The organism is Paracoccus isoporae, from assembly GCF_900101865.1.
In the GTDB taxonomy this organism is placed as follows: Bacteria; Pseudomonadota; Alphaproteobacteria; order Rhodobacterales; family Rhodobacteraceae; genus Paracoccus; species Paracoccus isoporae.
In genome coordinates this window covers 1-57,083 of sequence record NZ_FNAH01000008.1, presented here as the reverse complement: position 1 = coordinate 57,083, position 57,083 = coordinate 1, and the positions used below count along the sequence as shown (strand labels likewise).

Sequence of the window (57,083 nt, the reverse complement as noted above, 5' to 3'; positions counted from 1 at the left end):
ACAATGCCTGATCCGGCACGACGAGATGTTCGTCAAAGAACAGCTCCACCCCCAGACCATCGCATTCGGGGCAAGCGCCCATCGGCGCGTTGAAGGAAAACAGTCGCGGCTCGATCTCCGGCAGGGTGAAGCCGCTGACCGGGCAGGCGAAGTTTTCGCTGAAGGTGATACGCTCCGGTTCGCCCGCGTTATCTTCGCCCCCGGACCCACCCGGGGCCGTTTCCAGGATGGCAATGCCGCTGGCCAGATCGAGCGCGGTGCGCAGCGAATCGGCCAGCCGGGTCTCCATCCCCTCGCGCACAACCAGCCGGTCGACCACCACGTCGATATTATGGCGGTATTTCTTGTCGAGCTCCGGCGGGGTGTCGATTTCGTAGAAATCGCCATCGACCTTGACGCGCTGAAACCCCTGTTTGCGAAGCTCCAGAAACTCCTTCTTATATTCCCCCTTCCGGTCGCGGACGATGGGGGCCAGCAGATAGCCGCGCGTCCCCTCCGCCATCGCCATGATGCGGTCAACCATATCCTGCACCTGCTGCGCCTCGATGGGCAGGCCGGTCGCCGGGCTGTAGGGGGTGCCGACACGGGCGAAGAGCAGGCGGAGATAGTCGTAGATTTCGGTGACGGTGCCGACGGTCGAGCGGGGGTTTTTCGACGTGGTCTTCTGCTCGATACTGATCGCCGGGCTGAGGCCGCTGATATGGTCCACATCCGGCTTGCCCGCCATGTCGAGGAACTGCCGCGCATAGGCCGACAGGCTTTCGACATAGCGCCGCTGCCCCTCTGCATATATCGTATCGAAGGCCAGCGAGGACTTCCCCGACCCCGACAGCCCGGTGATCACCACGAGCTGGTCGCGCGGAATATCCATATCCACGTCTTTAAGGTTGTGCTCGCGCGCGCCGCGAATTTCGATGAACTTCTGTTCCATGGATCTGTCCCGCCGCTTCGGCCACCGCGCCATCAGATAATCATGGAGTCGGAAAGCACAAGTTGCTAGAACATTAACAGAACACATGGAGGAGTGGAATGGCGGTTCAACATTACAGCGGAAGCTGCCAATGCGGTGCCATCGCGTTCGAGCTGGATGCCGATTTGGATCAGGTGAATGCGTGCAATTGCTCGCGCTGCCGTCGGCTCGGCTGGGTGCTGAGCTTTGTCCCGGCGGAGCTGGTCCGTTTCACCAAGGACGGGCCGACGACCGAATATCTGTTCAATCAGCACGCGATTTCGCATCGCTTCTGCCCGACCTGCGGAATCGAACCCTATGCGGTGGGCGAGAAGGACGGGCAGACAATCTATGCCATCAATGTGAACTGCCTTGACGGGGTGGATGCGCGCAGCCTGTCGCCCAAGCTGATGGACGGCGCTAGCTATTGAGCCGGCCCGTCGGATGAGCGGTTCCGGGTGAGGGGCGCTGCCCCTCGCCGCTTTCGCGGCTCACCCCGGGGTATTGGCGTGAAGAAGAAGCGCCTCAGAAATGGATGGCGCGACCGTAAGCCGACAGCACCGATTCGTGCATCATCTCGGACAGGGTCGGGTGCGGGAAGACGGATTCCATCAGCTCGGCCTCGGTGGTTTCCAGCGTCTTGCCGACGACATAGCCCTGGATCAGCTCGGTCACCTCGGCGCCGACCATATGAGCACCCAGAAGCTCTCCGGTCTTGGCATCGAACACGGTCTTGATCATCCCCTCCGGCTCGCCGAGCGCGATGGCCTTGCCATTGCCGATGAAGGGGAACTTGCCGACCTTGACCTTGTAGCCGGCCTCCTTCGCCTTCGCCTCGGTCAGCCCGACCGAGGCCACTTGCGGGTTGCAATAGGTGCAGCCGGGGATGGAGTTCGGCTTGATCGGATGGGCATTCTGACCGGCGATCAGTTCGGCCACCATCGTGCCTTCATGGCTGGCCTTATGGGCGAGCCAGGGCGCGCCGGCCACGTCACCGATGGCGTAAAGCCCGTCCACGCCGGTGCGGCAATATTCATCGGTCACGACATGGGTGCGGTCGATTTTCACGCCCAGTTTTTCCAGCCCGAGATCCTCGACATTGCCGACGATGCCCACGGCGGAAATCACCGTGTCAAACTCCAACTTCTCGGTTTTGCCGCCGGTCTCGATCGAGGCGGTGACCTTGTCGGCCCCGCGTTCCAGCGACTTCACCGTCGCCTTTTCCATGATCTTCATGCCCTGTTTCTCGAACTGCTTCTTGGCGAGGACGCTGATTTCCGCATCCTCGACCGGCAGGACTCGGTCCATCACCTCGACCACCGTGGTCTCGGCGCCGAGCGTGTTGAAGAAGCTGGCGAATTCGATGCCGATGGCACCCGACCCGATGACCAGAAGTTTCTTCGGCATGTGGGGCGGTTTGAGGGCGTGCTTGTAATTCCAGACGCGCTTGCCGTCCGGCTCCAGCCCCGGCAATTCGCGGGCGCGGGCGCCGGTGGCGAGAATGATGTTCTTTGCGGTCAACTCCTCGCTGCCCTTCTCAGTCTTGACGCTGACTTTCCCCGGCGCCGGGATCGTCGCCGTGCCCATGATCACGGTGACCTTGTTCTTTTTCAGCAAATGGCCGACGCCGCTGGTAAGCTGCTTCGCCACGCCGCGCGACCGTGCCACGACCTTGTCCAGATCGTAGTCGAATTTCTCTGCGGAGAGGCCGAAATCCTTGGCCCGCTCCATCAGGTGATAGACCTCGGCAGAGCGCAGCAGCGCCTTGGTCGGGATGCAGCCCCAGTTCAGGCAGATTCCGCCCAGATGTTCGCGTTCCACACATGCGACCTTCAGGCCAAGCTGGGCTGCGCGAATGGCGGCGACATAGCCGCCGGGGCCGGCCCCGATCACGATCACATCGAAATTCTGCGCCATGCGAAACTCCTCGGAAAAAGATAGTTCAGCGTTAAACCAATTACTCGGGGTCAGCAAGCGACAGCCTGCCCTGCACCATCGCGCCATATCCGCCCTGTTCCAGGAACGCGCGTTCCTGAGGCGTCGTTTCCCGTCCCAGCACTTCATTCCGCCAGGGGAAGCGGCCGAAGCGGCGGATCACGTCGCGATGCAGCCTGGCGTGGCGCAGATTGTCGCCCGGCATCCGCTCCTCGAACAGCGCGACGGCGTGGTTCTGATCGCCCATCTCCTCGGAATGCATGAAAGGCATGTAGAAGAACTGCCGTGCCGGTTCGTCGGTCTCCATGTCGAAACCCGCTTCGATGGCTTTCGCGGCGGTGCGCCTGGCCAGCTTGTCGGTGGCGAAGCTGCGTGCGTCGTTGCGGAACATGTTGCGCGGGAACTGGTCGGTCAGGATCAGCGCCGCGAGCGCGCCCTTCGCGGTGCCCGACCATTCGGCAGATAATCTCTCCGCCTCGTCCCAGGCCGGGCGAAAGCGGTCCCGGCAGGCGGCGTCGATCCGGTCGGAGGCATCGTACCAGCCCTTTTCGCCGATCTCGTCCAGCCAGAAGGTGAGCACGTCGTCAGCCGTCATCGCAATCCCTCCATGTCCCGGCCATGGTTGCAGCGCCGCGCGGCAGCCGCAAGCGGGATTTCCGGGCGGGGCGCGATCACGCCTGCGGGTTGGGATCCTCCGCGGAGTCGGTACGATCGGGAACCGAAAGATCGTCGCCGCCCCCGGCGGGATCGGCCGACGCCGATGCGTCATCCCCATCCGGCCCGTCGCCATCCTCGGACAGCGCGGCATAGGTGCTGCCGTAATCCTCTGGCGCGACAGTGGTGTCGTCGCCCTCCTCCGCCTCGCCCATGGGGCCGAATGCCGCCGTGGTGACATCGATGGGCAGTTCCGCCTCCGGCGGATCCTCGCCCTCTGGCGCGGCGTCGAAAGAATATTCGACGGCGACCGGGCTGGCCGACGGTGTGATGACGGCAAAACCGCCGGTCTCGCTGGCCGTGCTCGAATCGCGGCGCATCATGCGCCATCCGGTATATCCGGCGAGAATCGACATCAGCAGGCCGATATAGATCCAGTAGCCATCCGGGCCGATCACCGCCATCAGGCGCCCCACGATCAGCGGGCCGCCCACCGCCCCCAGCCCGTTGAGGAACATCAGCCCGGCCGAGGCGGCGGCCATGTCGTCCGCTTCCAGATGGTCATTCGTATGGGCCAGCAACAGCGCATAGACCGGGTTGGACACCGCCCCCGCAATCGCGGCGGACACGATCAGCCCCCAGACGCCGAAATCGAAGGCCAGCACCATCGAAACTGACAGCACGCCCGCGATCAGCAATTCGAGCACCAGCAGGCGACGGTCCATGCGATCCGAGAGCCAGCCAATGGGGAATTGCGCGATCAGCCCGCCCAGATAGATGGCCGCGACAACGGCGGAAATATCGCGGACCGACAGCCCCTCGATCGTGCCCCAGACCGCGGTCATGCCCAGCAATGCCGAGAATACGCTGCCCATGATGAAGATGCCGATGCAACCCAGCGGCGACACGGAGTAGAGCCGCCCGAAACTCATCCGCTTCAGCGCGCCGAAGGCCGGCGCCGGCTGGACCGACAGCAGGATCGGGGTGAAGGCCAGCGAAACGAGAACCGACGGCAGGATGAACAGCATGTAGCCGCCCGGATCGCCGAAATTCAGAAGCACCTGCGCGCAGACCACACCGATCATCTGCACGATCATGTAGAGCGACATGGCCTGGCCCCGGCTCTCGTTTCCGGTCGAGGCGTTCAGCCAGCTTTCGGCGGTGATATAGACGCCCGAGAAGGAGAATCCGATCAGCAGCCGCAGGAAGGCCCATGCGATCCAGTTCGGATAGGCGGCATAGAGGATCAGCACCGCCGAAATCAGCGAGCCGAGCGCGGCGAAGACCCGGACATGGCCGACCCGCTTGATCATGTCGGGCACGGTCAGGCTGCCGATCAGGAAACCGCCGAAATAGGCCGCCATGACCACGGCCAGCCGGTCGGTCGACATATGTTCGATGCCGCCGCGGATCCCCAGCAACGTGCCCTGCATGCCGTTGCCGACAAGCAGCAGCATCACCCCGAGCAGAAGCGGCCAGGTCGAGCGCAGGACGGTGATCATTCGGGCCTCGGCGGGATCAGGAGCGACGCATCCCCGTAGGAGAAGAATCGGTAGCGGTTGTCTACGGCGTGACGGTAAATTCTTCGTATCCGCTCCTTCCCCATCAGCGCGGAGACCAGCATCAGCAGGGTCGATTTCGGCAGGTGGAAATTGGTCATCAGCGCGTCGGTGACGCGGAACCGATAGCCGGGATAGATAAAGATGTCGGTGTCTGCGTCGAAGGCACGCAGGGTGCCGTCCTCGTCCGCTGCCGATTCGATCAGGCGCAAGGCCGTCGTGCCGACGGGGATCACCCGACCGCCTGCCGCGCGGGTCCGGTTGATCTGCGCGGCGGCGGCGGCGGTCACCTCGCCCCGCTCGGCATGCATCCGGTGCGTGGCCACATCTTCGACCTTCACAGGCAGGAAGGTGCCCGCGCCGACATGCAGCGTGACATAAGCAAACTCCACGCCCCGCGCGCGCAGCGCAGCGAGCAGTTCGTCATCGAAATGCAGGCTTGCCGTCGGCGCGGCGACGGCACCCTTCCGGCGCGCCCAGACCGTCTGGTAATCGGTGCGGTCGTCCTCGTCCGGCGCCCGTTGCGCGGCGATATAGGGCGGCAGCGGCATGGCCCCGACCTGATCGAGCGCGGAATCGAGCGCGTCGCCCTCCGCGTCAAAGCGCAGCAGCAGCTCCGTCTGGCTGATCGACAGGATCTCGGCCGACAGGGCCTCTCCGAACTGGACGATCTCGCCGGGCTTGAGCTTGCGCAGAGGTCGGGCGAGCGCCCGCCACCCCTCTGCCGTCGGCTCCAGCAGGGTGATCTCGACCCTGGCCGTGACTGCGCCCTGGGCCGAGATCCGCGTCCGGCGCCCGGACAGACGGGCCGGAATGACCTTGGTGTCGTTCAGCACCAGAAGATCGCCCGGTTGCAGGATGTTGGGCAGGTCGGAGACGCTGCGATCGGCCAGCATATCGCCATCCGCGAGCAGCAGGCGCGCGGAACTGCGCGGCCGCGCCGGGCGCGTGGCAATCAGCCCCTCGGGCAGGTCGAAATCGAAATCGGACAGCTTCATTTGCGGGCTTCTCTGCCCAAGTCTTGCGCAGGTCAAGTCCCGCCTGCGGCCTGCCGGGAATTTACCGGGCAGCGATACAGGCCAAGCCACGACAGGTCTTTCAGATCAGGGACTTGTCCGCAGCAGCGACAGGGGCTCCGGCGCGGGGCCGGAGCCCCTTCCCCCACGCGCCCCTCAACCACCGCGCGTTCGGATCAGCTCCGGCCTTCTGGCCTTGTCCCTGACTAGCGCGGCTGCTGATTCGCCGCAAACGGCAAGCCCGTCGGATTTGAGCTAAACGCGGTGGGCAAAATCGTCGCCCTGTTCAGGATCGCGCGCCCGGCGTCAGTCCAGATCGGGCAGGAACCGGCCCGACGGGGACAGGGTGAAGATCTCTGCGCCATCCGCAGTGACGCCGATCGAGTGTTCGAACTGGGCCGACAGCGACTTGTCGCGGGTCACCGCTGTCCAGTCATCGGCCAGCACCTTGGTCTCCGGCCGGCCGAGATTGATCATCGGCTCGATGGTGAAGAACATGCCTTCTTCCAGCACCGGGCCTTTGCCGGGCCGGCCGAAATGCAGCACGTTGGGCGGCGCGTGAAAGACGCGGCCCAGCCCGTGACCGCAGAAATCGCGCACGACCGACATACGGTGCCCCTCGGCATATTCCTGGATCGCCCAGCCAATATCGCCGAAGGTCGCACCGGGACGCACCGCGTCGATGCCGCGCATCAGCGCGTCATGGGTGACCTGCATCAGCCGCTTCGCCTTCACCGACGGGCGGCCGGCGACATACATGCGCGACGTGTCACCGAACCAGCCATCCACGATCACCGTCACGTCGATGTTCAGGATGTCGCCGTCGCGCAGCCGCTTCTCGCCGGGGATGCCGTGGCAGACGACATGGTTCACGCTGATGCAACTGGCATGCTGATAGCCGCGATAACCGATCGTCGCAGAGACCGCACCGGCCTGTTCGATCCGGCCCCGGATGAAATCGTCGAGTTCGCCCGTCGTCGCGCCCGGCTGAACCAGCGGGCCGACCTCGTCCAGGATTTCTGCCGCGAGCGCACCCGCCTTGTGCATCCCGGCAAAATCGCCGGGCTGGTGGATGCGGATGCCTTCGCGCGTCACGGAACCGTCATTCATGGGCAAACCTCTTGTTGCCCTGCACATAACCTTGCCACGCTGCTTGTTCCACCCCCGCCGCGCGCGTAAGATTTGCGCGGCAACGGAGGTTTTTCATGCAATCCGACAACAAGACGGCCGCCATTCTGGTCATCGGCGACGAAATCCTGTCCGGCCGCACGCGCGAGGGCAACGCCCATCACCTGGCCGGGGTGCTGAACGCGGTCGGGATCGACCTGAAGGAAATCCGCGTCGTGGCGGATGAAAAGCCGCTCATCATCGAAGCGATCCACGCGCTCGACAGCTCTGTGGGCGGGCGATACGACCTGCTGTTCACCTCCGGCGGGATCGGCCCGACCCATGACGACGTCACCGCCGACGCGGTGGCCGAAGCTTTTGGCGTCGGGATCGAGATGAACGACGAAGCCCTGGCGGCGATGCGCGCGCGGTGGGAGCAGCGCGGTGTGGCGGTGACGGGCAACCGGCTGCGCATGGCCCGCATTCCGCTCGGCGCAGAGCTGATCCCGAACAAGTTCAGCGCCGCGCCCGGTTTCCATATCGGCCAGACCTATGTGATGGCCGGCGTGCCCGAGGTCTTCCGTGCGATGGTGGATGCGGTGCTGCCGACCCTGCCGGTCGGGCGGGCGCCGTTCAGCGAATCGTTGGATCTCGACCGCGGCGAATCGGATGTGGCCGATGACCTGAAGGCGGTGGCGGACAGCTATGCCGATCTCTCGCTCGGCTCCTATCCCTGGCATCGCGACGGCAGCTACGGCACGATGCTGGTCATTCGCGGCCTTGACGGTGCACGGGTCGCGGCGGCGATGGCGGAACTCAAGCAGCGGATCGGTGCGTGATCCAGGACGACGCCCTGCACGACGCGTTCGAGGCGAGCTGGCCCGCCGCGGAATACGCGCAGGCGGGGCCGTTCCGCGTCGGGCGCGGGCTCGGCGGCGGGATGCGGGTCAGTTCCGCCCGAGCCCTGAGCGACGGCTGGACGCAGGACGACATTGACGCAGCGGTGCGAATCCAGACGGGCTGGGACCAGCCACCCGCCTTCCGCGTGCTGGATGGCGATCCCCTTGCCCGCACGCTGTCAGCCGCGGGTTGGCAAGAGATCACCCCGACCCAGATGATGACCGCGCCGCTTGAAAGGCTGACCGACCGCGCCATCCCACCCGTGACCAGCTTCGCCATCTGGCCCCCGCTGGCAATCCAGCGCGAGTTGTGGGTGGAATGCGGGATCGGCGCCGCCCGGCAGGCGGTGATGGCGCGGGTCCGTCTGCCCAAGGCCGCGCTGCTCGGCCGGACAGACGACCGGGCCGGCGGCGTGGGCTTCGTCGCAGCCTGCGGCGATTACGCGGTGCTGCACGCACTCGAAACCCTGCCCGCGCTGCGTCGGCAGGGGCTGGCGGGATGGATGGTCCGGCGCGCGGCGCAATGGGCACTGGATCAGGGCTGCACATCCATGATGCTGGCCGTGACGCGGCAAAACAGCGCCGCGATCGCGCTCTATGACCGGATGGGGTTTGAGGTCGCAGGCGGCTACAGCTACTTCACCCGCTGATCGGGTCCGCGTCAGGGCGCCGAGATCCGCCGGAACTCTTTCTTCAGCATGTCCAGCTCCGCGCGGATCAGGGCCAGTTCCGCGTGCAGATCGATCTCGGCTGCCTGACCGGAGGTGACCGAGATCTCCGCCAGAAGCTCGCAGTCCGGATGCGGGATCTTCCCGTCGCCTGCATTGCCCAGCAGAGAAAAGGTCTGCATGCCATCGGACAGGCTGCTGACCGGCAATGTGGCCTCGATCCGCCATAGGCCGGGTGCATCCTCCGTCACCTCCGCATCGGCAATGATCCGACCGGCCTGGGCCAGCACCACCCGGTTCGGACCCGTCTCGCGGCGCAGCAACCCCGTCCAGCGACCGGATTTCAGGCCGAGCGTCTCAAAATCACTCATGGCATATCCCGCATATGTGACCGTGCGTCATCCTATCCGCGCAACCTAACCGGACGCGAGATAATAAATCATTACAAATTGGCGCGGGGGTGGCGCGACAGGATCAGATCCCGGATCACCACGGCATTCATCACCGGCCTCTCGATGATCAGGTCGAGCCAGATCTTGTCGAGACGCTTCTCGTTCATCCCGGTCATGGCCAGATCGAATTCGGTGACGCCGTTATTCGTCTCGTCGCAGGCCATATCGCCCAGATGGCGGAGCATCTCCTCGGTATTGGGGCCATTGCCGATATTCAGGCGGCCATAGATCTGCACCGGCCGCTCCGTCTCGATCGCGCTTTCCATGCGGATGACGTGGTCGCGGGTCAGCCCGTCCAGGGCCTCTTTGGGCAGATCGATCGACAGCGACAGGAAACTGCCGGTGAAGCCGAGCGCCTCGACGACGATGCAGAAGCGCGGCATCACCGAGGAATCGCCATTATTCACCTGCCGCAGCACCAGCGAGCGGGCGCCGCAATCATGCCAGACCGTGGCATGGGGGTTGAGCTTCGTGCCGGGTGCCGGACCCGCCACGCCGCTCGGCGTCAGCCGGCTGGTCAGAAGCTCCGGCTGCCAGCACCAGTCCGAACCGCCAGGCAGGTTCACGAGATGCTTGTCGCGGCGCGTCTGCTCCATCCGGTTGTCCGACACCATCAGGAAACGGTCGAGACTGGCGCGCATCGCCTGCGCCTCGGCCCGCAAATAGCTCAGCCGCGCCGGGCTCATTCCCGGCACCGCGTCGCACAGGCCGGGCCATTGCGACTGACCGCGTTCCCGGAGCTTGCGGCGCAGCCATCGGGTCGGGTGAACGGCCATGTGTGCTCCTGATCGGCGAGGGTTCCTGAACCCCCCGAATAAAGAAGCAAGACATATCCGACAATACACGTTATAGTTGCTCAACCTCTGGACGATTACCGATAAAACGATTTCAGATCAGCGCGCCCCGCAACCCTGGCGCATGTTTGATACGGGAGATTGGAGAATGCGGCATTTCGCCATGGCGATTTTTCTGGGCGGTGGGCTGAGCCTTGCAGGATGCGGGGCCGGTGACCACGGTGACACACCCGACCTGACCACTCGCGCCTCGACGACATCGCCGCGCCTTCCCTCGGGCATCGTCTACATGAAGGAGCCGCGCGATATTCAGGTGTCCGCCCCCGGCACCGCGCAATGCCATCGCACAACGGCGGCAGACGCGGCCATCGCTCTGGCTGCCACGAATGCCGCGCGCCAGAGCCGCGGCCTGGCCCCCCTGCGCACCAACCCCCGCCTGCAGCGCGCGGCAGAAGCGCATGCCTGCGAGATGGCGCGCAACGGCATGATGACGCATAGAGGTCGCGGCGGCACCGGCCCGTCGGCACGGGTCAAGAAGGCGGGATACGCGCCGCGGATCACCGCCGAAAACATCGCGGCGGGCCATTTCGACGTGGGGCGCGTGCAGAAGGAATGGACGCGCTCTCCCGGCCACCGCGCCAACATCATGATCGGCGGGTTGCAGGATTACGGGATCGGCCGCGCCGTGGCCGAAGATGGCAAGGCGTCCTACTGGGTGGCGATTTACGGCAGTCCGAAATAGGCCAGGCCTCGCGCGGCCTGACGCAGATCCGCGTCGGTCACAGCAAGGGCGTGGCCAGGGCCAGCGTGTTGTTCCTGATCCGCCGCCATGCGGGCCAGGCCTCGACCTCCGCCAGAGAGAGTTCGCGCGCACGCGCCATGTAGCTGTCCTGGCGGTCATCGATCTCTGCGGTGACGTCCGAACCGGCGACGATGAGGTTCATCTCGTAATTCAACTCGAAGCTGCGCCGGTCCAGATTGCCGCTGCCCAGCATGGCGATGCGCCCATCGACTGAGGCGAGCTTCGCATGCAGCAGGCCGGGCTGGAACAGCATCAGCCGGACACCGGCGCGCAGCAAACCGTGATAGAATCCTTCGGATGTCGCGCCCACGAACAGCGAATCATTGCGCTCGGGCAGGATCAGCGTCACCTGCACCCCGCGCCGCGCGCAGGCCTGGATGGCCGCATCCAGCCCGGTGGTTGGCACGTAATAGGGTGTGGTGATCGTCACCCGGTCGCGTGCCGCAGCCAAAAGCGCCATGATGCAATCCGACACGCTGCCCGCCCGCCGGTCCGGCCCGGTGGCGAGCACCTGCGCGATCACGCCGGGGCTGGCCACGGCCGGAACGGTATTCAGCAACTCGTCGCCCAGATCCTTTCCGGTATAGCTCATCCAGTCGGACAGGAACACGCCCTGCATCTGCCTGACTGCCGGGCCTTCAATGGCAAACCACACATCCACCCAGGGCGCAAAGCGCGGCTTGACGGCGAATTCCATGTCCGCCGCATTGCGGCTGCCGGTGAAGCCCGTGCGGTTGTCGATCAGCACGATCTTGCGGTGATTGCGCAGATCGAGCCGCCGGCTGAGCGCCCGCAGCGGCGAGATCCCCGGCGGCATGGCCGCCACCAGGCTGACCCCGGCCTCCGCCATCCGCCGCCACATGGCCGATCCCACAAGCGCGCGTGAGCCGACCGCATCGACGATCGCGCGCACCTCGACACCGCGCGCGGCTGCGCGGATCAGCGCGTCGGCGATGCGGTTGCCGCTGTGATCGTCGAGCCAGATATAGAACAGCACATGGACGTGATGCGCGGCCTCGTCGATCCGCGCGAGCATCGGTTCGATCCCGTCATTCGTCTCGGCGGCAAGGGTCACGCGGTTGCCCGCCACAGGCACCATGCCGCCCACCGCCTGCACGCTGTCGAAGATCCCCCGTGCCCAGTCCGCAGGCTGCTCGACCGCATCGGGGCTTGGTGCCCAGATCCCGCTCAGCCTGGCGCGGATATCGGCGCTGCGCTGCCGTTCGGCCTGCGCGATGCGCACCTCTCCGAACATCAGATAGCCCAGCATCCCCGCCACCGGCACTGCCTCGATCACCATCACCCAGGCCAGCCTGACCGAGGGCTCCATGCGCGGGCGGGTCAGCACGCGCAGCACGAACAGCAGCGCAAGCAAGTAATGGGCGGTCACGAGCAACGGGGTCCACATAGCGGCCCATCAAACCGCGACACCGGCCAAGGTGCAATTGCAATTCGATGCCGCTCGGCCTATCTCTGCCCCGACCCCGGCCTGGAGCAGTCGCAGATGAACTGGATCACGAACTATGTCCGCCCGCGCCTCAACTCGCTGTTTTCGCGGCGGGAAGTGCCCGAGAATCTGTGGACCAAATGCCCCGAATGCGGCACCATGCTGTTCCATCGCGAGTTGTCCGAAAACCTGCAGGTCTGCACCAACTGCGACCACCACCTGCCGATCACCCCGCGCGAGCGTTTCGCGGCGCTGTTTGACGGCGGGATCTTCCGCGAGGTGGCGGTGCCGGAGCCGATCGCCGATCCTCTGCAATTCCGCGACCAGAAGAAATATCCAGAGCGGATGAAAGCGGCGCAGAAATCCACCGGCGAGAAAGAGGCGATGCTGGTCGCCGAGGGCGAGATGGGGCGCACCCCGATCGTCGCCGCCGCGCAGGATTTCTCGTTCATGGCCGGGTCGATGGGGATGTATGTCGGCAACGCCATCGTGGCCGCCGCCGAACGCGCCGTGAAGACCAAGCGCCCGCTGGTGCTGTTCTCGGCCGCCGGCGGGGCGCGGATGCAGGAAGGCATCCTGTCGCTGATGCAGATGCCGCGCACCACCGTTGCGGTGGAGATGCTGAAGGAGGCCGGGCTGCCCTATATTGTCGTGCTGACCCATCCGACGACCGGCGGGGTCACGGCCTCCTACGCGATGCTGGGCGATGTGCAGATCGCCGAACCCAACGCGCTGATCTGCTTTGCCGGGCCGCGCGTCATCGAACAGACCATCCGTGAAAAGCTGCCCGAGGGCTTTCAGCGCGCCGAGTATCTGCTGGAGCACGGCATGCTCGACCGTGTAACGCGCCGGGGCGATCTGCGCGAGGAACTGATCGTGATCCTGCGCATGATGACCGGCCAGCCGCCCGCGGTGATGGGCGAATTGCCCGCGCCCGCGCAGCCTGCCGGCGCCGCCCCGACCCCAGCCATCCCGGCCCCGCCCGCGGACGCGAAGCCCTGACCGCGGACAGCGCCGGAATGGACGAATCCGACGCCATTCTGCAGCGGGTCATGGGGCTGCATCCCAAGATCATCGACCTGTCGCTTGACCGGATGCAGGATCTTCTGGCCCAACTCGGCGATCCGCAGGACGGTCTACCACCGGTGATCCATATTGCGGGCACCAACGGCAAGGGCTCGACCCTGGCGATGCTGCGCGCCGGGCTGGAATCGGCGGGAAAGCGCGTCCACGCCTATACCTCACCACATCTGTCGCGCTTCCATGAGCGGATCCGGCTGGCCGGGTCGCTGATCCCGGAGGCCGATCTGTCCAGCATCCTGACCGAGATCGAGGCGGTCAATGCCGGCCGTCCGATCACGTTTTTCGAGTTGACCACCGCGGCGGCCTTCCTCGCCTTCTCGCGAAGCGAAGCGGATTATACGTTGCTGGAGGTCGGGCTGGGCGGCCGGCTGGACGCCACCAACATGGTGACGCGGCCGCTGCTGACGATCATCACCCCGGTCAGCCGCGACCATACGCAATTTCTGGGCGAGACCCTGCCGGAGATCGCCGGTGAGAAAGCCGGCATCCTGAAATCCGGCGTGCCCTGCATCATCGGGCCGCAGCAGGACGAGGCGCTGCATGTCATCGAACGAAAGGCCGCGCGGCTGGGTGCGCGGGCCATCGTTGCGGGCCAGAACTATCACGCCATTCCAGAGGCGGATGGCATGATCTTTCAGGACGATCACGGGCTGATCGACCTGCCCCGGCCGAACCTGCCCGGCCCGCATCAGATCGACAATGCGGGCACGGCGATTGCCGCGCTGCGCCTGCTGGGATACGGCGCGGCCGAGGCGATGTCCGCGGTGACTCGCGCCGACTGGCCGGCACGGATGCAGCGCCTGCGGCGCGGGCCGCTCGTGGACATGGCCAGCCGGCACGGCTGCGAATTATGGCTGGATGGTGGCCATAACGCGGCGGGCGGCGCCGCGCTTGCCGCGACATTGTCCGAGATGCCGCAGCGTCCGACATTCCTGATCTGCGGCATGCTAAACACCAAGGATGTCACCGGCTACCTGCGGCCGCTCGCGGAGATTGCGCAGGGCCTTACGGCGGTGTCGATCGCGGGAGAGGAAAACACGCTGCCGGCCGAGGCGACGCAATCGGCAGCCGCATCTGTCGGAATGCAAACCGACATCGCAGACAATCCGGCCGAGGCGGTCGCTGATCTGGCGGCGGCCCATCCCGGCGCGCGGATCCTGATCTGCGGATCGCTCTATCTGGCCGGTCGCATTCTGCGTGAGAACGGATGATCTCGCGCCCTTTATCCCCGATCCCGGTTCAGCACGGCGACACCGCCTAAGCGTCGCCAGCACCCCATTGCGCGTCCTGCATCTCGCGCAGCCGCGACGCTGTGCGCTCGAACTCGAAACTGCCCTCGCCCTCGATGTAAAGCTGCTCCGGCTCCGCAGCGGCGGAGGCAATCAGCCGCACCTTCGCCTCATAGAGCGCGTCGATCAGCGTGACGAAGCGTTTGGCCTCGTTGAAATTGGACGATGACAATGTCGGAATGCCCTCGATCACCAGAAGATCGACCGCCTCCGCCAGTGCCAGGTAATCCGCCGGACCGAGCGCGCGCGCGCAGAGATCCCAGAACCCCGCCCGGCCCATCCGGTCGGCATGGGCCGGGATCTCGACCTTGCGGCCCTGCACCTCCAGCAAAAGTGGCGCGACCTCCCTGCCGTCGGTCAGTTCCGCCCAAACCGCCTCGAGCGCGGCATGCGTCTCGCGGTTGAGCGGGCAGAACCACACCTGATCTCCGCCCGCCCGCCCCTGGCGGTGGTCGTTCTCGCTGTCGAGCGCATGGACATCCATGCGGTCGCGGATCAGATCGATGAAGGGCAGGAAACGATGCCGGTTCAGCCCGTTCTTGTAGAGCTCATCCGGGGCGCGGTTCGAGGTGGTGACGATGCAGACGCCGCGTTCAAACAGCACCTGGAACAGCCGGCCGACGATCATCGCATCGGCGATGTCGGTGATCTGCATCTCGTCGAAACACAGAAGCTGTGCGTGATCCGCCACGTCATTGGCGACCGGCCGGATCGCGTCGCTTTCGCCGCGCTTGCGCGCCTCGTTCAGCCCGGCCTGGATCTCCTGCATGAAGGCGTGGAAATGCACCCGGCGCTTGGCGCGGATATCCGCCGCCTCCATCACCATGTCCATCAGCATCGACTTGCCGCGCCCGACGCCGCCCCACAGATACAGGCCGCGCGTGCCCTGCGGCGCAGGCTCGGCCCCGCCGCCGAACCAGCTTCGCCAGCCGCCGCGCTCGGCCTGCGGCGCCTCGTTCTTCAGCGTGGCGACAAGGCGATCCAGCATCGGCAGCACCGCGCGCTGTGCCGGGTCATCGGTCAGCCCGCCTGCCGCGACACGGGCGTCGTAGAGCGCGGTGACCGAACTCATCAGGGGCGGTAGTTCTCGAAGGTGATGCCATCCGCGATCCGGCGCGCCTCGGCCTCCTCCTCGGCGCTGCGGACGGTCCAGCACAGGATCCGCACGCCCCGGTCCTTCAGCGCCTGAACCGCCGGGTTGGCAAGATCGCTGGCCTGATGGGACAGGAATTCCGCGCCGATCCGGTCGAAATCCGCAAGCTCCGACAGGGTCTCGCGGGTCTCGTCATCCAGCATCGGCCAGTCATCCTTGTCGAAGGCACAGCTTGTCAGCCCGCGCGTGATCTCCGGCGCGGCATCGCCGAATGCCTTCACCGTGTTGGGATTGAAGGACATGACCGCGACCGGCCCGGTATAATCTTCGAGCTGCGCCGCGACCTTGTCCTGCAATTCCCCGATGCCGGTGCCCAGACGGCCGTCCTGATCCTTGATCTCGATCAGCAGCGGGACTTGCCCGGCCACCTCGCGCAGGGTTTCGGCCAGGGTCGGGATCTTTTCGTCCGTGCCGTCCAGGCTCAGTTCGCCCAAGGCCTCGGGGTCCATGTCGTTGACATAGCCTTCATCGCCGCACATCCGGTTCAGGTCGTAATCATGGAACACCATCGGCGTGCCGTCCGACGCCGGCTGGATGTCCAGCTCGATCGCGTAGCCGGCCCCGATCGCGGCGCGAAACGCGGCCAGCGAGTTCTCGGGCACGCCGCGGCTGTGCAGCCCGCGATGGGCAATCGGAAGCCGGGTGAAATCAGGATGCAGCGCCATCACGCGACCTCGAAGATCGCTTCGATTTCGACCGCGACCCCGCGCGGCAGGGACGGTGCCGAGACTGCCGCCCGCGCATGTCGCCCGGCCTCCCCGAACACCTCGACCATGAGATCGGAGCAGCCATTCACCACCTCCGGCTGATCGCCGAATTCAGGGGTGGAGTTGACGAAGGCGGTCAGCTTCACCACCCGCGCCACCCGGTCCAGGCTGCCAAGCGCGGCGCGCGCCTGCGCCAGCAGACCCAGGCCGCAGCTTCGCGCGGCGGCGGCGCCCGCCGCCACATCCATATTCTGCCCCAGCTTTCCCACGATCAGCCCGTCCGGGCCGTTCGAGATCTGGCCGGAAATGAACAGCAGGTTTCCGCTTTGCTGAAACGGGACATAATTCGCCACCGGCGCGAGCGCCTCGGGCAATGTGATGTTCAGCTCGCTCAGGCGGGCGTCGATGGACATGGGGCAGCTCCGTCTCAATTCGGGCTGATCCTAGGACGGATCGACCTGCTTGTCGAAGCGGAAAATCAACGCAGGGTTTTCAGCGCACCGGCCCATCTGGCCAGTTCCGCAATCATCGTGTCGGCACTGTCGCGCACGATCTGCGGGGCCTCGAACACCCCGTCCTTCAGATGGTCGAACACCATCGGAACTGCCACCTGCTCGGGGATCGGCATCACCTTGACGGTGGTCAGGATTTCCTTGGCGCTCTGCGTCGCGCGCATCCCGCCCGAAATCCCGCCATAGGAGACGAAGCCCGCCGGCTTGTAGCCCCATTCGAGCGCCAGGTAATCGATTGCATTATAGAAGCTGGGCGGCGGGGCATAGTTGTATTCGGGCAGCACGAAGACGAAGGCGTCCGAGCCGTCCACGATCCGCGCCCAAGCCTTGGTGTGGTCCTGCGTATATTTCTGCGCGCGCGGGTGATGCGGCTCATCCAGAAGCGGCAGGCCCTGCTGCGCCAGGTCGGACAGGACCACCTCGTTGAATCCGCCCGGATTCTGCCTGGCGTGGTCGAAAAACCAGTTGCCGACGGGTTCGCCATTCCGGCCCGGCCGGGTACTGGTGATAATCACGTTGAGTTTCATGGTTGCACCTCTTTCACATGCCGCGACAGCTAAGCGCGATGCTGCACTGCCGCAAGGGCGGGAGGCGGGGTTCTCCGAAGTGGCAAGCTGGACGCGGCGGATCGCGGCGCACGGCGCAGGTCACCTCAGGCGCCTGTTACCTGCGGCCGGCCCTTCTGGTCACGCCACAAGCTGCTCGGCACGCTGAAGATCGACGCTGACGAGCTGGCTGACCCCCTGCTCGACCATGGTGACGCCGAACAGCCGGTCCATCCGCGCCATGGTTACGGCGTGGTGGGTGATGATGAGGAAGCGGGTCTGCGTGCGCCGGGTCATTTCGTCCAGAAGATCGCAGAACCGCCCCACATTGGCATCATCGAGCGGCGCATCCACCTCGTCCAGCACACAGATCGGGGCCGGGTTGGCCAGGAACACGGCAAAAATCAGCGCCAGAGCGGTCAGCGTCTGCTCGCCCCCCGACAGCAGGCTGAGCGTCGACAGCTTCTTGCCCGGCGGCTGGCACATGATCTCCAGCCCGGCCTCCAGCGGATCGTCGGATTCGACCAGCACCAGCTTCGCCTCGCCGCCGCCGAACAGATGGGTGAACAGGGTGGCAAAATTGCCGTTCACCGTATCGAAAGCGGCCAGCAGGCGCTCGCGCCCCTCTCGGTTGAGGCTGGCGATGCCCGCGCGCAGCTTGCGGATCGCCTCTTCCAGGTCGTCCTTCTCCCCGGCCAGCTTGCCGCGTTCCTCTTCCAGCTCGCGCTTGTCCTCATCGGCGCGCAGATTGACCGGGCCGAGCGCATCGCGGCTGGCGCGCAGCCGGGCAATCTGGTCCTCCAGCGTGGCGGCGGCGATGTCTGTCTCCGCATCTCCGAGCGTTTCGCGCAGCGCGTCGGGGGTGGATTCGGTTTCCTCGAGGATCCGGGTCCGGGCCGCGGCTTCGGTGTCACGCGCCGCCTCGGACCGCGCTTCGCGCGCAGCGCGGGTTTCGCGCGAGTCCGAGGCCAGGCGCTCGGCATCACGTTCCGCCATGGCGGCGTCGCGCAATGCGGCCTCGGCCTGCGCCAGTGCCGCGCGGGCGCGATCCAGCCGGGATCCGGCCGCCGCCTCGGCGTCTTGCAACCCCGCGCGTCGTTCGGCCAGACGCGCGGGCTCTGTCTCCGCCTCGGCCAGTTCGCGCTGCGCCTCCTCCAGCCGGGCATTGAGTTCCGCGGCACGGGTTCCGGCCTGTTCCAGCCGCAATTTCCAGCCGGACTCCTCCTTCGCGATCTCCTGCAAACGCTTGGTGCGGGCATTGCCCTCTCGCCGCAACTCGTCGAGCGCGCCCCGGCGTGTCATGGTCGCGATCCGCGCTGCCTCGACGCCGGTCTTCGCGGCTTCCACGGCCGCGGCCGCCGCGCCCCGATCCGGCAGGGCGGCAAGCTGGCGCTCCGCCTCGGCCAGACGGGCGCGCGCATCCGCTGCATCCTCGCGGTGGCGGGTCAGCTCCGATCGCGCCGACTCCGCCTTCGCACGCGCCATCGACAGATCGCTTTCCGCCCGCGTCGCCGTCCGCGCGGCGTCAGACAAGGCCCGTTCCGCCTCCCGCCGGCCGTCTCTCGCGGCCTTCTCGGCCGCGCTCGCCTCACTCAGCGCCGCGCGGGTCCGGTCATGGGTGTGCACGGCGTCCGCTGCGCGGCTTGCGGCCGCATCCGCCACGCCGCGCAATTCCGACAGCCGGTTCACCTGCTCCAGATGACGCGCCGCGGCAGAGGACGCCTCGCCCGGCATCACCCGCATGCCGTCCCACCGCCACAGCCCGCCGTCGCGGGTCACGAGGCATTGGCCCGGACGCAGGTCGGGCTGCATCTGCTCCGCCGCGTCCCGGCTCGGCGCAATGCCGATCTGCCCGAGACGGCGGGACAGCAGTTCGGGCCCGGTGACATGATCTGCCAGCGGCTCGGCCCCGTCCGGCAGCGCGGCCGCCTCGTCATAGCCCGGCAGTTCCGCCCAGCCCGAGCCGCCATCCGCCAGCCCGACGGACAGATCATCACCAAGAGCGGCACCGAGCGCCGTTTCATGGCCCTTCGCCACCCGAAGCCGGTCGAGCAATGCGCTGCCGTCGCCCGCGCCGCGCGCGACGAGCCGTTCCAGCGCCGCCATCTCCGCCTTCAGCGCGCCTGCTTCGCCTTCGATCTCGGCGCGGGCGGCCCGCGCGCTCGCTTCGGCGGTTTCGGCGGTGGTTCGCGCCGCCTCGGCCTCGGTCAGCGCCTGCTCTGCGGTCTCGGCCGCCGCAGCGGCGACCTGCTGCGCGGCCTCGGTGGACCGCAGCGTCGCTTCCGCCGCCCGGCCGGTCTCATCGGCCTGGCTGGCCGCCGTTTCGGCCTCGGCCGCCGCGCGTTCCGCCCGGTCGCGCATCGCGCCCAGATCAGAGACCAGCCGCTCCGCCGAATGCGCCTGCGCGGACAGCCGGGCCGATTCGTCGGTCAGCTCGGCCAGCTTCGCCTCGACCGCACGCAGCGCCTCGGCCGCCTCGTCGGCCACCGCGCCTGCCGTCTCCAGCCGCGCGCCATGCCCCTGCCCGGCCTTGTCGAGTTCGCGCTTTTCCCAATCCAGCCGCGCGACCACCTCCGCGGCGTCGTGGTTGAGCTGGCCTTCGCGCTCGATATCCTTGCTCAACTGCGCGATCCGGCCCTGCAAGGCAGCGATGGCGGCTCTCGCGCGGGCCTCCGCCTCGTCCAGGGCCTCGCGATCCAGCGTCACACGCGACAGCAGCGCGGAGGCCACCTGCTCCTCTTCGCGAAGCGGGGGAAGCTGCTGCTCTGCCGCCTCTCGCCCGGCAATCGCCTGCCGCGCCGCCGCCTCTGCCGCAGCCGCCGCCGCGACGGCCTCGCGCAGCGCATCGGCGGCCGACGACCGCGCCGCATCGGCCTCGGCCCAGCGTCGATACAGCAGCACCCCCTCGGCCTGACGCAGCGCCGCGCCGATCTCGCGGTATTTCGCCGCCGCCCGTGCCTGCCGGGTCAGCGCCGCCGCATGCGTGGCCAACTGGTCCAGCGTGTCATCCACGCGGGTCAGATTGGTCTCCGCCCCGTTCAGCTTCAGCTCCGCCTCGTGCCGCCGGGCATAGAGGCCGGAGATCCCCGCAGCCTCCTCCAGAATTCGGCGGCGGGCCTTCGGCTTGGCGTTGATCAGCTCGGAGATCTGCCCCTGCCGGACGAGCGCGGGGGAATGCGCCCCGGTCGAGGCATCGGCAAACAGCATCTGAACATCCCGCGCCCGCGCCTCCTTGCCGTTGATCTTGTAGGCCGAGCCGGCATCGCGGGTGATGCGGCGGACAATGTCGATGCCGTCGGCCTCATTCACCGTGGCGGGAGCCAGCCGCTCGCGATTGTCGATGGTCAGCATCACCTCGGCATGGGCGCGCGCGCCGCGACGCGACGTGCCGGCGAAGATCACGTCCTCCATCCCGCCGCCGCGCATGGCGCTTGGCCGGTTCTCGCCCATCACCCAGCGCAGCGCCTCGAGCAGATTCGACTTGCCGCAGCCATTCGGGCCGACCACGCCGGTCAGCCCCTCGCGGATCACCAGATCGGTGGGGTCCACGAAGGATTTGAAGCCGTTGAGCCTGAGTCGGTCGAATTTCACGCAGCCGGTCCCGGAATCGCCATCGGATCAGCGAAGTCTTCCGCCCGGCGCCTGCAAAGTCAACAAGAACCGCAATATCTGGTAGGTTGATGGAGGATCCACGCTATGAGTCGGCCAAGACACAACGTGTGGGCGATGGGGAGCTCTGGCGTCTATTCAGCATGACTTGTCGCAGACCCACCACCCGCCTTCGCATCGCGGAAGCGTGATAGCAGACGCATGGCTGCCCGCAAGGTTTCGCCGTGCCGCCCCTCTGGCCAGCCCCGCGAAAGAGGCATAACGTCCGGGCCATGATCCCCGCACTCACCATCATCCTCTGCTTCCAGCTTGTGGGAGAGATCGCCTCGCGCGGCCTGTCCCTGCCGCTTCCCGGCCCGGTGGTCGGGCTGGTTCTGCTGGTCGCCGCCTGCCTGCTGCGCCCGGCCCTGGCCGATCGGCTGCGCGCTGTCGCAAGCGGGACGCTGGCGCATCTGTCGCTGTTCTTCGTGCCCGCCGGAGTCGGCGTGATCGCGCATCTGCCGGTGCTTGCCGAACACGGGCTGGCGCTCGGGCTCGCGGTGGCGGCCTCGACGGTGCTGGCCATTGCCGCCGGCGCGGTGACCTTCGCAGCGGTGGCGCGCAGAACGGGTCAGACCGATGAATGACCCGGCACTGATCTGGTCCTATCTGACCAGCCAGCCCCTGCTCTGGCTGACCGCGACTCTGGCCGCCTACTGGATCGGGGACATGATCTTCCGGGCCAGCGGCCGGGCCAGCCTGGCCAACCCGGTGCTGATTTCGGTCATCATCCTGGGTGCCGTATTGTGGCTGAGCGGTACGAGCTACAGCACCTATTTCGAGGGCGCGCAATTCGTTCACTTCATGCTCGGCCCCGCCACGGTCTGCCTGGCCCTGCCGCTCTACGACAATCTCAAACGGATCCGCAGCGCCTGGTTGCCGGTGCTGGCCGCACTTGCTGCGGGGTCGGTAGTCGCGGTCGGATCGGCCCTGCTGATCGGCCGCCTCTTCGGGCTCGATGCGGCATTGCTGGCCTCGCTCGCCCCGAAATCCACCACCGCACCCGTCGCCATCGGCATTGCTGAACGGATTGGCGGGCAGCCGACCCTGGCCGCCGTGCTTGTGCTGCTGACCGGGATTTTCGGCGCGGTCGTGGCGACACCATTGCTGAACGCGCTGCGCGTCACCGACTGGCGCGCGCGCGGTCTGGCCGTGGGCGTGGCGGCGCACGGCATCGGCACGGCCCGCGCCTTTCAGGTCAACGACACCGCAGGCGCCTTCGCCGGGATCGGCATGGGTCTGAATGCCGTGCTGACCGCCATCATCGCCCCGCTCGTTCTGGCGATCTTCGCATGACCCTTTCCGTCACAGTGCATCAGGCGATCGCGGAGATCCCGGCCGCGGAGTGGGACGCGACCGGCGCCGACAGCAATCCGTTCACCACCCACCGCTTTCTGGCCGCACTGGAGGATTCGGGTTCGGTCGGTGGCCGCAGCGGCTGGGTGCCCGCGCATCTCGCGGCCCGCGATGACGATGTGCTCAAGGGCGTCGCGCCCTGCTATGTCAAGCTGCACAGCCAGGGCGAGTATATCTTCGATCATGCCTGGGCGGATGCTTTCCAGCGGGCCGGCGGCCAGTACTATCCGAAACTGCAATGCGCCGTTCCCTTCACCCCCGTGACCGGACAGCGGCTGATCGCCCGGGATCCGCGGGTGCAGACGGGCTTGCTGAACGCGATGGCGCAGCTCTGCTTGCAAAACAACCTCTCCGGCGCGCATGTGACCTTCTGCACCGAGGCCGAGGCGGAACTGGGCGCGGCGGCGGGATTCATGCCGCGGGCCACGCAGCAATTCCACTGGCTGAATGACGGCTATGAGGATTACGAGGCCTTCCTGTCGCAGCTCTCCTCTCGCAAGCGCAAGAACCTGCGCAAGGAGCGCGCCCGCGCGCAGGAGTTCGGCGGCACGATCCGGCAACTGACCGGGGATGAGATCACGCCCGCGCATTGGGACGCCTTCTGGTCCTTCTATCAGGACACCGGCGCGCGCAAATGGGGCCGGCCCTATCTGACGCGGGAGTTCTTCGACCGGCTGCATGAGACGATGCGCGATGACTGCCTGCTGGTGCTGGCCGAACGCGACGGCCAGCCGATCGCAGGCGCGCTGAACCTGATCGGGTCGGACGCGGTGTTCGGCCGCTACTGGGGCACCACCGAGGAGCACCCGTTCCTGCATTTCGAGATCTGCTATCATCAGGCCATCGACTTCGCCATCTCGCACGGTCTGGCGCGGGTCGAGGCCGGGGCGCAGGGCGAGCACAAGCTGGCGCGCGGCTATCTGCCGACCGAGACTCATTCGCTGCACTGGGTGGCCGATCCGGGATTTCGCGGCGCGCTCGAGGATTACCTGCAGCGCGAGCGCGACGCGGTGGGCGAGGAGATCGAGTTCCTTCGGGACTGGGGGCCGTTCCGCCGCGGATAGCGCCGGAGTTCATCCGACCTGCGAGACCCGCGACTACAGACCGGCCGCGTCGAGAAGCCCGTCCATCACGACCGACAGCCGCTCGGCCCATTCCGCCTGCCCGGCCTCATCCGCGATCAGGTCGTTGCGGATCTCGATCAGCACATGGGGCCGGCCCTGCGCCAGCGCATGGCGATCCATCGAGTCGCCCGCCAGATGGCCGGAATAGGGTTCGTTGTCGCCCGTCTCCCAGCCCTGCTGACGGCAGCGTTCGATCAGCAACGGCGCCAGGCGCTCATCCGTTGGGGAGTAGAGCACGGCAACCTGCCAGGGCCGCGGCGGGCGGCCGCGCAGTTGCGGGGTAAAGCTGTGGATCGCGCAGATGGCGCGGTCCGGGCGGGCGGCGGAGATCCGCGCCAGCGTGTCGTGATAGGGCCGGTAGAGGCGCGCCAGACGCCGCGCTTTTTCATCCCGGTCGGCATCGCGATTGGCCGGGATCACCGTGCCGTCATAGAGCCGCATCAGCAGAGTCGGGTCATCCTCGCCCCGGTTCGGGTCGATCACGAGCCGCGAGAAATCGGACCCTGCCACCGGCGTATTTAGGTGCACACCCAGATGCCGGGCGACGCCCGCCGCGCCGACATCATAGGCGATGTGCCGCGCCATGTCCGACGGCGCGATCCCCAGATCGCCGCCATTGATCCAGCCCGGCACCCGGTTGGTGGCATGGTCGCAGGTGATCAGCCACCTGCTTGGCCGGTCCTCGCCTTCCGTCCAGAAGGCGTCGTGGCTGGTGCGGGCGTCATCTTTCATACATGCCCCTTACGTGAATTCTTCACGCTCTGCCAGTTGTGGCCGCAGGCTCTTTCCGCCATGATAGCGGAAACATTTTTTCGGAGGGAACGTGATGAGACGTCACCGGAACATCAAGATTGTCGCGACGCTGGGTCCATCGTCCTCTGATTACGCCACGATCCGCGCGCTGTTCGAGGCCGGGGCGGACGTGTTCCGGCTGAACATGAGCCATGGCGATCACGACGACCACAAGGCGCGGCACGACATCATCCGCAAGATCGAGGAGGATACCGGACGCCCCATCGCGATCCTCGCCGATCTTCAGGGCCCGAAACTGCGGGTCGGGGTGTTCGCGGGTGGCGAGCATGAGTTGGAAATCGGTCAGGCCTTCCGCTTCGATCTGGACGAGACGGAGGGAGACGGGACGCGCGTCCAGCTTCCACACCCGGAAATCTTCGCCGCGCTCGAACCCGGCTCGGAATTGCTGGTGAATGACGGCAAGATCCGGCTGAAGGTCGAGGAGTGCGGCGAGGATTTCGCCAACTGCACCGTGACCGTCGGCGGCGCGATCTCCAACCGCAAGGGCGTGAACGTGCCCGACGTGGTGCTGCCCCTCGCCGCCCTGTCGGACAAGGACCGCAGCGATCTGGAATTTGCCTGCGAGCTGGGCGTGGACTGGCTGGCCCTGTCCTTCGTGCAGAGGCCGGAGGACGTGCTGGAAGCACGCCGCCTCGCGCGCGGTCGGGCGGCCGTGCTGTCGAAGATCGAGAAACCGGCGGCCGTCCGCTCCTTCCCCGATATTCTCCAGGTCTCGGACGGGATCATGGTCGCGCGCGGCGATCTGGGGGTCGAGTTGCCGGTGCAGTCGGTGCCGCCGATCCAGAAGCGCCTCGTCCGCCAGTGCCGTGCGGCGGCCAAGCCGGTCATCGTCGCGACCCAGATGCTCGAATCGATGATCGAAAGCCCGGTGCCGACGCGGGCCGAGGTCTCGGACGTGGCCAACGCCATCTATGAAGGCGCCGACGCGGTGATGTTGTCGGCAGAATCGGCGGCCGGTGACTACCCGGTCGAGGCGGTCACGACGATGGATGACGTGGCCCGCTCGGTCGAAAGCGACCCGAATTACCGCGAGGTGATCGAGGCCTCGCGCCGCGCCGACCGCAACACCGTTGCCGACGGGATCGTCGCCGCCGCGCGCGAGATCGCCGAGACCACCGACATTTCTGCCATCTGCGCCCATACCCAGTCCGGCACCACGGTCAGCCTGGTCGCCCGCGAGCGCCCGCGCGTCCCGATCCTGGCGCTGTCGCCGATCCCCACCGTGCTGCGTCGGCTGTGCCTGACCTGGGGGACGCATTGCGTCTCGACCGTGCCGCTGAGCCGGTTCCGCGAGGCCGTGATCAGCGGCGTCCAGATCGCCCGCGAATTCGGGTTCGCCAATGAGACGCAGCAGATCGTCATCACCGCCGGCGTGCCGTTCAATGTCGCAGGCACCACCAACATCCTGCGCGTGGCGACCTGCGATGAGGACTTGATCAACCGGTCAGAAGCGGAATAACTGCAATCCCGACGAAGAAGGGGTTGGAAATGGCTGATGTTCTTTTGCTTCTAGGCACTGCGCTTTGTGTCCTTTCGGTGCTGTCCGCGATCATCTCCGTGCTGCGGACCCAGGCCCCGCGCCCGGCGGCGATCCTGCTGTGCCTTGGCATCGCGGTGCTGGTGGTGGCGGCGGTGATCGAACCGGGCAGCGTCGGGTTCGACCAGATCGGCGCGGCGTTCGGCCGGGTTTTCGGCTGATCCTGCTTGCATTCCCGCGCCCCGCGCCGTATATGGGCGCCTTCAATCCCGCGCGGCCGGCCGAAAAGGCATTGCCGAGTCGCGCGTAAACCTCTGACAAGGAGAGCAAAATGCCGAAGATGAAGACCAAAGCAGCCGCCAAGAAGCGGTTCTCCATGACGGCTTCGGGCAAGGTGAAATCCGCCCAGGCCGGCAAGCGCCACGGCATGATCAAGCGCACGACGAAGTTCATTCGCGATGCGCGCGGCACCACCGTCCTGTGCGACGCAGATGCCAAGATCGTCAAGAAATACATGCCCTATAACCGCTGATCGGAGAACTGAGACATGGCACGCGTTAAATCCGGTAAGGTCACCCACGCCCGTCACAAGAAGGTGCTGGAGCAGGCCAAAGGTTACTACGGCAACCGTTCGCGCAACTTCCGCACCGCGACCCAGGCCGTCGACAAGGCCAATCAATACGCCACCCGCGACCGCAAGAACCGCAAGCGCAATTTCCGCGCCCTGTGGATCCAGCGGATCAATGCCGCCGTGCGCGCGGTGGATGCCGACATGACCTATTCGCGCTTCATCAATGCGCTGACCAAGGCCGGGATCGAGGTGGATCGCAAGGTGCTGGCCGATCTGGCCGTGCACGAGCCCGAAGCCTTCGGTGCGATCGTCGAGAAGGCCAAGGCTGCCGCCTGATCCGGCGACAGATCAAGATACGCAAAAACCCGCGCCACGGCGCGGGTTTTTTTGTGCCGCACCGCTCAGCGCGGCGCGAGAAAGCGGATCACGCCGGGCAGATCGTCCTGCGGCATCCGCCCTCGTGCAAAATCGGCCCAGACCCGGCGCAGATCCCGTCCGGTGCGGGTCAACTCGTCCACTGACATCTGCTCCGGCACCAGCGGGCTGCCGATCCAGTCGCGATGCGGGAACAGCAACGGCAGTTCCGACAGATGCGCGCGACCGAACGCGCCCCCCTGCCACTCCATGACAAAGCGCATCGCCTCGCCTCCGGCCCCGGCATGGCGCGCGGCGAAGCCGGCGGCTGGCCGGCCATAGAGCCGCGCCGTCAGTCCCCCCACGACCGCCCGGCGGAGCGGATTGGCCAACCGCCCCAGCCCGCCTGGCACAGGCGGCAGGAACAGCGCCGCCTCGTCGCGCGCATGCCCGATCAGCAAGGGAATGCGCCGCGCCGCGGCGCGATGCGCGGCCTCCAGGGCGGTCTCCGGCGGAAAGGGTGGTGCTCCGAATTCCGGCCCGAACGGCATCTGCCCCGCCAGCCCGAACCGCCGCGCCGCCCGCTGAACCGCGGCCTGAACCGCCAGCACCTCCGCCGCCGAGGCATCGGCGGACAGCGCCGAGGCTGCCCTGCGCATTGCCGCGCGCATCCGGCCGCTGCGGAGCGGCAGTGCCAGCGGCGCGCTCTGGATGATGGCGCGATGGAAGAGGCCCTGCGCCGCCTCCGCCACCATCAGCCGTGCGATCAGATCACCGCCCGAGGACTGACCGAACAACGTCAACTGCCCCGGATCGCCGCCCAGGGGCGCGATGTTTTCAGCCACCCAGCGCAGCGCCGCGATCACGTCATGCGCACCCAGATTGGCGGGCGCATCCCGCCCCGACAGCCAGCCGAACAGCCCGAGCCGGTAGGTGACCGAGACCACGACCACACGCTGCTCACGCGCCAGTGCTGCGGGATCGAACACGCCCATATCCCCCGCCCCGGCCTCGTAGCTGCCGCCATGCAGCCCGACCATTACCGGCAGATCGCGCCCCGCCTGCGGCGCGGTGACGGAGAGCTGCAGGCAGTTCTCGTCGAAGCGGATCCGGTCGAAGGCACGCGGAATTGCCGCATCGAGTCGCGCAATGGGCAGTTGCGGACATCCCCGCGCCCAGTTCGTGGCGTCGATAGCGCCGCGCTCAACTGGCTGCGGGAACTGCCATCGGCCCGCCTCGGCGTAGGGTATGCCCAAGGCCCGGATCAGCCCGCCGCCGTGACGCACCCGCAATCGCCCGGCGGGCAGATCGATCACCGTCGCCCGATGATCGGTCCCGCCGTCATTGCCGTCCTTCATGGAGAGTTCTGCCGGATTCTGGCCCATTCACCGCTTCGTAAGCTTTCTGCGCTAGGCAATGCAAGACATGGCTTCATGCGAGGGCAGGATGCAAGTGACGCTAGATGACGAGGCGGGGAAGGTCGTCGTCCGAATGTCCGAAAAGCGGCTCGACGCCGCGATTGCCGGTGAGTTCAAGGATACGGTGCGCCCGCATGTCGCCGCGCGTGGTCCGGATCTGGTGCTGGACCTCGCGGCGGTGGAGTTCCTTGACAGCTCCGGCCTGGGCGCGGTGATCGCACTGCGCAAGGCCTTGCCGGACGGGCGGCGGATGGCCCTGCGCGGCCTGACACCGAATGTCCAGCGGGTGTTCCGGCTGACCCGCATGGACAAGGTGTTCGACATCCTGCCCGACGCCGAAGGCAGCGCGGCATGATCGCCGGCAAGGGGCCCGTGGCACTGGATGGTCCGCCGGCAGCGGCCCGCCCCATGGTGGTGTTCACGCGCAGCTTTCGCGCCACCAAGGACACGGTGCGGGAATCGCTGCTGGCGCTGACCGACCGGGTGCGCGGCCATGTCGGCGCCGACCTGATGAGCCGGACGGAACTGGTGCTGGCCGAGCTGCTGAACAATGTCGCACAACATGGCCGCCCGCGCGGCATGGGCGCGCAGCCCTTGGTGCATATGAGCATCGTGGCCCAGCCAGACGGGCTGGCCTGTTCGGTCAGCGACGATGGCGGGCTTCTGCCCGGCGTGTGCCTCTCGCCCCGCGCGCCGGACCCGGCCACCTATCCCGAAGGCGGGTTCGGCTGGTTCCTGATCGACCACCTGACCCAGTCCCTGGTCTATTTCCGCGAGAATGACCGGAACTTCGTCGCCTTCACCGTCCCGGTCGAACAGGCCGAGCCGCACTGAGCGCCGCCCGCGGCCCCCGTCACGGCGCCGTCACCTTTCCTTGCGAAACCCGTGTCCGGGGGATATATCGTCGCCCTCATTGCCCTGGGGGACAGATGACGATTCCGACGCCCTACTATCTGATGGACCTCTCGGCCCTGCGCCGGAACATGGAGATCGTCGCCCGGCTGCGCGAGGCGTCTGGCGCCAAGGCGCTTCTGGCGCTGAAATGCTTTGCCACCTGGTCGGTCTTCGATCAGATGCGCGACGACATGGACGGCACCACCTCCTCGTCTTTGTTCGAGCTGCGACTTGGGCATGAGAAATTCGGCAAGGAAACCCATGCCTATTCCGTCGCCTGGGCCGATCACGAGATCGATGAGGCAATTTCCTATGCCGACAAGATCATCTTCAACTCGCTGACCCAGCTCGACCGCTTCGCCGACAAGGCCGACCATATCGAACGCGGTCTGCGGCTGAATCCGCGGTTTTCGACCTCGGGCTTCGATCTGGCCGACCCGGCGCGGCCCTTCTCCCGCCTGGGCGAGTGGGATCTGGACCGGCTGGAGGCGGCGGCGGATCTTATCAGCGGGGTCATGGTCCATTATAATTGCGAGAATGCGGATTTCGAGCTGTTCTCCGCCCAGCTCGACCGGATCGAGGCAGAGTTCGGCGCATTCCTGAAACGGCTCGACTGGATCTCGCTTGGCGGCGGCATCCATTTCACCGGACCGGACTATCCGCTCGACCGGCTCGCCGACCGGCTCAAGGCGTTCAGCGATCGGATGGGCGCACAGATCTATCTGGAGCCGGGCGAGGCCAGCATCACCAATTCCGCCACGCTCGAGGTCAGCGTGCTGGACATCATCGACAACGGCAAGAAGGTCGCCATCGTCGATTCCAGCATCGAGGCGCATATGCTCGACCTGCTGATCTATCGCGAAACCGCGAAGCTGCCGATGCAGGGCGGCCATGCCTATCAGATCGCCGGCAAGACCTGCCTTGCGGGCGACATTTTCGGCGAGGCGCAATTCGACCGCCCGCTGCAGATCGGCGACCGGATCAGCATCGCGGACGCCGCGGGGTATACGATGGTCAAGAAGAACTGGTTCAACGGGGTGAACATGCCGGCCATCGCCATCCGGGACGAGGACGGCACGATCCGCCTGGTCCGCGATTTCACGTATGATGACTATCGGGACAGCCTGTCCTGACACCGAAGGGGGAAATGTTGAAACAGAACGTTCTCATCATCGGCGCCGGAGGCGTCGCCACAGTCACCGCGCACAAGGTGGCGCAATGGGCCTCCGAGTTCGGAACGCTTCACATCGCCTCACGCACCAGATCCAAGGCGGATTCCATCATCGCCTCTCTGCGCGAGAAGGGCCACGAGATGGAGTTCACCAGCCACGAGATCGACGCAATGGACAGCAGCGCCGTGGCTGATCTCATCCGCGAGGTGGAGGCCGGGATCTGCATCAATGTCGGCTCCGCCTTCATCAACATGACCGTGCTTCAGGCCTGCATCGACACCGCATGCGCCTATATCGACACGGCGATCCATGAAGAGCCGGACAAGATCTGCGAAACCCCGCCCTGGTACGGCAACTACGAATGGAAGCGCCGCGAGGCCGTCGAGAAGGCCGGCATGACGGCCATCCTGGGCGCCGGGTTCGATCCGGGCGTGGTCAACGCCTATGCCCGGCTGGCCGAAGACGATTATTTCGACGAAATCACCTCGATCGACATTGTGGACATCAATGCCGGCAGCCATGGCCGCTATTTCGCGACGAATTTCGATCCCGAGATCAATTTCCGCGAATTCACCGGCACGGTCTATGCCTGGCAGGGCGGCAAATGGACCGAGAACAAGATGTTCGAGGTCGGCCGGGAATGGGATCTGCCTGCCGTCGGCAAGCAGACGGCCTATCTGTCGGGCCATGACGAGGTGCACAGCCTGTCGGCGCGCTATGCCGATGCGGATGTCCGGTTCTGGATGGGCTTCGGCGCGCATTACATCAACGTGTTCACGGTGCTGCAATCGCTCGGTCTGCTCTCCGAGCAGCCCGTCACCACCGCCGAGGGGCAGGAGGTCGTGCCGCTCAAGGTGGTCAAGGCGGTGCTGCCTGATCCGGCCAGCCTGGCGCCCGACTATACCGGCAAGACCTGCATCGGCGATCTGGTCAAGGGCCGCAAGGATGGCAAGGACGCCGAGGTGTTCATCTACAACGTCGCCGACCACAAGGAAGCCTATGAGGAGGTCGGCAGCCAGGGCATCAGCTATACCGCGGGCGTCCCGCCGGTCGCCGCCGCCATCCTGATCGCGCGCGGCGACTGGGACGTGAAGCGCATGGCGAATGTCGAGGATCTGCCGGCCCGGCCCTTCCTTGAACTGCTGGGAGAGATGGGGCTGCCGAGCCGCGTGATCGACGCCTCGGGCGATCATCCGATCTGACCGCAATCGCCTGACGGCTAACTAAAATTTAGTCTTATCTCCATCACGGCGGGGAACCGGTCCCGCCGCGACCGGCGTTGGGTTGGGCAGCAATACGACCCCGACGGAGAGATGCATGGCGCGCAAGCCCAACTATATGACGGAATACAGTTTCCCCGCCGCCGAAAGACAGGAAGGGGTCACGCGCGTTGTCCCCGGCTGGGCCATCATCGGGATCTTCCTGATCCTTCTGTTCAACTTCATCACCTCCGCCGCAGCCTTCCTGATGCCGGTCACGCTCGGCATCCTGCTGTTTTTCGTATTCGTGCCCTTCCGCCGCCTGTTGGGTCGGATCGGCGTGCCGGCGGGCTTCGCCGCCGCAATCGTGACCATCGGACTCGTGGCGCTTGTCGGCGTGCTGGGCTTCACCATCTCCGGCCCGATCAGCGACATCGTGGAGGACAGCCCCCGCATCACCCAACGTCTGGAGGATCGGTTCAGCGATCTGCGCGAAAGCATGCGACCGCTGGAGGAAGCGGCCGCCAAGATCGACGAGGTGACGAATGGCGGGGACGAGGCCCCGGCCGCGGCCGATGACCGCCCGGACCCCATCGCCTCCCTGCCCTCCGAAGCGACCACCGGCGCGCGCACCGTCGTCGAGGCGAGTGCAGAGGCGGAAGACGGCGCGCAGGAGGTGCGGGTCCGGGTCGATACCGAGGAGAGCTCGACGCTCGAGACGCTGGCCTCGGCGGGTCCATCCGTCGCCGGGCAGATCGTGTTCACGCTGTTCCTGCTGTTCTTCCTGCTGGCGTCGGGGGATCTTCTGTATCTCAAGGTCGTGCAGAGCTTCGACACGCTGCGCGACAAGCGCGCCGCCTATATGGCCATGCGCGAGATCGAATCGTCGCTCGGCTCCTATCTCGGGGCGATCACGCTCATCAATGCGGGGCTGGGGATCTGCATCGGGCTGGCGATGTGGTTCTGGGAGATGCCGCAGCCGCTGCTTTGGGGGATCGCGGCGTTCATCCTGAACTTCATCCCCTATCTGGGCGCGGTGTCCGGCGTGGTGGCGGCTTTCGTCGTGGCCATCATCTCCTTTGACGACATCTACACCCCGATCTTGGTTGCCGCGACCTATATGGGGTTCACGGCGATGGAGGGGCAGCTCATCACCCCCTATTTCGTGTCCCGCCGCCTGCGGCTGAACACCGTGGTGGTCTTTGTCACGGTGGCGCTGTGGGCATGGCTGTGGTCGGTCTTGGGGATGGTCGTCGCCGTGCCGATGCTGGTCGTGCTGAAGGTGATCGCGGATCATATTCCGCGGCTGGAGAAGTTCGGCAATTTCCTGGCCGGTGAGGCCCCGCCCGCGCTTGAGGACGAGGACGAGGAGGAGGCGCGCGACCTGGTCGAGGCGGGCGACGAATCGGAGTCCGTCCCCGAGGCACGCGCGGACACCGCGGAAGTCGTCAGGACAGGCGGCTCCCCCGCCTGAGAAGACAGTTTCGCCGCGTTTATCGGCCCTTTGCCAAGCTATCCATGGACAGCTTGGCCTGAAAGGCGTACACACGCCGAGTTCAGAGAGGTGCCGGATGGAAACACGAACGGCAAAATTCATGATCGGGCAGGTGGTGCGGCATCGTCAGCACCCGTTCCGCGGCGTGATCTACGACATCGACCCCGAATTCTCCAACACCGAGGAATGGTATCAATCCATCCCCGAGGATTGCCGGCCGGATCGCGACCAGCCCTTTTATCATCTTTATGCCGAAACCGAGGCGACGTATTACGTCGCCTATGTATCGGAACAGAACCTGCTGCCCGACCAGTCGGGAGAGCCGGTGGAACATCCCGAGTTGACCGGGATCTTCGGCGAGTTTCAGGACGGGTATTACCCGCTGCAAACGGCGCTGAACTGAACCGCGCGGCGGGGACGACAGACCAGATGGGGAAGGCAAAGCGGGATCTGACCACCGCCGACGATCTCGTCGCCGCGGGTCTGGCGGATGCCCGCGATGCCGCGATGATGCGGCGCGTCTCCTCCGCGTTCCGCGTGCGCGTCACCCCGCCCATGCAGCAGGACAGCCCCGGCATCCGCGCTCAATTCGTGCCCGATGCGCGCGAGCTGCAGACCCGCCCCGAGGAGCTGGCCGATCCGATCGGCGATCAGGCACACAGCCCGGTCCCCGGCCTGACCCATCGCTATCCCGACCGCGCCATTCTGCATCTGACGCAAAGCTGCGATGTCTATTGCCGCTTCTGCTTCCGCAGGGAAGTGGTGGGCGCGGCCGGGCTGCTGCCCGCGGCCCAGCTTGACGCGGCGCTCGCCTATCTGACCCGAACCGAGGCCATCCGCGAGATCATCCTGACCGGCGGCGATCCGATGAGCATCGCGCCGCGCAGGATGGACGAGCTGCTGACCCGGCTGGATGCCATCCCGCATCTGCGCATCATCCGCCTGCACAGCCGCGTGCCGGTGGTCGCACCGCATCGGATCGACGCGCTGCTGCCGGTGCTGCGGCGGTGCAAGGCGGTGGCGGTCGTCATCCACACCAATCATCCCGACGAGTTGACCGGGGACGCGGTCGCGGCGATCACCGACATGGCCGATGCGGGGATTCAACTCCTGTCGCAAACCGTCCTCCTGCGCGGCGTGAATGACCATGCCGCGACCCTCGCGGATCTGTTCCGCGCGCTGACCGAGCTGCGCGTCACGCCCTATTACCTGCATCATTGCGACCTCGCCCGCGGGACCAGCCATTTCCGCACCACTATAGATGAGGGGCTACAACTGATCGCCGCGCTGCGCGGTCATCTGTCCGGCATCGCGATCCCCAGCTATGTGCTGGACCTGCCGGGGGGATACGGCAAGGTGCCGCTGGAGACGCGCGACGTGGTCCCGCTCGGCGCGGGTCGATGGCAGATCCGCGACTGGCGCGGCGGCCTCCACATCTACACCGATCCGCCGCGCTGACATCTGGTCCGGATGGCTGTCGGAGATACGAAAGAAGCGCCGGGCATCTCTGCGCCGGCGCTTCGGAAACATGGTGGGTGATAACGGATTTGAACCGCTGACATCTTCGATGTGAACGAAGCGCTCTACCGCTGAGCTAATCACCCGTGGGGGGCTAGATAGCCCTGCCGGGCGGGCTGCGCAAGGGGATTTCGCTGAAATCACGGGGCTGTCACGCAGCGCGAAAACAGCAAAAAGGCGTAGGGGTGAGCCCGCGCCTTTCGATGCTTGCCAGGGGACTTAATGCGCGGTCGGAACCGCCCCGCCCTGCTCGCCGCGGCTTGCGGCCTGGCGCGCGGCCTCGGCCGCCTCCTCGGCGGCCTCGTCCCACTCGACCGGCTCGGGCATCCGCACGAGCGCGTGCTTCAGCACCTCGCGGACATTGGACACCGGGATGATGGTCAGCCCCTGCTTCACATTGTCCGGGATCTCCGCCAGATCCTTGGCATTGTCCTCGGGGATCAGCACCGTCTTGATCCCCCCGCGCAGTGCCGCCAACAGCTTTTCCTTCAGACCGCCGATGGCGAGCGCATTGCCGCGCAGCGTCACCTCGCCGGTCATGGCGATGTCCTTGCGAACCGGGATCCCGGTCATCACCGACACGACCGAGGTCACCATCGCCAGACCCGCCGACGGGCCATCCTTGGGAGTCGCGCCTTCGGGCACGTGCACATGGATATCGCGCTTGTCGAACTCGGGCGGCTTGATCCCCAGTTCCGGCGCGACCGAGCGCACGAAGGAGGACGCGGCATCGATGGACTCCTTCATCACATCGCCGAGTTTCCCCGTCGTCTTCATGCGGCCCTTGCCGGGCAGTCGCAGCGCCTCGATCTGCAACAGATCGCCGCCGACCTGCGTCCAGGCAAGCCCGGTCACGACGCCGACCTGATCCTCCTTCTCGGCCAGGCCGTAACGGTGCCGGCGCACGCCGAGATAATCCTCGACCTTCTCCGGGCCGACCTCGACCGATTTCGTGCTGCCCTTGAGGATCTCGGTCACGGCTTTCCGCGCCAGCTTGGCGATCTCACGCTCCAGCGACCGCACCCCGGCTTCGCGGGTATAGTAGCGGATCACATGGGTCAGCGCCTCGTCGGTGACGCTGAATTCGCCCTTGCGCAGTCCGTTCGCCTTGACCTGCTTGGGCAGCAGGTGCTGACGCGCAATCTCGCGCTTCTCATCCTCGGTATAGCCGGCCAGCGGAATGATCTCCATCCGGTCCAGAAGCGGGCCCGGCATGTTGTAGCTGTTGGCCGTGGTCAGGAACATGACATTCGACAGATCGTATTCCACCTCGAGATAGTGGTCCACGAAGGTCGAGTTCTGTTCCGGGTCCAGCACCTCCAGCATCGCGCTTGCCGGGTCGCCACGGAAGTCCTGCCCCATCTTGTCGATCTCGTCGAGCAGGATGAGCGGGTTCGTGGTCTTGGCCTTCTTCAGCGCCTGGATGATCTTGCCGGGCATGGAGCCGATATAGGTCCGCCGGTGGCCGCGGATCTCGGATTCGTCGCGCACACCGCCCAGGCTGATGCGGATGAATTCGCGCCCCGTCGCCTTGGCCACGGACCGGCCAAGCGAGGTTTTCCCCACGCCGGGCGGGCCGACCAGGCACATGATCGGGCCTTTCAGCTTGGCCGACCGATTCTGCACCGCCAGATATTCGACGATGCGTTCCTTGACCTTTTCAAGACCATAGTGATCGGCGTCCAGCACCTCCTCGGCCTTGCCAAGGTTCTTCTTGGTGCGCGACTTCACGCCCCAGGGCAGGGCCAGCAGCCAGTCCAGATAGTTCCGGCTGACCGTGGCCTCGGCCGACATGGGCGACATCGCCTTGAGCTTCTTCAGCTCGGCCTCCGCCTTTTCGCGGGCTTCCTTGCTGAACTTGGTCTCTTCGATCTTCTGCTCCAGCTCGGCCAGCTCGTCAGAGCCCTCCTCGCCATCGCCAAGCTCCTTCTGAATGGCTTTCATCTGCTCATTCAGATAGTACTCGCGCTGCGTCTTCTCCATCTGGGTCTTGACGCGCGACTTGATCTTCTTCTCGACCTGCAGGACCGACATTTCGCCCTGCATCAGCCCGTACACCTTCTCCAGCCGGTCGGCCACCACGAGAGTTTCCAGAAGCTCCTGCTTGCGCTCGATCTCGACCCCGAGATGACCGGCCACAAGATCGGCCAGCCGTTCGGAATCGCTGGTCTCGGCCACGGTGGAGACCACCTCGTCGGGGATGTTCTTGCGAATCTTGACGTATTTCTCGAATTCCTCGGCCACCGCCTTGGTCAGCGCGGTCACGGTATCGGCATCGCCCTGCTCTTCGATCAGCGGGGTCGCCTCGGCCTCGAAATACTCCTCATTCTCCAGAAAACGGGTGATTTCAACCCGGCGCTGCCCTTCGACAAGCACCTTCACGGTGCCATCGGGCAGCTTCAGCAATTGCAGCACATTGGCCAGCACGCCGACGCGATAGATGCCGTCGGAATCCGGCTCGTCGACAGTGGCATCCTTCTGGGTCGCCAGCAGGATCGGACGATCCTCTGCCATGACCGCCTCCAGCGCCCGCACGGACCGGTCGCGACCGACGAAAAGCGGCACGACCATATGCGGGAACGCCACGATATCACGCAGCGGCAACACGGGATGCGAATGATTGATCTCGGTCATGTTGTTCCTTTCAAGCCCGAGGGCGCGCGTCCCGATTTCGGCAACCCGGACCCCCTGCATGGCTTAAATCTAGGCAGTCGGGCGCTTCGGTTCAATGCCGCAGCCCCGACAGGCGTTCATGTGAAAAAACCCGGCGCGTGACCGGGTTTTCTCGTGTCATTGGCCCAAAATCGGCCTCATTCCTCGCCATTCGTCTCCGGCAGATCGGCCAGAGCGCCTTCGTCCATGGTCTCGGGCGCGACGGTCGGGTTGTCCGCCTCCGCCGGTGCTTCGAGGGCCGCCGCGGCTTCCGCCTCGGCGCGGCGTGCCTCGATCACCTCGGCATCGCGATCCGTGGCGATCTTTTTCATCCGCATGGTCGCGCCGCCGGTGCCCGCCGGGATCAGCCGGCCGACAATGACGTTTTCCTTCAGCCCAACCAGCTTGTCGCGCTTGCCCTGAACGGCCGCCTCGGTCAGCACGCGGGTGGTCTCCTGGAAGGACGCGGCAGAGATGAAGCTGCGGGTCTGCAGCGACGCCTTGGTGATGCCCAGCAGGACTGGCTCGCCCACCGCGGGCTTGCCGCCCTTGGCTTCGACCTTGGCGTTCTCTTCCTCGAACTCGTCACGCTCGACATGCTCGCCCTTGAGCAGCGTCGTGTCGCCCGAATCCAGGATCTCGATCTTCTGAAGCATCTGGCGAACGATCACCTCGATATGCTTGTCGTTGATCTTCACGCCCTGCAGGCGATAGACGTCCTGCACCTCATCGATCAGGTAATCGGCGAGTGCCTCGATGCCCATGATCCGCAGGATGTCATGCGGGGCCGGGTTGCCGTCCATGATATACTCACCCTTCTGCACGAAGTCGCCTTCCTGCACCGGGATGTGCTTGCCCTTGGGCACCATGTATTCGACGGGATCCATGCCCTCATCGGTCGGCTCGATCGAGATGCGGCGCTTGTTCTTGTAGTCCTTGCCGAACCGCACCTTGCCGTCGATTTCCGCGATGATCGCATGATCCTTCGGACGACGGGCCTCGAACAGTTCCGCCACGCGGGGCAGACCCCCGGTGATGTCCTTGGTCTTGGCACCTTCGCGCGGGATCCGGGCGACCACGTCGCCGGCCTTGATCTCCTGGCCGTCCTCGACCGAGAGGATCGCGTCCACCGACATCGGATAGGTCACCGGGTTGCCCGCATCGTTGCGGACCGGCTCGCCATCAGCGCCGACGATCAGGATCTCCGGCTTCAGATCGCCGCCTTTCGGCGTCGAGCGCCAGTCGGTTACGATCTTCTGGGTCATCCCCGTCGCATCGTCGGTGTCGTCGCGGACCGACAAGCCCGAGACCAGATCGACGAACTTCGCCGTGCCCGGCTTTTCGGCGATGATCGGCAGGGTATAGGGATCCCATTCGAACAGTTTCTGTCCGCGGATAACCTCCTCGCCCTCCTTGACCATCAGTTTGGAGCCGTAGAACAGCTTGTGCGAGGCCACCGGCTCACCCTGCTTGTTCAGCAGCACCAGCGACATGTTGCGGGCCATGACGATCTGCTCGCCCATGTCGTTGCTGATGATCGCCTCGTTCTCGAACGACACGGTGCCTTCCTGGTTCGCGGCCATGAAGGATTGCTGACCGCCCTGCGCAACACCGCCGATATGGAAGGTCCGCATGGTCAGCTGCGTGCCGGGCTCGCCGATGGACTGGGCGGCGATGATGCCGACAGCCTCGCCGATATTGACCAGCGTGCCACGGGCCAGATCGCGGCCATAGCACAGCGCGCAGACGCCATCCTCGCTTTCACAGGTCAGTGCCGAGCGGATGCGCACATTCTGCACACCGGCATTCTCGACCGCATCGGCCTTGCGCTCGTCGATCAGCTCGCCCTGGCGGACCAGAACCTCGTCCGTGCCGGGCACCAGAACGTCCTCGGCCGCGGTGCGACCCAGAATGCGCTCGCTCAACGGCGAGATCACCTCGCCATCGTTGACCGCAGCAGAGGCATTGATCGCCTGCTCTGTGCCGCAATCATGCTCGCGCACGATGCAGTCCTGCGCCACGTCGACCAGGCGACGGGTCAGGTAACCAGAGTTCGCGGTCTTCAGCGCCGTGTCCGACAGGCCTTTCCGGGCACCGTGGGTCGAGTTGAAGTATTCAAGAACGGTCAGGCCTTCCTTGAAGTTGGAGATGATCGGCGTCTCGATGATCTCGCCCGAGGGCTTGGCCATCAGGCCACGCATCCCGCCAAGCTGCTTCATCTGCGTGACCGAGCCCCGCGCGCCGGAATGCGCCATCATATAGACCGAGTTCGGCTCCAGCTCTGCGCCGGTATCATCCTTCTTGGTCTTCGAGATGGTGGCCATCATCGCATCGGTGACGCGGTCGTTACACTTCGACCAGGCATCGACGACCTTGTTGTACTTCTCGCCCTGGGTGATGAGACCGTCCAGATATTGCTGTTCGAACTCCTTCACCTGGTCCTGCACCTCGCCCACGATCTCCCATTTGTTGTCCGGGATCACCATGTCGTTCTTGCCGAAGCTGATGCCGGCGCGGAACGCCTCGCGGAAGCCGAGACCCATGATCTTGTCCGAGAATATCACCGCCTCTTTCTGGCCGCAATAGCGATAGACCGTGTCGATGACATGCTGCACGTCCTTCTTGCGCAGCAGGCGGTTGACCAGCTCGAACGGGGCCTTGGCGTTCATCGGCAGCAGCGAACCCAGCCGCAGACGACCCGGCGTGGTCTCGAAGCGCTGCATCACCTCATTGCCGTCATCGTCGATCTGCTTGAGGCGCGCGGTCACCTTGGCGTGCAGATGCACCTGACCGGAGGTCAGCGCGTGCTCCACCTCGTCGACATTGGCAAAGACCATGCCTTCGCCCTTCATGCCCTCGCGCATCATCGTGGTGTAATAGAGACCTAGGATCATGTCCTGCGACGGCACAATGATCGGCGCGCCGTTGGCAGGCGACAGCACGTTGTTCGTGGACATCATCAGGACGCGCGCTTCAAGCTGCGCTTCCAGCGACAGGGGCACGTGCACGGCCATCTGGTCGCCGTCGAAATCGGCGTTGAAGGCCGAGCAGACCAGCGGGTGAAGCTGGATCGCCTTGCCTTCGATCAGGATCGGCTCGAAGGCCTGAATGCCCAGACGGTGCAGCGTCGGCGCGCGGTTCAGCAGAACCGGATGCTCGCGGATCACCTCGTCCAGGATATCCCAGACCTCGGGGCGCTCTTTCTCGACCAGTTTCTTGGCCTGCTTGACGGTGCTGGAAAAGCCCTTCGCCTCAAGCCGCGAATAGATGAACGGCTTGAACAGCTCGAGCGCCATCTTCTTCGGCAGCCCGCATTGATGCAGCTTCAGCTCCGGCCCGGTCACGATGACCGAACGGCCCGAGAAGTCGACCCGTTTGCCCAGCAGGTTCTGGCGGAACCGGCCCTGCTTGCCCTTCAGCATGTCCGACAGGGATTTCAGCGGGCGGCGATTGTTGCCCGTGATAACGCGGCCGCGGCGGCCATTGTCGAACAGCGCATCGACCGATTCCTGCAGCATGCGCTTTTCGTTGCGCACGATGATATCGGGCGCGCGCAGCTCGATCAGGCGCTTCAGGCGGTTGTTGCGGTTGATGACCCGGCGATAGAGATCGTTCAGGTCCGAGGTCGCGAAGCGGCCGCCATCCAGCGGCACCAGCGGGCGCAGTTCCGGCGGAATCACCGGGATCACGGTCAGCACCATCCATTCCGGGCGGTTGCCGGATTCGAGGAAGCTTTCCACGATCTTCAGACGCTTGATGATCTTCTTGGGCTTCAGATCGCCAGTGGCTTCTTTCAGTTCCTCGCGAAGCTGCTCGGCCGTGGCTGCCAGGTCGATATTGGCCAGCATGGTGCGGATCGCCTCGGCGCCGATATCGGCGGTGAAGGCGTCGGCGCCGAACTGGTCCTGCGCGTCCAGGAATTCTTCCTCGGTCATAAGCTGGCCGTAGGTCAGGTCGGTCAGACCCGGCTCGATGACGACGTAGTTTTCAAAGTAGAGGATCCGCTCCAGATCGCGCAGCGTCATGTCCAGCATCAGACCGATGCGGGAAGGCAGCGATTTCAGGAACCAGATATGGGCGACCGGCGCGGCCAGTTCGATATGGCCCATGCGCTCGCGGCGGACCTTCTGCAGCGTGACCTCGACGCCGCATTTCTCGCAGACAAGGCCGCGATATTTCATGCGCTTATATTTGCCGCACAGGCATTCGTAATCCTTGATCGGGCCAAAGATCCGCGCGCAGAACAGGCCGTCACGCTCCGGTTTGAACGTGCGGTAGTTGATGGTTTCGGGCTTCTTCACCTCGCCGAAGGACCAGGCCAGAATTTCTTCGGGCGAGGCCAGCGAGATCTTGATTTCGTCGAACTGCCGAGGCTGGGCCATCGGGTTCAGGGGATTGGTGGCAAGTTCCTGGTTCATTTCAGATTCCTAATGAGGGGCGCGGGAGGAGGGAGGCGGCGGGGCGCAGCGGCCCCGCCAGACGGCCACAGCCGTTATTCCTCTTCCTCCGCATCCAGGAGTTCCATGTTGAGGCCCAGACCCCGGACCTCCTTGACGAGCACGTTGAACGATTCCGGCACGCCGGCCTCGAAATTATCCTCGCCCTTGACGATGCTTTCATAAACCTTGGTTCGGCCCGCCACGTCGTCCGACTTCACGGTCAGCATTTCCTGCAACGTGTAGGCGGCGCCATAGGCTTCAAGCGCCCAGACCTCCATCTCACCCAGACGCTGGCCGCCGAACTGGGCCTTACCACCCAGCGGCTGCTGCGTGACGAGGCTGTAGGGTCCGGTCGAGCGGGCATGCATCTTGTCGTCGACAAGGTGGTGCAGCTTCAGGACATATTTCATCCCCACCGTCACCGGACGCGAGAACTGCTCGCCGGTGCGGCCGTCGAAGACCACCGACTGACCGGACTGGTCGAAGCCCGCCCGTTTCAGCGCGTCATCCACGTCGCTTTCCTTGGCCCCGTCGAAGACCGGAGTGGCGATCGGAACGCCGTTGCGCACCGCGTTGGCATGCTCCAGCAGCTGATCGTCCGCCAACCCGTCGAAGGTCTCGGCATACATCTCGTCGCCATAGCCGTTCTTCATCGCGTCGCGCACACCCGACATGTCGCCCGACCCGTTGCGGAATGCCTCGAGCGCCTCGTCGATCTGGATGCCCAGCCCGCGAGAGGCCCAGCCCATATGGGTTTCTAGGATCTGGCCGACATTCATCCGCGACGGCACGCCGAGCGGGTTCAGCACCAGGTCCACCGGGGTGCCGTCGCCCAGGAAGGGCATGTCTTCCATCGGCACAACCTTCGAGACGACCCCCTTGTTGCCGTGACGTCCGGCCATCTTGTCGCCGGCCTGAAGCTTGCGCTTCACCGCGACGAACACCTTGACCATCTTCATCACGCCCGGAGGCAGATCGTCGCCCTGACGGACCTTCTCGACCTTGTCGTCGAACCGGGCCTCGAGCGCCTTTTTCTGGGCGTTGAACTGATCGTGCAGCGCCTCGACTTCCTTGGCGGTGTCCTCGTCGCCGATGGCCAGTTGCCACCACAGCCCGCGCGAGATCGAGCCCAGCAGATCATCATCGATCATGCTGCCCGACTTGATCCCTTTCGGACCTTTCACCGCGGTCTTGCCGGCGATGAGCGTCTTCAGCCGCGCATAGATGTTGCGCTCCAGGATGGCCAGCTCGTCGTCGCGGTCGCGCGACAGGCGTTCGACCTCTTCGCGCTCGATCTGCAACGCGCGCTCGTCCTTGTCGACGCCGTGACGGTTGAACACCCGGACCTCGACAATGGTGCCGTAGGCCCCCGGCGGCAGACGCAGCGAGGTGTCGCGCACATCGGACGCCTTCTCGCCGAAGATGGCGCGCAGAAGTTTTTCCTCCGGCGTCATCGGGCTTTCGCCCTTGGGCGTGATCTTGCCCACCAGAATATCGCCCGGCCCGACTTCGGCACCGATATAGACGATGCCCGCCTCATCGAGGTTGCGCAGCGCCTCTTCGCCGACATTCGGGATGTCGCGGGTGATCTCTTCCGGGCCGAGCTTGGTGTCGCGCGCCGCAACCTCGTATTCGTCGATATGGATCGAGGTGAACACGTCGTCGCGGTGGATCCGCTCGGAGATCAGGATCGAATCCTCGTAGTTGTAGCCGTTCCACGGCATGAAGGCGACGACCACGTTCCGGCCGATGGCCAACTCGCCCTGATCGGTCGAGGGACCGTCCGCGATCACCTGCCCCTTCACGACCTTCTCGCCCACCTTGACCAGCGGACGCTGGTTGATGGTCGAGGACTGGTTGGAGCGCTTGAACTTGCGCAGCCGGTAGATATCCACCCCGGCATTGCCGCCAGCCAGATCTTCGGTCGCACGGACAACGATCCGCTGCGCATCGACCTGGTCGATGATGCCGGAACGCGTCGCCATGATCGCAGCACCCGAATCGCGGGCCACAGTGGCTTCCATCCCGGTGCCGACGAAAGGCGCCTCGGCGCGCAGCAGCGGCACCGCCTGACGCTGCATGTTGGAGCCCATCAGCGCGCGGTTGGCGTCATCGTTTTCAAGGAAGGGGATCAGCGCCGCGGCGACGGAGACCAACTGCTTGGGCGACACGTCGATCAGATCGACCGCGTCCACCGGGTTCAGCATGAAATCGCCCGCCTGACGGGTGCTGACCAGTTCGTTGACGAACTTGCCGTCATCGTCGAGCTGCGCATTGGCCTGCGCGACGGTGTGGCGCATCTCCTCGGTCGCGGACATATAGACCACGTCGTCGGTCACCTTGCCCTCGACCACCTTGCGATAGGGGGTCTCGATGAAGCCGTATTTGTTCACGCGGGCAAAGGTCGCGAGGCTGTTGATCAGACCGATATTCTGACCTTCCGGCGTCTCGATCGGGCACATCCGCCCGTAATGGGTCGGGTGCACGTCGCGCACCTCGAAGCCCGCGCGTTCGCGGGTCAGACCGCCCGGCCCGAGCGCCGAGAGGCGGCGCTTATGCGTCACCTCCGACAGCGGGTTGGTCTGGTCCATGAACTGCGAAAGCTGCGAAGAGCCGAAGAATTCGCGCACCGCCGCCGCCGCCGGCTTGGCGTTGATCAGATCCTGCGGCATGACCGTGTCGATCTCGACGCCCGACATGCGCTCGCGGATCGCGCGCTCCATGCGCAGCAGGCCGACGCGATACTGGTTTTCCATCAGCTCACCGACCGAACGCACCCGGCGGTTGCCCAGATGGTCGATATCGTCGATCTCGCCCTTGCCGTCGCGCAGTTCCACCAGCCCCTTGACGCAGGCCACGATATCCTCAGGCCGAAGCGTGCGCTGCGTGTCCGGCGCATCGAGGTCGAGGCGCATATTCATCTTGACCCGGCCCACGGCGGACAGGTCGTAACGCTCGCTGTCGAAGAACAGGCTGTCGAACATGGTCGAGGCCGCTTCCACGGTCGGCGGCTCGCCCGGACGCATGACGCGATAGATATCCATCAGCGCCTGATCGCGGTTCATGTTCTTGTCCGCGGCCATGGTGTTGCGGATATAGGCGCCGACATTGACGTTATCGATGTCCAGAACCGGAATGTCGGTGATGTCGTTATCCAGCAGCGACTTCAGCAGACCGCCGGTCAGCTCGCCATCCTTGTCATAGTCGGCGGTGATTTCGTCCCCGGCCTCGGCATAGATCAGCCCGGTCTCGTCATTCACCAGATCCCTGGCCACGAACCGGCCGATGATCTGATCGAACGGCACCAGCAGGTCGATATCCTCGCCGCCTTCCAGAAGCTGCTTCACCTTGCGCGGCGTGACCTTCTCGCCGGCCTTGGTGATGACCTCGCCGGTGGCGGCGTTGATCAGATCGAAGGCCGGGCGCGAGCCGCGGACGCGGTCGGGGAAGAAGCGCGTGACCCAGCCGCCCTCATTGCCCTTCTGCGCCTTCTGCAGCTTGAACGGCACAGTGTCGTAGAACGCATCCATGATGCCTTCCTGATCCAGACCGAGCGCATAGAGCAGCGTCGTGACCGGCAGCTTCCGGCGGCGGTCGATGCGCGCGAACACCAGATCCTTGGCGTCGAATTCGAAATCCAGCCAGGAGCCGCGATAGGGGATGATGCGGCAGGCGAACAGCAGCTTGCCCGAGCTGTGCGTCTTGCCGCGGTCATGGTCGAAGAACACGCCCGGAGAGCGATGCATCTGCGACACGACAACGCGCTCGGTCCCGTTGACGATGAACGTCCCGTTCTGGGTCATCAGGGGCATGTCGCCCATGAACACGTCCTGTTCCTTGATGTCCTTGACCGACTTCGCGCCGGTGTTCTCGTCAACATCGAACACGATCAGGCGCAGCGTCACCTTCAGCGGCGCGGCATAGGTCATGTCGCGGCTCTGGCATTCATCGACGTCGTATTTCGGCTTTTCCAGCTCGTATTTCACGAATTCCAGCGTCGCGGTCTCGTTGAAATCCTTGATCGGGAAGACCGACTGGAACACGCCCTGCAGCCCCTCGCCATCGGTATGGGTCGGGGCATCGCCGGAATTCAGGAACAGGTCATAGGAGGATTTCTGGACCTCGATGAGGTTCGGCATCTCCAGAACTTCGCGGATATTGCCGTAGCTGCGCCGGATACGCTTCTGGCCGACATAGGACTGCGCCATGGGGTCTTGCACCTTTCGTCTTGACGCGCGCGTGCCGTCGGGGCCCGGCAGGCGCGGTCTGCGAATGTCAGGGGTTCCTGTTCAATACCTGCCGCCCGTCCCACCGCGCGGCTCCCGAACCTGAACATGCCCTGAAGGAAGCTGATGCCATGTAGGCATCGGATCAGCGCCCTTCAAGACAGGTTCGGCAGGGACCGGGAAATTCCCGGACCCTGCCCAAATCATGCGACCGAAGGGTCGATTATTTCAGCTCGACCTTGGCGCCAGCCGCTTCGAGCTTCTTCTTCATCTCTTCGGCTTCGTCCTTGGCAGCGCCTTCCTTGACCTTGCCACCGGCTTCGACCAGGTCCTTGGCTTCTTTCAGGCCCAGACCGGTGATGCCGCGCACTTCCTTGATCACGTTGATCTTGTTCGGGCCGGCTTCGGTCAGCACGACGTCGAATTCGGTCTTTTCTTCGGCAGCTTCGGCCGCACCGGCAGCCGGGCCAGCCATCATCACCGCGCCGCCGGCGGCGGGCTCGATGCCGTATTCATCCTTCAGGATGGTTTTCAGTTCCTGGGCTTCCAGCAGGGTCAGGCCCACGATGTCTTCGGCGAGTTTCTTCAGATCAGCCATTTTTCCGTTCTTTCCAAGTTTGTGTTCCAACGTCGGATATCGTCCATACGCCGGGAATGAGTTGCATCAGGCGGCTTCGCGCTCTTCGAGCGTCGAAAGAATGCCCGCGATGTTCGAAGCAGGTGCGCCAATCGCACCGGCGATGTTCGAAGCCGGAGCGCCGATGCAGCCGACGATCGAGGCAATGAGCTCGTCGCGCGAAGGCATGGCGGCCACGGATTTCACACCGGCCGGATCAAGCGCCGTGTCGCCCATCGCACCGCCGAGGATCACGAACTTGTCGTTCCCCTTGGCGTATGAATCGGCGACCTTGGCCGCAGCCACAGGATCCTCCGAATAGGACAGCACGGTCATGCCCGTCAGGTAGTCAGCAATGCTTGCGCAGGGCTTTCCTTCCAGGGCGATCTTGGCGAGCCTGTTCTTGGCAACGCGAACGGACCCGCCAGCGTCGCGCATCTGCGCGCGCAGGTCCTGCATCTGTGCAACCGTCATCCCTTCGTAATGGGCAACCACCACGACGCCAGAGCTTTCAAAGATCTGGCCGAGTTCCTCGACCACCTGTTCTTTTTGCGCTCTATCCACGGTTAACTCCAAGTTTGGGGGCGAACCCCCGGCTCTCACTTTCCGTTGGCCCCGAAGGGCCGCGGGTCGGGTCCGCAATCGATGGACCCGAGATCACCCGAGGAGAGCCCCCGGAAAAATGGTCTCGACTTCCATCTCGGGAAGGACATTAAGCCGCACGCGGCACCCTCCGTCTCGGACGAAAGCACCGGGTCCGCGAATCACGGATCCGATGCGAATGGCCCGTTTAGGGCAAATGCCGGTCTTTGCCAAGGGGCGACATCGCTTCGGCAGATCAACCTTGGTTGCTATTCCCATGGCCGGGGAAAATACGGTCGATCTGGCCGTGCGTATCGACATCCAAGCGGATGACTCCACCCAAGCCTTCGAGCTTCTCGCACGTCTCAGGTTCGAGTTGGTGCAGAAGGTCGTAGAGCGCGCGGTATTCCCGCTCAGCCTCCTCCGCGGGAAAGCGATCAATTTCGTCGAGCCGCGCTGACGCACGCCGGGGAAGCCCCCAGGACCCTCTGCGCCAGGCCAGCTTCGCGCGCCATCGATCATAGCCATTGTCGACGAAGTGCAGGAGCATGGCGCCGTTTGCCGGCCCCACGAAGATTCCGTCAATCGGTTTGCGGTCCCGGCCCACGACCAAATGCTGCCTCACCCGGAAAACGTCGAACCCGGTGCGGGTCAGCGATTTTCCGTCCGCATGACCCACGAGGCCGCCACGCGGCGCAAGATAGAAGGCTGCCGCACCGCCATTCTGCCGGATCACGGCGCGGGGCAGCGGCAAGCGGAACCAGTTCCCCCCGTGTCCTGGCGTCGTCACATGTTCGGCCGTGCAGAAACGGACCGCGGGGGCATCATCGGGCACGGAGCGGAGGAACTCGTCGAAATTGCGGCCTTGCAGATAGACGAATTCGTCACTGTCCACAGCCAGAAACCAATCTGCTTTCGCGCCACGATAAGCGAATGTCAGCGCAGCGTTCTGCCGCTTGACGAAGGCCATGTCGGGCTGCGCCCCGATGCCGCGCCAGAAATCCGCCGTGCAGCGATGCACGCGGACCTCCGGTCGCGTCTCCACCAATTCGATCGCCGGGTCCTGCGGATCGTCGAAGAACAGCTCGATGCGTTCGACGCCCAGTTCACAATACCAGGACACGAAGCGCAGGGTCTGCTCCAGCGGCTCGCGAAGCACTGTGGCCATCTGCACGGTTTCAGTCATGCGCTTCGTCATTCCGTCTCAATCCCCCGCAAAAACACTCCCAGATGCCGTCGCAAATGGCTGCGCTTCCGCTCGGGGCACAGCGCCAGGGCGCGTTCGGTGACGGCCCGGCAGCAGGCCCATTGGCGATAATGTGCAGGCATATGGTAATGCGCGATATGGGGCTTGACAGCCTGTTCTGCCTGGGTGCGGCGAAACAGAGAGTAGTTATAGCTTTCCGGCAGAACATGCAGCGCCGCGCCTGCGCGCCGGGCCGCGATCGGCAGTGCAATCTGATCCAGCCAGGGCCGTTTCTGCGTCACGCGATCGTCCCGGTCCAGCCTCAGCGCAGTGTCCAGCCACAGCTCGGGAAGGCGGTTGCCGCCGTCGAGATTTTCGTGAAACCCGACAAGCCCCGCGTTGAGATAGGGCAGCGACCGGAAATATGGGGGGCGCACCAGAAACATTCTTTCCGCCGGGAGCGGCAGATCAAGCACCGCGTAAGCGGTTTCCCAGTCGCCCGGATCAATGCCCCAGGTCGGCACGCCTTCCGGCACTGCAAACAGGCAGGGCTCATCCGGCACGTCAGAGAAATCGAGCGGTCGCGCGCAGATCATGTCGGTGTCGAGAAACACCGACAGCTCGCAACTCCGCGGCTCGCAGCACGCGATGATCTTGTTTCCATGCGGATAGGGCTCTGCCCAGGCGACATGATCCGTTCTCATCGTCCGCACATCGATGCGCAGCAACTCCAGCATGATTTCGGGCGCGCGTGCGAAGCCCTTGCTGTTATGCTCCGGCACATAGGCGATGATCTCCACATCCTCACCCATCTGCATGCGCAGGGACGTGGCCAGAAGCACCGCGGCGCTCTGAAAGCCCGGACCATCCATCACGAAGAAATAGCTGGTCTTTCGCATGGGGCCCGGCCTGTCTCAGCGTGAGGGGCGTTTCACCCGATCAATCACAGCGTGTGTAGCACCAGTCACGCAGCCAGTTCAATTCACTGGCGACCAAAAGAAAATCCCCGGCCGCCAGTCCGGCGCCGGGGATCTTCACGTTCGGATCGAATCGCTTACTGCGCCGCCACCGCGTCGGCAACGTCGATGGTCACGCCCGGACCCATGGTCGAGCTGATCGAGACCTTCTTGACATAGGTGCCCTTGGCGCCGGTCGGCTTGGCGCGGTTCACCGCCTCGACGAAGGCGCGGACATTCTGCGCGATCTTCTCGGCGTCGAAGCTGACCTTGCCGATGCCGGCATGGACGACCCCGGCCTTCTCGGCCTTGAACTGCACCTCACCGCCCTTGGCGGCGGCCACGGCCTGGGCGACATCCATCGTCACCGTGCCGACCTTGGGGTTCGGCATCAGGTTGCGCGGACCCAGCACCTTGCCCAGACGACCGACCAGCGGCATCATGTCGGGTGTGGCGATCACGCGGTCGAAATCCAGATTGCCGCCCTGGATCGATTCGACCAGATCCTCGGCGCCGACGACTTCGGCGCCGGCTTCCTTGGCCTCATCGGCCTTGGCGCCGCGGGCGAACACGGCCACGCGGACATCCTTGCCGGTGCCGGCGGGCAGTTGCACTACGCCGCGGACCATCTGGTCGGCGTGACGCGGATCGACGCCCAGATTCATCGCGATCTCGACGCTTTCGTCGAACTTGGCCGAGGCCGCATCCTTGACCAGCTTGACCGCCTCATCGACGGTCAGGTTCGCCTTGCCCTCGAAGGCGGCGCGGGCGGCGGCTTTCTTCTTTGCAATCTTTGCCATCAGCTCAGCCCTTCACCTCGATGCCGATCGAACGTGCCGAACCGGCGATGATCTTCATCGCTTCGTCGACCGAATTCGCGGACAGGTCCTTCATCTTCATCTCGGCAATCTCGCGCACCTGCTTGGTGGTGACCGAACCGGCGGTGGCGCGGCCGGGCTTTTCCGAGCCCTTGGCGCGGTTGCGCTTGCCCTGCGGCTTCAGACCGGCCGCCTGCTTGAGCAGGAAGGACGCCGGCGGCGTCTTAGTCTCGAAGGTGAACGACTTGTCCTGGTAATAGGTGATCACCACCGGGACGGGCGAGCCCTTCTGCATCTCCTGCGTCTTGGCGTTGAACGCCTTGCAGAATTCCATGATATTGATGCCGCGCTGACCCAGTGCGGGGCCGACGGGCGGGGACGGGTTGGCTTCACCCGCCTTGATCTGCAGCTTGAGCTGCCCAACAACTTTCTTGGCCATCTGGCCTCTCCTTTTTCATCGCGCCCTGCCCTCGCGGGCGTCCGGGCAGATATAGCGGTGCGGCCTCGGGCCTCCCGCGCTCACATCACGCGGTCTTGGCGACCTGCGTGAATTCCAGTTCGACCGGCGTCGGCCGGCCGAAAATCGACACGGTGACCTTGATCCGGGCGGCCGCATCGTCGACCTCTTCGACCGTGCCGGAGAACCCCTCGAACGGGCCGTCGGTCACGTTCACCGTCTCGCCCACGTCGAAGCGGATCAGGTTTCGCGGCGCGACCTCTGCCCCGCCCTCGCCGGTGCGGTGCAGGATCAGGTTGACCTCGTCATCGCGCATCGGCGACGGCTTGCCCTGCTGACCCAGGAAGCCGGTCACCCGGTTGATCGAGTTGACCAGGTGATAGGTCCGGTCGTTCATGTCCATATGCACGAGTACATAGCCCGGCATGAAGCGGCGTTCGGAGGTCACCTTCTTGCCGCGGCGCACCTCGATCACCTCTTCGGTGGGGACCACGACATCGTCAATCTCGTCGCCCATCGACTTTTCCTCGATGGACTGACGAATCGCTTCGGCGACCTTCTTCTCGAAGTTCGACAGGACGCTGACCGAATACCAACGCTTTGCCATGTTCCGATCGACCCCTGTTTTGTCGTCTGGGGACGGCCCTGCCGTCCGCGTGAATTCCAATATGCCCGAAAATGAAACCGGCGCGCACCGAATCGTGCACGCCGATGGCCGGGCAAGTCGGGCGGAGATAACCCCGCCCTCAGCCAAATGCAACCCTGTCAGGCCCCTGGCCGGTCAGGACACCGAGCCGAGCAGCCAGGTCAGCCCGGTGCGGATCGCGATATCGACCAGGAAGAAGAAGATCGCGGCCAGCGTGGCCATGATGAAAACCATGATCGTGGTCGTCACCACCTCGCGCCGCGTCGGCCAGGTGATCTTGGCGGCCTGGTCGCGGACCTGAGACAGAAACTGGACGGGGTTGGCCATTGGTATCCTCGTGTTGCAGCCGCCCAGATAGACCGGGGCGGCAAGGTTTTCAAGCAGGCTCGGCACCGTCCGCGCCGGATCCGTCCCCCGCATCGCGCGCGAGCCATGTCACCCCGTCCAACCGCGAGAGCTGTTCGAGATCACGCGCATAGTTGCGCCGGCTGGCCGCGTAGACGCGCGGTCGCAGCGGCCGCATGGCCGGCACGCCACGTGTCTTCGGATGCTCGGCACAGGCCCGGTTCAGCAATTTCTCCACCGGGGTGTCGAGATCGCTCATCGCCAGTTCGGCGAACAGGTGATAGGCATCCTGGGAAATGCCGCCATTGCGCCAGGTCGGTGCGGGCACGATCGGCGCCAAGTCCGGGCCGACCATCTCTCGGATGACTTGCGGGCGCAGCGCCACGTAATACTCATACTGCCAGCAGACCAGCCGGGTCACCCCCTCGCAGGACAGCAAACGCTGTGCAAGCTCGGTCCAGGCCAGTTCCTCCACAGACAGCCCGCTGACATAGCGGTCGATGTCGATGGCGACGCCCATGCGCAACTGCTGGCCATAGGCCGAAGACACGAACCTGGCCGGATCGCGCACCGCCAGGAACAGCTCGACCTCGGGATGGCCCAGCAACGCCAGCAGCGCGTCCACCGCGTCCTTCGCGCCGGGATAGAGGATATTGCCCTCGCCGAACATGGCGGCGCGATAGGTCGTGCCGATGATGTTCTCTTCGGAGATCAGGTGATGGTCGTGCCGCGCCAGCCAGGCGTTCAGCTCGGTCTTGGCGATGGATTGCGCCGCATCGTCGCCGGCATGCAGCGCTGTATAGAGCGGCAACGCCTCGCTGCGCAGGGAACGCGGACCCAGATAGCCAAGCCCACCGGCGATCAACTTGCCGCGCACGCGGCGAAACGCGTGCTGCAGCTCTGTTGTCGCGGTCTTGTGCGCGCCGAGATGGATCCTCAGGGTCATGTGATGACGTGCCTTTGGCCGGTGCTGCGCATTCTGGCGCAATCGGGCGGGCGACTGGCAGGGGCAGAGGGACTCGAACCCACGACCCTCGGTTTTGGAGACCGATGCTCTACCAACTGAGCTATACCCCTAGGCCGCGGGCCTGATTAAAGCGGAACGGATCACGGCGCAAGGGGAATAGCAGGGACAAGCTGAACGTTTGGTTGCGAACCCCACCCAAGCCCGCGCATACCGTGGCGACTGACGGGTCCGAGACCCGCCCGCCCGCGTCATTCCCCCGCCAGCGCCCGGTCCTCGTCGGCGTCCTCGGTCAGCAAGAACCCCCCGGACTGCCGCGCCCAGAGACGCGCGTAAAGCCCGCCCGCCTCCAGCAGCTCGGCATGGCTGCCCTGTTCGATGATCCGCCCCTGATCCATCACCACCAGCCGGTCCATGGCCGCGATGGTGGACAGGCGATGAGCAATGGCGATCACCGTCTTGCCCTGCATCAGCGCATCGAGCCGCGACTGGATCGCCGCCTCCGCCTCGCTGTCGAGCGCCGAGGTCGCCTCGTCCAGCACCAGGATTGGCGCATCCTTCAGCGCGACACGGGCAATGGCGATGCGCTGACGCTGCCCGCCGGACAGTTTCACCCCGCGCTCGCCCACATGCGCATCCAGCCCCCGCCGACCCTTGCTGTCGGCCAGAAGCGGAATGAAATCCTGCGCCTCGGCCATCTCGACTGCCGCCCGGATCTCCGCCTCCGTCGCATCGGGGCGGCCATAGGTGATGTTCTCGCGGACAGATCGGTGCAGGAGAGAACTGTCCTGCGTCACCACCCCGATGGCGGCGCGCAGGCTTTCCTGGGTCACCTCTGACACGTCCTGCCCGTCAATCGTGATCCGACCGCGCTCCAGGTCGTGAAACCGGAGCAGCAGGTTCACGAGCGTGGACTTGCCCGCGCCAGAGCGGCCGATCAGCCCGACCCGCTCGCCCGGCGCGATTTCGAGATTCAGCTCATCCAGCACCGCCAGCGGTCGATCCGCCGCCGAGGCGTCATATCGGAACGTCACATCGGCGAAGCTGACCGCGCCCGGCCCACGGCGCAGGGTCTGCGCGGTGGCGCTGTCCTGCACCGCGCGCGGCAGGGCCAGCGACGAGATCCCGTCGCGCACCGTGCCGATATTCTCGAAAAGCGCGGCGAATTCCCACATGATCCAATGCGACATGTTGTTCAGCCGCAGCGCCAGCGGCACCGCGACCGCCAATGCGCCCACGCTGACCGTGCCGCCCACCCATAGCACCAGCCCGATACAGGTCACCGCCGCGACAAGCATCACGTTGAGCAGCGTCAGCAGCATGTCCTGCAACGCAGACAGCCGCATCTGCGCATAGACGGTCTGCAGGAATCCATCCATGCCGCGCCGCACCCAGGCCTCTTCGCGGTCGGAATGCGAGAACAGCTTCACCGTGGCGATATTGGTATAGCTGTCCACCACCTGCCCGGTCATGGCACTGCGCGCATCCGCCTGCGCCTGCGCCACCCGGCCGAGCCGTGGCACGATCTGCCACAGCAGCAGCCCGTAACACAGCCCCCAGGCCGCGAAGGGCAGCGCAAGCCGCCAGTCCTGGCTCGCGGCGACCACCACCGCGCCCAGGAACATCACCAGCACATAGACCGCGACATCCATGATCTTCATCGCCACCTCGCGCACCGCGAGCGCGGTCTGCATGAGGCGCTGCGCGATCCGCCCGGCGAACTCGTCCTGGAAATATCCGACCGACTGGCGCAGCAGGTAGCGATGCGCCTGCCAGCGGATCCGCTGCGGGAAATTGCCCAGGAGCGTCTGATGCATGACCATGCTGGCCAGCCCGTTCAACACCGGCAGCGCCACCAGCAGGACCACCCCCATCAGGATCAGCCGCCGGCCCTCGGCCTGCCAGAACTGATCGCGCGGCGTGTCGGACAGCCGGTTGACCAGTTCACCCAGATAGCCGAACAGCGCCACCTCGATGATGGCGATCACGGCGGAACCCAGCGCCAGCAGCACCAGCCACGGCAGCGCGCCGTGCGAGTAATGCAGCAGGAACCCCCAGAAGCTGCGCGGCGGCATCTCGGGCGCCCCCTGCGGATAGGGATCCAACCGGCGTTCAAACCAGCCAAACATCATCTCACCATATCATCATGCCCGGCCCGCATACCGGCGGCGAAGGGCTGGCGCAGCGCGCTCTCCGTGTCAAGCGTATCCGGCGCACGGGGCCACCCGCGCGTCCGGTCTCCCGTTGATCTTTGCTGGATGGCCGGAACATCCGCAAGCCGCGCGGCGTTGGCGATGCGACGGGTGGACCCGGCAAGGCAAAACCCGAAGACACATTCAAAAGGAGCGTCATCATGGCCATCAAGAACCTCAAGGATCTGTATCTCGACCAGCTTCGCGACATCTATTCGGCCTGCAAGCAATCCATGCCGATCGTCACCGAGATGGGCCGCGCCTCGAAATCCAAGGAGCTGTCCGAGGCGCTGATCGCCAGCAACCAGGGCACCTCCGACGGGATGGAAGTGCTGGCCCAGCTTTGCAACGATCATGGCGTCGACCCGACGGGCGAGCATTGCAAGGGCATGGAGGGGCTGGTGACCGAGGCCCGCAAGCACGCGCTCGAAGCCGAATTTGCCGATGAGGACGCGCAGGACGCGGCCATCATAACCCAGTATCAGCGCCTGGCCCATTACGCGATCGCGGGCTATGGCTGCGTGCGCACCTTCGCCAACCGGCTGGGTCTCGACGGGGATGCGGCGAAGCTGCAGGAATGCCTCGACCACACCTGGGAAGGCGACCGCCACATGACCCAGATCGCCGAGGGCGGCGTGAACAAGGCCGCGACCAACTGACATCGCGCGTGCGGGTCACGGGAGGCGCTCAGCCTCCCGTGCCGCCCGCTCGCAGCCAGACCCGGCGCGGCGCCCGAGCTAGAGATGCCGCGTCTCCGGGGCCGGATTCATCCAGTCGTCATGTGCCCCATCGGTGTAATGGACCGACGCCGAAATCAGTTCGGCCTCCCCGACATCGTCAAGCGCCGCGACGACGACCTGAACGAAGCGCCCGCCCATTTCCGGGATCTCGCCATCCGTCCACAGCCTGATCCCGCAACGGCGGCAGAACCAGTGATGCATGTCAAGCGCCGCCCCGTCCGCGCGCGGCGTCTCGGCCAGATCGTCGCGACCGGCCAGCAGGCGGAACCCCTCAGGCTCCGGCAGGCGCAATTCCCAATAGCGCATCTTCCGGCAGAACCGGCAATTGCAGCGCAGGGTGCCATCCGCCAGATCGCCTTCGGCCTCGAAGCGCACCGCGCCGCAGAAGCAGCTTCCCTGGTAGCGTGTCATGGCGTGGCTCCGTGGAAGACGGCCTCGATATTATTGCCATCAGGACCGATCACGAAGGCGCCGTAGTAGCCGGCGTGGTAGTCCGGGCGCGGTCCCGGCGCACCGTTATCCGTCCCGCCAGCCTCGAGCGCTGCGGCGTGAAACGCAGCAACGCCCGCCTCGTCATCCGCCAGAAACGCGACATGCAGCCCGCCCATCGCCGGCTTTCCGGTGCCGATCCAGAAAAACGGGTTGCCTTCGCGGCCGAAGGCGACGTGGCTGCCATGTCCGCCGGTCATCTCCTCTGTCACCTCCATCTGGACTGTCAGACCGAGCGGTGCCAAAGCCGCCGCGTAAAAGGCTCGCGCGCGGGTCAGATCCGAAACGTGAAATCCGATATGGTCGATCATCGTCATGCTCCTGCTGCTTACCGGCACAGTATCATCGTCCGGCCCTGACAATTCGCGTCAGCAGGTGGACGCGGTCGCATGCTGATGTGACAGCTCGTTCTGAACGGGCCGCGGTGAAATTAACGGCCTGTTTTTCGCGGCTTTCGCGGAATGGCGCACCACCGCCCCCGCCCCGTCACGAAAAAACCCGCCCCTTTCGGGGCGGGCCTTGATCTCGTCGCGCGGGCGGGGGTGGTCCCGCCCTCAGCCGGTCATCACTCGATGATCTTGGCCACCACGCCGGCGCCGACGGTGCGGCCGCCTTCGCGGATGGCGAAGCGCAGTTTCTCTTCCATCGCGATCGGGGCGATCAGCTCGACCTCGAATTTCAGGTTGTCGCCCGGCATCACCATCTCCGTGCCTTCCGGCAGCTTCACCGTGCCGGTCACATCCGTGGTGCGGAAGTAGAATTGCGGACGGTAATTGGCGAAGAACGGGGTGTGGCGGCCACCCTCTTCCTTGGTGAGGATGTAGGCCTCGGCCTCGAACTTGGTGTGCGGGGTCACGGAACCGGGCTTGGCCAGAACCTGGCCGCGCTCGACGCCGTCACGCTCGATGCCGCGCAGCAGCGCGCCGATATTGTCGCCCGCCTCGCCGCGATCGAGCAGCTTGCGGAACATCTCGACGCCGGTGCAGGTGGTCTTCTTGGTGTCGCGGATGCCGACGATTTCAAGCTCGTCGCCCACGTTCACCGCGCCACGCTCGACCCGGCCGGTCACCACCGTGCCGCGGCCCGAGATCGAGAACACGTCCTCGATCGGCATCAGGAAGGGCTGATCCACGGCGCGCTCCGGCGTCGGGATATAGCTGTCGAC

At 65.3% G+C, this 57,083-nt stretch carries 52 protein-coding genes, 2 tRNA genes and 1 pseudogene (1 of these 55 running past the window's edge); 21 read left to right on the top strand and 34 right to left on the bottom strand.

All coding sequences use genetic code 11. The features are described from left to right. Positions 1-931, bottom strand: the 5' portion of a protein-coding gene (gene uvrA / locus BLT73_RS12635; protein ID WP_090524529.1) for an excinuclease ABC subunit UvrA. It extends 1,958 nt beyond the left edge of the window; the window shows 931 of its 2,889 coding nt (coding positions 1-931); the start codon lies at positions 929-931; its stop codon lies beyond the left edge, outside the window. Positions 932-1,029: 98 nt separating this feature from the next. Here uvrA and BLT73_RS12630 point away from each other — a divergent pair, with 98 nt between their 5' ends. After that, complete coding sequence (locus BLT73_RS12630) at positions 1,030-1,380, top strand: GFA family protein (protein WP_090524314.1); 351 nt, start codon at positions 1,030-1,032, stop codon at positions 1,378-1,380. A 94-nt stretch (positions 1,381-1,474) separates the two neighbouring features. Here BLT73_RS12630 and lpdA read toward each other — a convergent pair whose 3' ends face one another. The 5 genes and pseudogenes from lpdA to map all read right to left on the bottom strand — a co-directional run bounded on the left by lpdA (position 1,475) and on the right by map (position 7,223). Next, complete coding sequence (gene lpdA, locus BLT73_RS12625) at positions 1,475-2,866, bottom strand: dihydrolipoyl dehydrogenase (protein WP_090524312.1); 1,392 nt, start codon at positions 2,864-2,866, stop codon at positions 1,475-1,477. Between the two features lie 40 nt (positions 2,867-2,906). Beyond that, positions 2,907-3,479, bottom strand: a complete 573-nt coding sequence (locus tag BLT73_RS12620) for a DUF924 family protein (protein ID WP_090524311.1) — start codon at positions 3,477-3,479, stop codon at positions 2,907-2,909. A gap of 313 nt (positions 3,480-3,792) precedes the next feature. Continuing rightward, positions 3,793-5,040 (bottom strand): annotated as a pseudogene (locus BLT73_RS12615) (MFS transporter); the annotation flags it as partial. Then, entirely contained in the window at positions 5,037-6,095 is a 1,059-nt protein-coding gene (queA, locus tag BLT73_RS12610) for a tRNA preQ1(34) S-adenosylmethionine ribosyltransferase-isomerase QueA (protein WP_090524309.1), read from the bottom strand. The gene queA and the pseudogene BLT73_RS12615, both read right to left, overlap by 4 nt. Before the next feature lie 324 nt (positions 6,096-6,419). After that, positions 6,420-7,223 (bottom strand): type I methionyl aminopeptidase, encoded by an 804-nt coding sequence (map, locus tag BLT73_RS12605; protein ID WP_176805082.1) that lies wholly within the window; start codon positions 7,221-7,223, stop codon positions 6,420-6,422. A 95-nt stretch (positions 7,224-7,318) separates the two neighbouring features. Here map and BLT73_RS12600 point away from each other — a divergent pair, with 95 nt between their 5' ends. Then, positions 7,319-8,059 (top strand): competence/damage-inducible protein A, encoded by a 741-nt coding sequence (locus BLT73_RS12600; RefSeq protein WP_090524306.1) that lies wholly within the window; start codon positions 7,319-7,321, stop codon positions 8,057-8,059. After that, positions 8,056-8,769 carry a GNAT family N-acetyltransferase gene (locus BLT73_RS12595; RefSeq protein ID WP_245727325.1) on the top strand — a complete coding sequence of 238 codons (714 nt, stop codon included), beginning with the start codon at positions 8,056-8,058 and terminating at the stop codon, positions 8,767-8,769. Before BLT73_RS12600 ends, BLT73_RS12595 begins: the two co-directional genes overlap by 4 nt. 11 nt (positions 8,770-8,780) lie before the next feature. Here the strand turns inward: BLT73_RS12595 and BLT73_RS12590 are convergent, their stop codons facing one another. Together BLT73_RS12590 and BLT73_RS12585 are read right to left on the bottom strand one after the other, a co-directional pair. After that, a complete protein-coding gene (locus BLT73_RS12590) occupies positions 8,781-9,158 on the bottom strand; it encodes a hypothetical protein (protein WP_090524304.1) in 378 nt (125 codons plus the stop codon). Positions 9,159-9,229: 71 nt separating this feature from the next. Beyond that, positions 9,230-10,015 carry a DUF6478 family protein gene (locus tag BLT73_RS12585; RefSeq protein ID WP_090524303.1) on the bottom strand — a complete coding sequence of 262 codons (786 nt, stop codon included), beginning with the start codon at positions 10,013-10,015 and terminating at the stop codon, positions 9,230-9,232. A 166-nt stretch (positions 10,016-10,181) separates the two neighbouring features. On the opposite strand from BLT73_RS12585, the gene BLT73_RS12580 reads away from it, so the two are divergent. Beyond that, positions 10,182-10,775: a CAP domain-containing protein gene (locus BLT73_RS12580; RefSeq protein ID WP_245727324.1), complete on the top strand. Its 594-nt coding sequence runs from the start codon at positions 10,182-10,184 to the stop codon at positions 10,773-10,775. A 37-nt stretch (positions 10,776-10,812) separates the two neighbouring features. On the opposite strand, the gene cls is transcribed toward BLT73_RS12580, so the two are convergent. After that, the gene (gene cls, locus BLT73_RS12575; RefSeq protein ID WP_090524301.1) at positions 10,813-12,243 is read right to left on the bottom strand and encodes a cardiolipin synthase; all 1,431 of its coding nucleotides are present in this window, start codon (positions 12,241-12,243) and stop codon (positions 10,813-10,815) included. Between the two features lie 96 nt (positions 12,244-12,339). Here cls and accD point away from each other — a divergent pair, with 96 nt between their 5' ends. After that, a complete protein-coding gene (gene accD / locus BLT73_RS12570) occupies positions 12,340-13,284 on the top strand; it encodes an acetyl-CoA carboxylase, carboxyltransferase subunit beta (RefSeq protein ID WP_090524299.1) in 945 nt (314 codons plus the stop codon). 17 nt (positions 13,285-13,301) lie between these two features. After that, positions 13,302-14,576: a bifunctional folylpolyglutamate synthase/dihydrofolate synthase gene (locus BLT73_RS12565; RefSeq protein ID WP_090524297.1), complete on the top strand. Its 1,275-nt coding sequence runs from the start codon at positions 13,302-13,304 to the stop codon at positions 14,574-14,576. Positions 14,577-14,622: 46 nt separating this feature from the next. Here BLT73_RS12565 and zapE read toward each other — a convergent pair whose 3' ends face one another. The 5 genes from zapE to BLT73_RS12540 form a co-directional block, all read right to left on the bottom strand. Continuing rightward, the gene (gene zapE / locus BLT73_RS12560) at positions 14,623-15,726 is read right to left on the bottom strand and encodes a cell division protein ZapE (protein WP_176805080.1); all 1,104 of its coding nucleotides are present in this window, start codon (positions 15,724-15,726) and stop codon (positions 14,623-14,625) included. Continuing rightward, positions 15,726-16,472, bottom strand: coding sequence for a glycerophosphodiester phosphodiesterase family protein (locus tag BLT73_RS12555; protein ID WP_090524296.1), 747 nt, complete (start codon positions 16,470-16,472; stop codon positions 15,726-15,728). The genes zapE and BLT73_RS12555 overlap by 1 nt, the downstream gene beginning before the upstream one ends. Then, positions 16,472-16,927 (bottom strand): RidA family protein, encoded by a 456-nt coding sequence (locus BLT73_RS12550; protein WP_090524294.1) that lies wholly within the window; start codon positions 16,925-16,927, stop codon positions 16,472-16,474. The genes BLT73_RS12555 and BLT73_RS12550 overlap by 1 nt, the downstream gene beginning before the upstream one ends. Before the next feature lie 65 nt (positions 16,928-16,992). Further along, a complete protein-coding gene (locus BLT73_RS12545) occupies positions 16,993-17,553 on the bottom strand; it encodes an NADPH-dependent FMN reductase (protein WP_090524293.1) in 561 nt (186 codons plus the stop codon). A 159-nt stretch (positions 17,554-17,712) separates the two neighbouring features. Further along, the gene (locus BLT73_RS12540; RefSeq protein ID WP_090524291.1) at positions 17,713-21,162 is read right to left on the bottom strand and encodes a chromosome segregation SMC family protein; all 3,450 of its coding nucleotides are present in this window, start codon (positions 21,160-21,162) and stop codon (positions 17,713-17,715) included. 290 nt (positions 21,163-21,452) lie between these two features. On the opposite strand from BLT73_RS12540, the gene BLT73_RS12535 reads away from it, so the two are divergent. Genes BLT73_RS12535 through BLT73_RS12525 form a run of 3 tightly spaced genes read left to right on the top strand, consistent with a single transcriptional unit; the run spans position 21,453 to position 23,639 of the window. Further along, positions 21,453-21,806: a CidA/LrgA family protein gene (locus tag BLT73_RS12535; RefSeq protein ID WP_090524290.1), complete on the top strand. Its 354-nt coding sequence runs from the start codon at positions 21,453-21,455 to the stop codon at positions 21,804-21,806. Next, entirely contained in the window at positions 21,799-22,515 is a 717-nt protein-coding gene (locus tag BLT73_RS12530; RefSeq protein ID WP_090524288.1) for an LrgB family protein, read from the top strand. The genes BLT73_RS12535 and BLT73_RS12530 overlap by 8 nt, the downstream gene beginning before the upstream one ends. After that, positions 22,512-23,639, top strand: coding sequence for a GNAT family N-acetyltransferase (locus BLT73_RS12525; RefSeq protein ID WP_090524287.1), 1,128 nt, complete (start codon positions 22,512-22,514; stop codon positions 23,637-23,639). The genes BLT73_RS12530 and BLT73_RS12525 overlap by 4 nt, the downstream gene beginning before the upstream one ends. 33 nt (positions 23,640-23,672) lie before the next feature. On the opposite strand, the gene BLT73_RS12520 is transcribed toward BLT73_RS12525, so the two are convergent. Continuing rightward, positions 23,673-24,431 carry an N-formylglutamate amidohydrolase gene (locus BLT73_RS12520; RefSeq protein WP_090524285.1) on the bottom strand — a complete coding sequence of 253 codons (759 nt, stop codon included), beginning with the start codon at positions 24,429-24,431 and terminating at the stop codon, positions 23,673-23,675. Positions 24,432-24,525: 94 nt separating this feature from the next. Between BLT73_RS12520 and pyk the strand changes: the two genes are divergently transcribed. From pyk to rplT, 4 genes are all read left to right on the top strand, one after another. Continuing rightward, positions 24,526-25,971, top strand: a complete 1,446-nt coding sequence (gene pyk, locus BLT73_RS12515) for a pyruvate kinase (protein WP_090524283.1) — start codon at positions 24,526-24,528, stop codon at positions 25,969-25,971. Positions 25,972-26,000: 29 nt separating this feature from the next. Then, positions 26,001-26,210 (top strand): hypothetical protein, encoded by a 210-nt coding sequence (locus BLT73_RS12510; RefSeq protein ID WP_090524282.1) that lies wholly within the window; start codon positions 26,001-26,003, stop codon positions 26,208-26,210. Between the two features lie 110 nt (positions 26,211-26,320). Next, positions 26,321-26,521 (top strand): 50S ribosomal protein L35, encoded by a 201-nt coding sequence (rpmI, locus tag BLT73_RS12505; RefSeq protein WP_090524280.1) that lies wholly within the window; start codon positions 26,321-26,323, stop codon positions 26,519-26,521. A gap of 15 nt (positions 26,522-26,536) precedes the next feature. Further along, positions 26,537-26,896, top strand: coding sequence for a 50S ribosomal protein L20 (rplT, locus tag BLT73_RS12500; RefSeq protein WP_090524278.1), 360 nt, complete (start codon positions 26,537-26,539; stop codon positions 26,894-26,896). 65 nt (positions 26,897-26,961) lie between these two features. Here rplT and BLT73_RS12495 read toward each other — a convergent pair whose 3' ends face one another. Beyond that, entirely contained in the window at positions 26,962-28,299 is a 1,338-nt protein-coding gene (locus BLT73_RS12495; protein ID WP_218132544.1) for a carboxylesterase family protein, read from the bottom strand. Between the two features lie 61 nt (positions 28,300-28,360). On the opposite strand from BLT73_RS12495, the gene BLT73_RS12490 reads away from it, so the two are divergent. The 7 genes from BLT73_RS12490 to BLT73_RS12460 all read left to right on the top strand — a co-directional run bounded on the left by BLT73_RS12490 (position 28,361) and on the right by BLT73_RS12460 (position 34,550). Then, positions 28,361-28,687: an STAS domain-containing protein gene (locus BLT73_RS12490; protein WP_090524276.1), complete on the top strand. Its 327-nt coding sequence runs from the start codon at positions 28,361-28,363 to the stop codon at positions 28,685-28,687. Continuing rightward, complete coding sequence (locus tag BLT73_RS12485; RefSeq protein WP_090524274.1) at positions 28,684-29,166, top strand: ATP-binding protein; 483 nt, start codon at positions 28,684-28,686, stop codon at positions 29,164-29,166. The genes BLT73_RS12490 and BLT73_RS12485 overlap by 4 nt, the downstream gene beginning before the upstream one ends. 95 nt (positions 29,167-29,261) lie before the next feature. Beyond that, complete coding sequence (locus BLT73_RS12480; protein WP_090524272.1) at positions 29,262-30,359, top strand: carboxynorspermidine decarboxylase; 1,098 nt, start codon at positions 29,262-29,264, stop codon at positions 30,357-30,359. Between the two features lie 17 nt (positions 30,360-30,376). Further along, complete coding sequence (locus tag BLT73_RS12475) at positions 30,377-31,600, top strand: saccharopine dehydrogenase family protein (RefSeq protein WP_090524520.1); 1,224 nt, start codon at positions 30,377-30,379, stop codon at positions 31,598-31,600. A gap of 115 nt (positions 31,601-31,715) precedes the next feature. Beyond that, a complete protein-coding gene (locus tag BLT73_RS12470) occupies positions 31,716-33,071 on the top strand; it encodes an AI-2E family transporter (protein ID WP_245727323.1) in 1,356 nt (451 codons plus the stop codon). A gap of 97 nt (positions 33,072-33,168) precedes the next feature. Continuing rightward, positions 33,169-33,495, top strand: coding sequence for a heat shock protein HspQ (hspQ, locus tag BLT73_RS12465; protein ID WP_090524271.1), 327 nt, complete (start codon positions 33,169-33,171; stop codon positions 33,493-33,495). A gap of 26 nt (positions 33,496-33,521) precedes the next feature. Further along, positions 33,522-34,550, top strand: coding sequence for a lysine-2,3-aminomutase-like protein (locus tag BLT73_RS12460; protein ID WP_090524269.1), 1,029 nt, complete (start codon positions 33,522-33,524; stop codon positions 34,548-34,550). 71 nt (positions 34,551-34,621) lie between these two features. On the opposite strand, the gene BLT73_RS12455 is transcribed toward BLT73_RS12460, so the two are convergent. The 15 genes from BLT73_RS12455 to BLT73_RS12385 form a co-directional block, all read right to left on the bottom strand. Next, positions 34,622-34,696, bottom strand: a tRNA-Val gene (locus BLT73_RS12455). A gap of 133 nt (positions 34,697-34,829) precedes the next feature. Beyond that, the gene (lon, locus tag BLT73_RS12450) at positions 34,830-37,244 is read right to left on the bottom strand and encodes an endopeptidase La (RefSeq protein ID WP_090524517.1); all 2,415 of its coding nucleotides are present in this window, start codon (positions 37,242-37,244) and stop codon (positions 34,830-34,832) included. A 176-nt stretch (positions 37,245-37,420) separates the two neighbouring features. Beyond that, entirely contained in the window at positions 37,421-41,680 is a 4,260-nt protein-coding gene (gene rpoC, locus BLT73_RS12445) for a DNA-directed RNA polymerase subunit beta' (protein ID WP_090524267.1), read from the bottom strand. Between the two features lie 74 nt (positions 41,681-41,754). Continuing rightward, positions 41,755-45,909, bottom strand: coding sequence for a DNA-directed RNA polymerase subunit beta (rpoB, locus tag BLT73_RS12440; RefSeq protein WP_090524266.1), 4,155 nt, complete (start codon positions 45,907-45,909; stop codon positions 41,755-41,757). A 241-nt stretch (positions 45,910-46,150) separates the two neighbouring features. Beyond that, a complete protein-coding gene (gene rplL, locus BLT73_RS12435) occupies positions 46,151-46,525 on the bottom strand; it encodes a 50S ribosomal protein L7/L12 (protein ID WP_090524265.1) in 375 nt (124 codons plus the stop codon). Between the two features lie 66 nt (positions 46,526-46,591). Continuing rightward, positions 46,592-47,107, bottom strand: coding sequence for a 50S ribosomal protein L10 (gene rplJ / locus BLT73_RS12430; protein ID WP_090524263.1), 516 nt, complete (start codon positions 47,105-47,107; stop codon positions 46,592-46,594). A gap of 274 nt (positions 47,108-47,381) precedes the next feature. After that, the gene (locus BLT73_RS12425) at positions 47,382-48,311 is read right to left on the bottom strand and encodes a glycosyltransferase family 2 protein (RefSeq protein ID WP_176805078.1); all 930 of its coding nucleotides are present in this window, start codon (positions 48,309-48,311) and stop codon (positions 47,382-47,384) included. Positions 48,312-48,319: 8 nt separating this feature from the next. Continuing rightward, positions 48,320-49,210 (bottom strand): hypothetical protein, encoded by an 891-nt coding sequence (locus tag BLT73_RS12420; RefSeq protein WP_090524261.1) that lies wholly within the window; start codon positions 49,208-49,210, stop codon positions 48,320-48,322. Positions 49,211-49,365: 155 nt separating this feature from the next. Then, positions 49,366-50,067, bottom strand: a complete 702-nt coding sequence (rplA, locus tag BLT73_RS12415; protein WP_090524260.1) for a 50S ribosomal protein L1 — start codon at positions 50,065-50,067, stop codon at positions 49,366-49,368. A gap of 4 nt (positions 50,068-50,071) precedes the next feature. Next, on the bottom strand, positions 50,072-50,524 hold the full coding sequence (rplK, locus tag BLT73_RS12410; RefSeq protein WP_090524258.1) for a 50S ribosomal protein L11: 453 nt from the start codon (positions 50,522-50,524) through the stop codon (positions 50,072-50,074). 85 nt (positions 50,525-50,609) lie between these two features. Then, positions 50,610-51,149: a transcription termination/antitermination protein NusG gene (gene nusG, locus BLT73_RS12405; RefSeq protein WP_090524257.1), complete on the bottom strand. Its 540-nt coding sequence runs from the start codon at positions 51,147-51,149 to the stop codon at positions 50,610-50,612. A gap of 174 nt (positions 51,150-51,323) precedes the next feature. Next, positions 51,324-51,515 (bottom strand): preprotein translocase subunit SecE, encoded by a 192-nt coding sequence (gene secE / locus BLT73_RS12400; RefSeq protein WP_090524256.1) that lies wholly within the window; start codon positions 51,513-51,515, stop codon positions 51,324-51,326. 49 nt (positions 51,516-51,564) lie between these two features. Continuing rightward, positions 51,565-52,479 carry a hypothetical protein gene (locus BLT73_RS12395; RefSeq protein ID WP_090524255.1) on the bottom strand — a complete coding sequence of 305 codons (915 nt, stop codon included), beginning with the start codon at positions 52,477-52,479 and terminating at the stop codon, positions 51,565-51,567. A 55-nt stretch (positions 52,480-52,534) separates the two neighbouring features. Next, positions 52,535-52,610: transfer RNA gene (locus tag BLT73_RS12390), tRNA-Trp, on the bottom strand. 138 nt (positions 52,611-52,748) lie between these two features. Beyond that, positions 52,749-54,626: an ABC transporter ATP-binding protein gene (locus BLT73_RS12385; RefSeq protein WP_090524515.1), complete on the bottom strand. Its 1,878-nt coding sequence runs from the start codon at positions 54,624-54,626 to the stop codon at positions 52,749-52,751. Positions 54,627-54,850: 224 nt separating this feature from the next. Between BLT73_RS12385 and BLT73_RS12380 the strand changes: the two genes are divergently transcribed. Then, positions 54,851-55,348: a DUF892 family protein gene (locus tag BLT73_RS12380; protein ID WP_090524513.1), complete on the top strand. Its 498-nt coding sequence runs from the start codon at positions 54,851-54,853 to the stop codon at positions 55,346-55,348. Between the two features lie 78 nt (positions 55,349-55,426). On the opposite strand, the gene BLT73_RS12375 is transcribed toward BLT73_RS12380, so the two are convergent. The 3 genes from BLT73_RS12375 to BLT73_RS12365 form a co-directional block, all read right to left on the bottom strand. Beyond that, the gene (locus tag BLT73_RS12375) at positions 55,427-55,840 is read right to left on the bottom strand and encodes a GFA family protein (protein ID WP_090524253.1); all 414 of its coding nucleotides are present in this window, start codon (positions 55,838-55,840) and stop codon (positions 55,427-55,429) included. Continuing rightward, positions 55,837-56,229: a VOC family protein gene (locus BLT73_RS12370; RefSeq protein WP_090524511.1), complete on the bottom strand. Its 393-nt coding sequence runs from the start codon at positions 56,227-56,229 to the stop codon at positions 55,837-55,839. Before BLT73_RS12370 ends, BLT73_RS12375 begins: the two co-directional genes overlap by 4 nt. Before the next feature lie 254 nt (positions 56,230-56,483). Further along, positions 56,484-57,083, bottom strand: a 600-nt coding sequence (locus BLT73_RS12365) for an EF-Tu C-terminal domain-related protein (RefSeq protein ID WP_245727047.1), incomplete at its 5' end; no start/stop codon positions are given.

Bases quoted from the DNA above. Each gene is read 5' to 3' on its own strand.
- BLT73_RS12630 (WP_090524314.1), top strand. From the start codon at position 1,030: ATGGCGGTTCAACATTACAGCGGAAGCTGCCAATGCGGTGCCATCGCG.
- lpdA (WP_090524312.1), bottom strand. From the start codon at position 2,866: ATGGCGCAGAATTTCGATGTGATCGTGATCGGGGCCGGCCCCGGCGGC.
- BLT73_RS12620 (WP_090524311.1), bottom strand. From the start codon at position 3,479: ATGACGGCTGACGACGTGCTCACCTTCTGGCTGGACGAGATCGGCGAA.
- queA (WP_090524309.1), bottom strand. From the start codon at position 6,095: ATGAAGCTGTCCGATTTCGATTTCGACCTGCCCGAGGGGCTGATTGCC.
- map (WP_176805082.1), bottom strand. From the start codon at position 7,223: ATGAATGACGGTTCCGTGACGCGCGAAGGCATCCGCATCCACCAGCCC.
- BLT73_RS12600 (WP_090524306.1), top strand. From the start codon at position 7,319: ATGCAATCCGACAACAAGACGGCCGCCATTCTGGTCATCGGCGACGAA.
- BLT73_RS12590 (WP_090524304.1), bottom strand. From the start codon at position 9,158: ATGAGTGATTTTGAGACGCTCGGCCTGAAATCCGGTCGCTGGACGGGG.
- BLT73_RS12585 (WP_090524303.1), bottom strand. From the start codon at position 10,015: ATGGCCGTTCACCCGACCCGATGGCTGCGCCGCAAGCTCCGGGAACGC.
- BLT73_RS12580 (WP_245727324.1), top strand. From the start codon at position 10,182: ATGCGGCATTTCGCCATGGCGATTTTTCTGGGCGGTGGGCTGAGCCTT.
- cls (WP_090524301.1), bottom strand. From the start codon at position 12,243: ATGTGGACCCCGTTGCTCGTGACCGCCCATTACTTGCTTGCGCTGCTG.
- accD (WP_090524299.1), top strand. From the start codon at position 12,340: ATGAACTGGATCACGAACTATGTCCGCCCGCGCCTCAACTCGCTGTTT.
- BLT73_RS12565 (WP_090524297.1), top strand. From the start codon at position 13,302: ATGGACGAATCCGACGCCATTCTGCAGCGGGTCATGGGGCTGCATCCC.
- zapE (WP_176805080.1), bottom strand. From the start codon at position 15,726: ATGAGTTCGGTCACCGCGCTCTACGACGCCCGTGTCGCGGCAGGCGGG.
- BLT73_RS12555 (WP_090524296.1), bottom strand. From the start codon at position 16,472: ATGGCGCTGCATCCTGATTTCACCCGGCTTCCGATTGCCCATCGCGGG.
- BLT73_RS12550 (WP_090524294.1), bottom strand. From the start codon at position 16,927: ATGTCCATCGACGCCCGCCTGAGCGAGCTGAACATCACATTGCCCGAG.
- BLT73_RS12545 (WP_090524293.1), bottom strand. From the start codon at position 17,553: ATGAAACTCAACGTGATTATCACCAGTACCCGGCCGGGCCGGAATGGC.
- BLT73_RS12535 (WP_090524290.1), top strand. From the start codon at position 21,453: ATGATCCCCGCACTCACCATCATCCTCTGCTTCCAGCTTGTGGGAGAG.
- BLT73_RS12530 (WP_090524288.1), top strand. From the start codon at position 21,799: ATGAATGACCCGGCACTGATCTGGTCCTATCTGACCAGCCAGCCCCTG.
- BLT73_RS12525 (WP_090524287.1), top strand. From the start codon at position 22,512: ATGACCCTTTCCGTCACAGTGCATCAGGCGATCGCGGAGATCCCGGCC.
- BLT73_RS12520 (WP_090524285.1), bottom strand. From the start codon at position 24,431: ATGAAAGATGACGCCCGCACCAGCCACGACGCCTTCTGGACGGAAGGC.
- pyk (WP_090524283.1), top strand. From the start codon at position 24,526: ATGAGACGTCACCGGAACATCAAGATTGTCGCGACGCTGGGTCCATCG.
- BLT73_RS12510 (WP_090524282.1), top strand. From the start codon at position 26,001: ATGGCTGATGTTCTTTTGCTTCTAGGCACTGCGCTTTGTGTCCTTTCG.
- rpmI (WP_090524280.1), top strand. From the start codon at position 26,321: ATGCCGAAGATGAAGACCAAAGCAGCCGCCAAGAAGCGGTTCTCCATG.
- rplT (WP_090524278.1), top strand. From the start codon at position 26,537: ATGGCACGCGTTAAATCCGGTAAGGTCACCCACGCCCGTCACAAGAAG.
- BLT73_RS12495 (WP_218132544.1), bottom strand. From the start codon at position 28,299: ATGGGCCAGAATCCGGCAGAACTCTCCATGAAGGACGGCAATGACGGC.
- BLT73_RS12490 (WP_090524276.1), top strand. From the start codon at position 28,361: ATGCAAGTGACGCTAGATGACGAGGCGGGGAAGGTCGTCGTCCGAATG.
- BLT73_RS12485 (WP_090524274.1), top strand. From the start codon at position 28,684: ATGATCGCCGGCAAGGGGCCCGTGGCACTGGATGGTCCGCCGGCAGCG.
- BLT73_RS12480 (WP_090524272.1), top strand. From the start codon at position 29,262: ATGACGATTCCGACGCCCTACTATCTGATGGACCTCTCGGCCCTGCGC.
- BLT73_RS12470 (WP_245727323.1), top strand. From the start codon at position 31,716: ATGGCGCGCAAGCCCAACTATATGACGGAATACAGTTTCCCCGCCGCC.
- hspQ (WP_090524271.1), top strand. From the start codon at position 33,169: ATGGAAACACGAACGGCAAAATTCATGATCGGGCAGGTGGTGCGGCAT.
- BLT73_RS12460 (WP_090524269.1), top strand. From the start codon at position 33,522: ATGGGGAAGGCAAAGCGGGATCTGACCACCGCCGACGATCTCGTCGCC.
- lon (WP_090524517.1), bottom strand. From the start codon at position 37,244: ATGACCGAGATCAATCATTCGCATCCCGTGTTGCCGCTGCGTGATATC.
- rpoC (WP_090524267.1), bottom strand. From the start codon at position 41,680: ATGAACCAGGAACTTGCCACCAATCCCCTGAACCCGATGGCCCAGCCT.
- rpoB (WP_090524266.1), bottom strand. From the start codon at position 45,909: ATGGCGCAGTCCTATGTCGGCCAGAAGCGTATCCGGCGCAGCTACGGC.
- rplL (WP_090524265.1), bottom strand. From the start codon at position 46,525: ATGGCTGATCTGAAGAAACTCGCCGAAGACATCGTGGGCCTGACCCTG.
- BLT73_RS12425 (WP_176805078.1), bottom strand. From the start codon at position 48,311: ATGACTGAAACCGTGCAGATGGCCACAGTGCTTCGCGAGCCGCTGGAG.
- BLT73_RS12420 (WP_090524261.1), bottom strand. From the start codon at position 49,210: ATGCGAAAGACCAGCTATTTCTTCGTGATGGATGGTCCGGGCTTTCAG.
- rplA (WP_090524260.1), bottom strand. From the start codon at position 50,067: ATGGCAAAGATTGCAAAGAAGAAAGCCGCCGCCCGCGCCGCCTTCGAG.
- rplK (WP_090524258.1), bottom strand. From the start codon at position 50,524: ATGGCCAAGAAAGTTGTTGGGCAGCTCAAGCTGCAGATCAAGGCGGGT.
- nusG (WP_090524257.1), bottom strand. From the start codon at position 51,149: ATGGCAAAGCGTTGGTATTCGGTCAGCGTCCTGTCGAACTTCGAGAAG.
- secE (WP_090524256.1), bottom strand. From the start codon at position 51,515: ATGGCCAACCCCGTCCAGTTTCTGTCTCAGGTCCGCGACCAGGCCGCC.
- BLT73_RS12395 (WP_090524255.1), bottom strand. From the start codon at position 52,479: ATGACCCTGAGGATCCATCTCGGCGCGCACAAGACCGCGACAACAGAG.
- BLT73_RS12385 (WP_090524515.1), bottom strand. From the start codon at position 54,626: ATGTTTGGCTGGTTTGAACGCCGGTTGGATCCCTATCCGCAGGGGGCG.
- BLT73_RS12380 (WP_090524513.1), top strand. From the start codon at position 54,851: ATGGCCATCAAGAACCTCAAGGATCTGTATCTCGACCAGCTTCGCGAC.
- BLT73_RS12375 (WP_090524253.1), bottom strand. From the start codon at position 55,840: ATGACACGCTACCAGGGAAGCTGCTTCTGCGGCGCGGTGCGCTTCGAG.
- BLT73_RS12370 (WP_090524511.1), bottom strand. From the start codon at position 56,229: ATGATCGACCATATCGGATTTCACGTTTCGGATCTGACCCGCGCGCGA.